General features: G+C 69.5%; 59 protein-coding genes and 1 tRNA gene (1 of these 60 running past the window's edge). 32 read left to right on the top strand and 28 right to left on the bottom strand.

Annotated features, from left to right (window positions below; all coding sequences use genetic code 11):
- Positions 1-639, top strand: partial view of a sialidase family protein gene (locus EV193_RS04270; protein WP_130342587.1) — the end only. Its footprint begins 648 nt before the window's first position; 639 of the gene's 1,287 nt are visible here — the last part of the coding sequence; its start codon lies off the left edge, out of view; it ends in the stop codon at positions 637-639.
- 7 nt (positions 640-646) lie between these two features.
- Here EV193_RS04270 and EV193_RS04265 read toward each other — a convergent pair whose 3' ends face one another.
- Together EV193_RS04265 and EV193_RS04260 are read right to left on the bottom strand one after the other, a co-directional pair.
- Entirely contained in the window at positions 647-1,984 is a 1,338-nt protein-coding gene (locus tag EV193_RS04265) for a serine hydrolase domain-containing protein (RefSeq protein ID WP_130342586.1), read from the bottom strand.
- 33 nt (positions 1,985-2,017) lie between these two features.
- Positions 2,018-2,740, bottom strand: coding sequence for a DUF4097 family beta strand repeat-containing protein (locus tag EV193_RS04260; protein WP_130342585.1), 723 nt, complete (start codon positions 2,738-2,740; stop codon positions 2,018-2,020).
- A 150-nt stretch (positions 2,741-2,890) separates the two neighbouring features.
- Between EV193_RS04260 and EV193_RS04255 the strand changes: the two genes are divergently transcribed.
- The 3 genes from EV193_RS04255 (at position 2,891) to EV193_RS04245 (ending at position 5,582) form a co-directional block, all read left to right on the top strand.
- Positions 2,891-2,978 (top strand) — tRNA-Ser (locus tag EV193_RS04255).
- A 75-nt stretch (positions 2,979-3,053) separates the two neighbouring features.
- Positions 3,054-3,578, top strand: coding sequence for a hypothetical protein (locus EV193_RS04250; protein WP_130342584.1), 525 nt, complete (start codon positions 3,054-3,056; stop codon positions 3,576-3,578).
- A gap of 9 nt (positions 3,579-3,587) precedes the next feature.
- Positions 3,588-5,582 (top strand): DNA polymerase III subunit gamma and tau, encoded by a 1,995-nt coding sequence (locus EV193_RS04245; protein ID WP_130342583.1) that lies wholly within the window; start codon positions 3,588-3,590, stop codon positions 5,580-5,582.
- A gap of 126 nt (positions 5,583-5,708) precedes the next feature.
- Here EV193_RS04245 and EV193_RS04240 read toward each other — a convergent pair whose 3' ends face one another.
- Positions 5,709-6,605, bottom strand: coding sequence for a hypothetical protein (locus EV193_RS04240; RefSeq protein WP_130342582.1), 897 nt, complete (start codon positions 6,603-6,605; stop codon positions 5,709-5,711).
- A gap of 42 nt (positions 6,606-6,647) precedes the next feature.
- Positions 6,648-7,520 carry an N-acetylmuramoyl-L-alanine amidase gene (locus EV193_RS04235; RefSeq protein WP_242613126.1) on the bottom strand — a complete coding sequence of 291 codons (873 nt, stop codon included), beginning with the start codon at positions 7,518-7,520 and terminating at the stop codon, positions 6,648-6,650.
- 97 nt (positions 7,521-7,617) lie between these two features.
- On the opposite strand from EV193_RS04235, the gene EV193_RS04230 reads away from it, so the two are divergent.
- From EV193_RS04230 to EV193_RS04185, 10 genes are all read left to right on the top strand, one after another.
- Complete coding sequence (locus tag EV193_RS04230; RefSeq protein WP_242613125.1) at positions 7,618-7,956, top strand: YbaB/EbfC family nucleoid-associated protein; 339 nt, start codon at positions 7,618-7,620, stop codon at positions 7,954-7,956.
- Positions 7,957-7,963: 7 nt separating this feature from the next.
- Positions 7,964-8,560, top strand: coding sequence for a recombination mediator RecR (gene recR / locus EV193_RS04225; RefSeq protein ID WP_130342580.1), 597 nt, complete (start codon positions 7,964-7,966; stop codon positions 8,558-8,560).
- Positions 8,557-9,117 carry a uridine kinase family protein gene (locus EV193_RS04220; RefSeq protein ID WP_130342579.1) on the top strand — a complete coding sequence of 187 codons (561 nt, stop codon included), beginning with the start codon at positions 8,557-8,559 and terminating at the stop codon, positions 9,115-9,117. Before recR ends, EV193_RS04220 begins: the two co-directional genes overlap by 4 nt.
- Positions 9,118-9,250: 133 nt before the next feature.
- The gene (locus tag EV193_RS04215) at positions 9,251-10,936 is read left to right on the top strand and encodes an ABC transporter substrate-binding protein (RefSeq protein ID WP_130342578.1); all 1,686 of its coding nucleotides are present in this window, start codon (positions 9,251-9,253) and stop codon (positions 10,934-10,936) included.
- Between the two features lie 82 nt (positions 10,937-11,018).
- Positions 11,019-12,026 (top strand): ABC transporter permease, encoded by a 1,008-nt coding sequence (locus EV193_RS04210; RefSeq protein ID WP_130342577.1) that lies wholly within the window; start codon positions 11,019-11,021, stop codon positions 12,024-12,026.
- Complete coding sequence (locus EV193_RS04205) at positions 12,023-12,952, top strand: ABC transporter permease (protein WP_130342576.1); 930 nt, start codon at positions 12,023-12,025, stop codon at positions 12,950-12,952. The genes EV193_RS04210 and EV193_RS04205 overlap by 4 nt, the downstream gene beginning before the upstream one ends.
- A gap of 7 nt (positions 12,953-12,959) precedes the next feature.
- Positions 12,960-13,955, top strand: coding sequence for an ABC transporter ATP-binding protein (locus tag EV193_RS04200; RefSeq protein WP_130342575.1), 996 nt, complete (start codon positions 12,960-12,962; stop codon positions 13,953-13,955).
- Positions 13,952-15,088: an ABC transporter ATP-binding protein gene (locus tag EV193_RS04195; RefSeq protein WP_130342574.1), complete on the top strand. Its 1,137-nt coding sequence runs from the start codon at positions 13,952-13,954 to the stop codon at positions 15,086-15,088. The genes EV193_RS04200 and EV193_RS04195 overlap by 4 nt, the downstream gene beginning before the upstream one ends.
- 176 nt (positions 15,089-15,264) lie before the next feature.
- Complete coding sequence (locus EV193_RS04190; RefSeq protein WP_130342573.1) at positions 15,265-18,192, top strand: AfsR/SARP family transcriptional regulator; 2,928 nt, start codon at positions 15,265-15,267, stop codon at positions 18,190-18,192.
- Positions 18,193-18,387: 195 nt separating this feature from the next.
- A complete protein-coding gene (locus tag EV193_RS04185) occupies positions 18,388-19,752 on the top strand; it encodes a WS/DGAT/MGAT family O-acyltransferase (protein WP_130342572.1) in 1,365 nt (454 codons plus the stop codon).
- A 156-nt stretch (positions 19,753-19,908) separates the two neighbouring features.
- Here the strand turns inward: EV193_RS04185 and leuA are convergent, their stop codons facing one another.
- On the bottom strand, positions 19,909-21,696 hold the full coding sequence (gene leuA / locus EV193_RS04180) for a 2-isopropylmalate synthase (RefSeq protein WP_130342571.1): 1,788 nt from the start codon (positions 21,694-21,696) through the stop codon (positions 19,909-19,911).
- A 363-nt stretch (positions 21,697-22,059) separates the two neighbouring features.
- On the opposite strand from leuA, the gene EV193_RS04175 reads away from it, so the two are divergent.
- From EV193_RS04175 to EV193_RS04155, 5 genes are all read left to right on the top strand, one after another.
- The gene (locus EV193_RS04175) at positions 22,060-22,317 is read left to right on the top strand and encodes a hypothetical protein (protein WP_130342570.1); all 258 of its coding nucleotides are present in this window, start codon (positions 22,060-22,062) and stop codon (positions 22,315-22,317) included.
- A gap of 15 nt (positions 22,318-22,332) precedes the next feature.
- On the top strand, positions 22,333-22,680 hold the full coding sequence (locus EV193_RS04170) for a hypothetical protein (RefSeq protein WP_130342569.1): 348 nt from the start codon (positions 22,333-22,335) through the stop codon (positions 22,678-22,680).
- 17 nt (positions 22,681-22,697) lie between these two features.
- The gene (locus EV193_RS04165) at positions 22,698-23,981 is read left to right on the top strand and encodes a YrhB domain-containing protein (protein WP_130342568.1); all 1,284 of its coding nucleotides are present in this window, start codon (positions 22,698-22,700) and stop codon (positions 23,979-23,981) included.
- Between the two features lie 105 nt (positions 23,982-24,086).
- A complete protein-coding gene (locus EV193_RS04160; protein WP_130342567.1) occupies positions 24,087-25,442 on the top strand; it encodes a carotenoid oxygenase family protein in 1,356 nt (451 codons plus the stop codon).
- Between the two features lie 77 nt (positions 25,443-25,519).
- On the top strand, positions 25,520-25,864 hold the full coding sequence (locus tag EV193_RS04155; RefSeq protein ID WP_130342566.1) for a hypothetical protein: 345 nt from the start codon (positions 25,520-25,522) through the stop codon (positions 25,862-25,864).
- Positions 25,865-25,868: 4 nt separating this feature from the next.
- Here the strand turns inward: EV193_RS04155 and EV193_RS04150 are convergent, their stop codons facing one another.
- Entirely contained in the window at positions 25,869-26,474 is a 606-nt protein-coding gene (locus EV193_RS04150; protein WP_130342565.1) for a nitroreductase family protein, read from the bottom strand.
- The gene (locus EV193_RS04145) at positions 26,471-27,703 is read right to left on the bottom strand and encodes a glycosyltransferase 87 family protein (protein WP_242613124.1); all 1,233 of its coding nucleotides are present in this window, start codon (positions 27,701-27,703) and stop codon (positions 26,471-26,473) included. Before EV193_RS04145 ends, EV193_RS04150 begins: the two co-directional genes overlap by 4 nt.
- A gap of 171 nt (positions 27,704-27,874) precedes the next feature.
- Here EV193_RS04145 and EV193_RS04140 point away from each other — a divergent pair, with 171 nt between their 5' ends.
- Together EV193_RS04140 and EV193_RS04135 are read left to right on the top strand one after the other, a co-directional pair.
- A complete protein-coding gene (locus tag EV193_RS04140) occupies positions 27,875-29,140 on the top strand; it encodes an aspartate kinase (RefSeq protein WP_130342564.1) in 1,266 nt (421 codons plus the stop codon).
- Positions 29,137-30,174: an aspartate-semialdehyde dehydrogenase gene (locus tag EV193_RS04135; RefSeq protein WP_130342563.1), complete on the top strand. Its 1,038-nt coding sequence runs from the start codon at positions 29,137-29,139 to the stop codon at positions 30,172-30,174. Before EV193_RS04140 ends, EV193_RS04135 begins: the two co-directional genes overlap by 4 nt.
- Positions 30,175-30,177: 3 nt before the next feature.
- On the opposite strand, the gene EV193_RS33105 is transcribed toward EV193_RS04135, so the two are convergent.
- The 6 genes from EV193_RS33105 to EV193_RS04110 all read right to left on the bottom strand — a co-directional run bounded on the left by EV193_RS33105 (position 30,178) and on the right by EV193_RS04110 (position 32,981).
- The gene (locus EV193_RS33105) at positions 30,178-30,330 is read right to left on the bottom strand and encodes a hypothetical protein (protein ID WP_165401214.1); all 153 of its coding nucleotides are present in this window, start codon (positions 30,328-30,330) and stop codon (positions 30,178-30,180) included.
- Positions 30,327-30,869, bottom strand: coding sequence for a hypothetical protein (locus tag EV193_RS04130; RefSeq protein ID WP_130342562.1), 543 nt, complete (start codon positions 30,867-30,869; stop codon positions 30,327-30,329). Before EV193_RS04130 ends, EV193_RS33105 begins: the two co-directional genes overlap by 4 nt.
- Before the next feature lie 149 nt (positions 30,870-31,018).
- Entirely contained in the window at positions 31,019-31,798 is a 780-nt protein-coding gene (locus tag EV193_RS04125; RefSeq protein ID WP_130342561.1) for a S1 family peptidase, read from the bottom strand.
- Between the two features lie 123 nt (positions 31,799-31,921).
- Positions 31,922-32,059: a methyltransferase gene (locus EV193_RS33645; RefSeq protein WP_130342560.1), complete on the bottom strand. Its 138-nt coding sequence runs from the start codon at positions 32,057-32,059 to the stop codon at positions 31,922-31,924.
- Positions 32,038-32,172, bottom strand: a complete 135-nt coding sequence (locus EV193_RS04115) for a methyltransferase (RefSeq protein WP_242613123.1) — start codon at positions 32,170-32,172, stop codon at positions 32,038-32,040. Before EV193_RS04115 ends, EV193_RS33645 begins: the two co-directional genes overlap by 22 nt.
- A 203-nt stretch (positions 32,173-32,375) precedes the next feature.
- Complete coding sequence (locus EV193_RS04110) at positions 32,376-32,981, bottom strand: TetR/AcrR family transcriptional regulator (RefSeq protein ID WP_130342558.1); 606 nt, start codon at positions 32,979-32,981, stop codon at positions 32,376-32,378.
- A gap of 65 nt (positions 32,982-33,046) precedes the next feature.
- Between EV193_RS04110 and EV193_RS04105 the strand changes: the two genes are divergently transcribed.
- Complete coding sequence (locus EV193_RS04105) at positions 33,047-33,481, top strand: SgcJ/EcaC family oxidoreductase (protein WP_130342557.1); 435 nt, start codon at positions 33,047-33,049, stop codon at positions 33,479-33,481.
- Here EV193_RS04105 and EV193_RS04100 read toward each other — a convergent pair.
- The 5 genes from EV193_RS04100 to EV193_RS04080 form a co-directional block, all read right to left on the bottom strand.
- Positions 33,417-34,634: an MFS transporter gene (locus EV193_RS04100; RefSeq protein WP_130342556.1), complete on the bottom strand. Its 1,218-nt coding sequence runs from the start codon at positions 34,632-34,634 to the stop codon at positions 33,417-33,419. The genes EV193_RS04105 and EV193_RS04100 overlap by 65 nt on opposite strands.
- 72 nt (positions 34,635-34,706) lie before the next feature.
- Entirely contained in the window at positions 34,707-35,801 is a 1,095-nt protein-coding gene (ygfZ, locus tag EV193_RS04095) for a CAF17-like 4Fe-4S cluster assembly/insertion protein YgfZ (RefSeq protein ID WP_130342555.1), read from the bottom strand.
- A gap of 40 nt (positions 35,802-35,841) precedes the next feature.
- Positions 35,842-36,264, bottom strand: coding sequence for a DUF5753 domain-containing protein (locus tag EV193_RS04090; protein ID WP_242613122.1), 423 nt, complete (start codon positions 36,262-36,264; stop codon positions 35,842-35,844).
- Positions 36,203-36,595, bottom strand: coding sequence for a helix-turn-helix domain-containing protein (locus EV193_RS04085; protein ID WP_130342553.1), 393 nt, complete (start codon positions 36,593-36,595; stop codon positions 36,203-36,205). Before EV193_RS04085 ends, EV193_RS04090 begins: the two co-directional genes overlap by 62 nt.
- 76 nt (positions 36,596-36,671) lie before the next feature.
- Complete coding sequence (locus EV193_RS04080) at positions 36,672-37,058, bottom strand: Fur family transcriptional regulator (RefSeq protein WP_242613160.1); 387 nt, start codon at positions 37,056-37,058, stop codon at positions 36,672-36,674.
- Positions 37,059-37,311: 253 nt separating this feature from the next.
- Here EV193_RS04080 and EV193_RS04075 point away from each other — a divergent pair, with 253 nt between their 5' ends.
- Entirely contained in the window at positions 37,312-38,166 is an 855-nt protein-coding gene (locus EV193_RS04075) for an aminodeoxychorismate lyase (protein ID WP_130342551.1), read from the top strand.
- 65 nt (positions 38,167-38,231) lie between these two features.
- On the opposite strand, the gene EV193_RS04070 is transcribed toward EV193_RS04075, so the two are convergent.
- The gene (locus EV193_RS04070; RefSeq protein WP_242613121.1) at positions 38,232-39,263 is read right to left on the bottom strand and encodes a sigma-70 family RNA polymerase sigma factor; all 1,032 of its coding nucleotides are present in this window, start codon (positions 39,261-39,263) and stop codon (positions 38,232-38,234) included.
- Positions 39,264-39,427: 164 nt separating this feature from the next.
- On the opposite strand from EV193_RS04070, the gene EV193_RS04065 reads away from it, so the two are divergent.
- Together EV193_RS04065 and EV193_RS04060 are read left to right on the top strand one after the other, a co-directional pair.
- Positions 39,428-40,219, top strand: a complete 792-nt coding sequence (locus EV193_RS04065) for an SDR family NAD(P)-dependent oxidoreductase (protein ID WP_130342550.1) — start codon at positions 39,428-39,430, stop codon at positions 40,217-40,219.
- 270 nt (positions 40,220-40,489) lie between these two features.
- The gene (locus EV193_RS04060; RefSeq protein ID WP_130342549.1) at positions 40,490-41,251 is read left to right on the top strand and encodes an isocitrate lyase/PEP mutase family protein; all 762 of its coding nucleotides are present in this window, start codon (positions 40,490-40,492) and stop codon (positions 41,249-41,251) included.
- 127 nt (positions 41,252-41,378) lie between these two features.
- Here EV193_RS04060 and EV193_RS04055 read toward each other — a convergent pair whose 3' ends face one another.
- Complete coding sequence (locus EV193_RS04055; protein ID WP_207222481.1) at positions 41,379-42,236, bottom strand: 5-oxoprolinase subunit C family protein; 858 nt, start codon at positions 42,234-42,236, stop codon at positions 41,379-41,381.
- Positions 42,233-42,871 carry a 5-oxoprolinase subunit B family protein gene (locus tag EV193_RS04050; protein ID WP_130342548.1) on the bottom strand — a complete coding sequence of 213 codons (639 nt, stop codon included), beginning with the start codon at positions 42,869-42,871 and terminating at the stop codon, positions 42,233-42,235. Before EV193_RS04050 ends, EV193_RS04055 begins: the two co-directional genes overlap by 4 nt.
- Positions 42,872-43,188: 317 nt before the next feature.
- On the opposite strand from EV193_RS04050, the gene EV193_RS04045 reads away from it, so the two are divergent.
- Positions 43,189-44,397, top strand: coding sequence for a DUF6801 domain-containing protein (locus tag EV193_RS04045; protein ID WP_130342547.1), 1,209 nt, complete (start codon positions 43,189-43,191; stop codon positions 44,395-44,397).
- A 1-nt stretch (position 44,398) separates the two neighbouring features.
- Here EV193_RS04045 and EV193_RS04040 read toward each other — a convergent pair whose 3' ends face one another.
- From EV193_RS04040 to EV193_RS04010, 7 genes are all read right to left on the bottom strand, one after another.
- Entirely contained in the window at positions 44,399-45,043 is a 645-nt protein-coding gene (locus tag EV193_RS04040) for a heme-binding beta-barrel domain-containing protein (protein ID WP_130342546.1), read from the bottom strand.
- Between the two features lie 159 nt (positions 45,044-45,202).
- Positions 45,203-45,850: a peptidoglycan-binding domain-containing protein gene (locus tag EV193_RS04035; RefSeq protein WP_130342545.1), complete on the bottom strand. Its 648-nt coding sequence runs from the start codon at positions 45,848-45,850 to the stop codon at positions 45,203-45,205.
- Between the two features lie 167 nt (positions 45,851-46,017).
- Complete coding sequence (locus tag EV193_RS04030; protein WP_130342544.1) at positions 46,018-46,323, bottom strand: DUF1416 domain-containing protein; 306 nt, start codon at positions 46,321-46,323, stop codon at positions 46,018-46,020.
- A gap of 38 nt (positions 46,324-46,361) precedes the next feature.
- Entirely contained in the window at positions 46,362-47,198 is an 837-nt protein-coding gene (locus EV193_RS04025; RefSeq protein WP_130342543.1) for a sulfurtransferase, read from the bottom strand.
- Positions 47,195-47,638, bottom strand: a complete 444-nt coding sequence (locus tag EV193_RS04020; RefSeq protein ID WP_130342542.1) for a DUF4395 domain-containing protein — start codon at positions 47,636-47,638, stop codon at positions 47,195-47,197. Before EV193_RS04020 ends, EV193_RS04025 begins: the two co-directional genes overlap by 4 nt.
- A 353-nt stretch (positions 47,639-47,991) precedes the next feature.
- A complete protein-coding gene (locus tag EV193_RS04015; protein ID WP_130342541.1) occupies positions 47,992-48,432 on the bottom strand; it encodes a TlpA family protein disulfide reductase in 441 nt (146 codons plus the stop codon).
- Positions 48,429-49,337, bottom strand: a complete 909-nt coding sequence (locus EV193_RS04010; protein ID WP_165401213.1) for an LmeA family phospholipid-binding protein — start codon at positions 49,335-49,337, stop codon at positions 48,429-48,431. Before EV193_RS04010 ends, EV193_RS04015 begins: the two co-directional genes overlap by 4 nt.
- Positions 49,338-49,579: 242 nt before the next feature.
- Here EV193_RS04010 and EV193_RS04005 point away from each other — a divergent pair, with 242 nt between their 5' ends.
- From EV193_RS04005 to pstB, 6 genes are all read left to right on the top strand, one after another.
- The gene (locus EV193_RS04005; RefSeq protein ID WP_130342539.1) at positions 49,580-50,299 is read left to right on the top strand and encodes a winged helix-turn-helix transcriptional regulator; all 720 of its coding nucleotides are present in this window, start codon (positions 49,580-49,582) and stop codon (positions 50,297-50,299) included.
- Between the two features lie 23 nt (positions 50,300-50,322).
- A complete protein-coding gene (gene mshD / locus EV193_RS04000) occupies positions 50,323-51,171 on the top strand; it encodes a mycothiol synthase (RefSeq protein WP_423202130.1) in 849 nt (282 codons plus the stop codon).
- A gap of 223 nt (positions 51,172-51,394) precedes the next feature.
- Positions 51,395-52,537, top strand: coding sequence for a phosphate ABC transporter substrate-binding protein PstS (gene pstS, locus EV193_RS03995; protein ID WP_130342538.1), 1,143 nt, complete (start codon positions 51,395-51,397; stop codon positions 52,535-52,537).
- A 109-nt stretch (positions 52,538-52,646) separates the two neighbouring features.
- On the top strand, positions 52,647-53,618 hold the full coding sequence (gene pstC / locus EV193_RS03990) for a phosphate ABC transporter permease subunit PstC (RefSeq protein ID WP_165401212.1): 972 nt from the start codon (positions 52,647-52,649) through the stop codon (positions 53,616-53,618).
- Positions 53,618-54,520 (top strand): phosphate ABC transporter permease PstA, encoded by a 903-nt coding sequence (gene pstA, locus EV193_RS03985; RefSeq protein WP_130342536.1) that lies wholly within the window; start codon positions 53,618-53,620, stop codon positions 54,518-54,520. The genes pstC and pstA overlap by 1 nt, the downstream gene beginning before the upstream one ends.
- 7 nt (positions 54,521-54,527) lie before the next feature.
- Complete coding sequence (gene pstB, locus EV193_RS03980; RefSeq protein WP_130342535.1) at positions 54,528-55,304, top strand: phosphate ABC transporter ATP-binding protein PstB; 777 nt, start codon at positions 54,528-54,530, stop codon at positions 55,302-55,304.
- Positions 55,305-55,347 lie beyond the last annotated feature (43 nt).

The raw sequence follows: 55,347 nt of genomic DNA, 5'->3' as shown, positions 1-55,347 counted from the left end.
AGCGGCGAGGTGTGGGACTGGGACGCCGTCGGGCCCGGCGCGGGTACCCAGACCTCCAGCGGCGCGTTGGTGATTCCCGCGCAGCACCGCAACATCTACAGCACCGATCACGGCAAGACGTGGAAGCCACAGCAGCTCGGCGAGCAGACCGGCGAGGCCACGATCACCCAACTGTCCAACGGCGAGCTGTACCGCAACGACCGCCCGACCGGGCGAAGCTGGGAGACCGCCAAGCGCCGGTGGGTCTCCCGAGGCACGCTGGACGGCCGGTTCTCCGCGTTCCAGCCCGACGACAAGCTGCTCGACCCGCGCAACGAGGCGTCGGTGCTGCAGTACAACACCGACGCCCCGGCGCGGACGATCTTCCTCAACTCGGCGAGCACCGACACGCGCACGAAGATGCGGGTGCGGATCAGCTACGACGACGCGCAGACCTGGCCGCGCAGCCGCCCGCTGTCGGAGAGCCCCATCCCGGACTCCGGCACCGAGGGCGGCTACTCCAGCATGGCCAAGACCGACGACTTCCACATCGGCGCGCTGGTCGAGACGAACCTGCGGATCGGGGACCCGAACTCCCCGAAGTCGATCATCTTCCGCCGGTTCAACCTGTCCTGGATCCTGCACGGCTGCGAGTGCTGACGGTCTGTCAACCGAGGCAGGACCGGACGGCCTTGGCCAGGTTCGCCGCCCTCGGGTCGTCGGGCCGGAAGTTCCACAGGTTCGTGACGTAGCCGAAGCCGACACCGGCATCGGGGTCCGCGAAACCGATCGATCCGCCGGAGCCCGGGTGGCCGAACGACCCAGGCCCGACCATCGGCATCGGTCGGCAGGCACGCATGAACCCGAGCGACATGGAGAACGAGCGGTCGGCCGGGATGTTCAGTCCCGGCGGCAGCCCGTGCATCCGCGTCTTGTCCGTGTGGACGACGGTCGCCCTCGCGACGGTCGACGGATTGAGCAGCCGCACGCCGTCGACGTCGCTCACCGTCGCGGCGTACATCCTGGCCAGCGAACGCGCGTTCGCGAGCCCGTTCGCGGCCGGGAACTCCGCCGCGCGCCAGGCACGCGTGGTGAAGTAGGACGACGCGGGGTCGGCCGTGTTGTTCAAGGCACCGCCGAGCTCGCCGGCCCGGGCCTGGACCGAGCCAGGGCTGTACATGGCCTTGATCCACGCGGTGACCGTGTCCGCGTCGAGCCCGGTGGTCTCGATCATCCCTGCGGTCAGCTCCTCCAGGGTGAACGGGGCGGTGTTCTCGATCCGGGCGATCCGCTGCTCTTCCTTCTCCGGCAACCCGATCCAGGCGCTCAGCCCGAGCGGAGCGGCCACCTCGTCGGCGAAGAACCTGCCGAGTGACTTGCCGGAGATCCGGCGCACGAGTTCTCCGACCAGATGCCCGTACGTGACGGCGTGGTAGGCGTGCTCGGTTCCCGGCTGCCACAACGGCTTCTGCGCCTCGAGTGCGCGGATGACCGGGTCCCAGGCGCACGCCTGCTCGAAGGTCAGCGGACCGTCGACGATCGGCAGACCGGCCTGGTGCGAGAGCAACCAGCGCACCGGGATCCGGTCCTTGCCGGCGGCGCCGAACTCCGGCCAGTACTTGACCACCGGAGCGTCCAGATCCAGCTTTCCGCGCTGTGCCAGCAAATGGGCGCAGATCGCGGTGGCACCCTTCGTCGTGGACGCGACCTGGACGATGGTGTCGGAGTCCCACGGTCGGTTCGCGCCGCGATCGGCGAGGCCGCCCCACAGGTCGACGACGCGCCGGCCGCCCACGTAGACGCAGCATGCCGCGCCGATCTCGCCGGGCGCGCCCTCGAAGTTCGCGCGGAACGCGTCGGCGACCCTTCCCCAGCCGTCCGCGACACCGTTCTCGACACCGCTGCCACCACCGCCGCTCGAATCGCCGCCGCAGCCGGCGAGACCGGCGAGCGCGCCGGCACCCAGCGCGCCCTTCAACAGGGTCCGGCGTGTCGTGCCCACCATGGTGTAACCCCTTTCTGGAGATCTGGTTGGGACTCAGGCAGCCGCGCGGTGGATGACGATGTCGTCGCGCCGCGTGCGGGCATAGACCTCGACCTTGTCGTCGGGGTTGTCCTGTGCCCGCAGGGAATCGCGCACCGATCCCTTGGTGCTCTTGGCATCCACCGAGGCGGCGGTGTTCTCGCCGATGCCGATCTCGATGCCGCCGGAGGCGTTGGTCAGCTCCGCGCGGCCGCGCGTCAGCCGGCCGATCCGGATGGGACAGTTGGCCGCTTTGACGGTGACGTCGCCCTCGGCACGGTCGATCCGGAGAGTTCCGGTCGAGCCCTCGTACCTGACGGCGCCCGTGACCTCGCCGATCCACATCGTGGCCGAGCTGCTGTCGATGTCGGCGGTGCCGGCGACGTGGTCGAGCTGGATCCGTCCCGACGCCGGGTGCAGCTCACAGTCGCCGAGCGGGCCGTCGGCCTGCACGTCCGACCATGCCGTGTGCAGGACCAGGTTGGATCCGACCGGCAATTCGATCGTGATGGCGACCGAACCGCTCTTGGTGCCCGACTTCTTCGTCTTGATCGACAGTGTGCCGGCGGAGAAGTCGACCTCGGTGTTCTCGGCCACCTTCACGTCGGATTTGTTCGCGCTGTCGACGGGCTCGACCAGCACTACGGTGTCCGACCGCTCGCTCGCGGCGATGCGCACCCGGGCGCCGGCGGTGATCAGCGTGGTCGTGATCGGCTCTGGCGTGGCGAATGTCGGCATGGCGACTCTCCTTGTGTTGTGCGCGTTGTTGTTGCGCCAACAGTCGCCGACGGGCTGGACACCGGACTGACACGGCGCTGACACCGGTTCGGTCTGCGGTGGTCAGGACCGGTTTCCCCTGGCCAGAGGCCACCCGGTATCCTCTTCGGCGGAGGATTCGCCTAGTGGCCTAGGGCGCACGATTGGAAATCGTGTTGGGGTTGATAGCCCCTCACGGGTTCAAATCCCGTATCCTCCGCACTCTGAACAGGCGAAACGCCGGTCACCGTGATCATGGTGGCCAGCGTTTCGCTGTTCGGCACATACTGCCGGTGTGACACGGGAGTTCGCGTCGCTGCGCGGCCGGCGGGTCGACGCGTGGGACGGCGTGGAGATGGCGCTGCGGGAGAACGGCCCTCAGTTCGAAGACCCGCGGGTGCCCTGTCTGCAATTGCTCAGCGTGCGGGCGTCGCTGGACGACGACAGCGCGGTGAGTGTCACCACCTATCAGAACGACGCGGTGTTCGGACTGGTCGTCCGATCAGAAGCCCAGCTCGATGAGGGGCACTGGGACGGGATCTACCGAGTCCGGCAGTTGACCGAGCTGCCGACCGGCCGGGTCGAGCAGGTGGCCGTCGTGGTCGATGAGGGCGTCCTGGCCGAGGTGCGACTGTTGATCGACGCGCGGCCGCTGCTGCTGATGGCGGGCGAACTGCACGAGACCGTCACCGGCGACCTGGTGTTTCACCGGCTCGACGAGTCGGTTCTGGCGTTCACCGACCCCGCCGCCGCCGATCGTGTCTCGTGGACCCCGCCCCGGCGAGGCCACGGGTGTGGGCACGTCGGAGGTGGGCGGTAGGGTCGCGCCGTGGCTTTGGCGCTCTACCGCAAGTACCGTCCGGCGACCTTCGCCGAGGTCGTCGGGCAGGAGCACGTCACCGTGCCGCTGCGCACGGCCCTGGCGGCGAAACGGGTCAATCACGCCTACCTGTTCTCCGGTCCGCGCGGCTGCGGAAAGACTTCCAGCGCAAGGATTCTGGCCCGCTCGCTGAACTGCGAGCAGGGGCCGACCGACGAGCCGTGCGGCACCTGCGACTCCTGTGTGGCGCTCGCCCCGAACGGTCCGGGCAGCGTCGACGTGGTGGAGCTGGACGCGGCCAGCCACGGCGGTGTGGACGACGCCCGCGAGCTGCGCGACCGCGCCTTCTACGCGCCGGCCCAGTCGACCTACCGCGTGTTCATCATCGACGAGGCGCACATGGTCACCACGCAGGGCTTCAACGCCCTGCTGAAGATCGTCGAGGAGCCGCCGGAGCACCTCGTGTTCATCTTCGCCACCACCGAGCCGGACAAGGTGCTGGCCACGATCCGCTCGCGCACGCACCACTACCCGTTCCGGCTGATCCCGCCCGGCGCGATGCGCGAGCTGCTGGAGCGCAACTGCGCCGCCGAGGGCGTCACGGTCGAGCCGGCCGTGTTCCCGCTGGTGATCAGGGCCGGCGGCGGGTCGGCCCGGGACACCCAGTCCGTGCTCGACCAGCTCCTCGCCGGCGCCGGTCCGGAGGGCGTCGTCTACGAACGCGCGGTCTCGCTGCTCGGGGTCACCGATGTCGCGCTGATCGACGACATGGTCGACGCGCTCGCGGCCGGCGACGCGGCCACCGTGTACGGCACGGTCGACACGCTGGTCGAGGCCGGCCACGACCCGCGCCGGTTCGCCTCCGACCTGCTGGATCGCTTGCGGGACTTGGTATTGCTGCGCGCCGTGCCGGAAGCCGGCGACCGCGGTCTGGTCACCGCGCCGGCCGACGAGCTGGAGCGGATGGTGGCCCAGGCCGAGCGGATCGGGCCCGGCACGCTGTCCCGCTTCGCCGAGATCGTCCACAATGGACTGACCGAGATGCGCGGCGCCACCGCGCCGAGACTGCTGCTGGAACTGCTCTGCGCGCGGATGCTGCTGCCCGGTGCGGTGCCGACCGACGCGGCGGCGGATTCCGCTGTGCTGCAACGACTCGAGCGCATCGAGCGTCGGGTCACCGTCTCCGGCGAGCAGCCCCCGGCGGCACCGGTGGCAGCGGCGGCCGCACCCGCCCAGCCGGAGCGGCCCAAGCAGCCGGCCACACCCGAGCCGCCCACGCTGCCCGAGGCGCCGCCGGCCGCCCGCCGCGCCCAGGAGCGGACCGTCGCGCCGGCGCCCCAGCCGAAAGCAGAGCCCGAGCCGGCGCCCGTCGCCGAGGAGCCACCAGCGGCCGCGAGTACCGCGCCGGGCGCGATCGACGCCGCGGCCGTGCGCCGGGTGTGGCCGGAGCTGCTTACCTTCGTACGCAAGAAGAGTCGCAGCACCGAGGCGATGCTGTCGCAGGCCGGCGTGCAGTCGGTCGAGGGTGACACCGTGGTGATCGCGCACAGCGCGGAGCCGCTGGCCCGCCGGTTGGCCGAGCAGCGCAACACCGACGTGGTCGCCGAGGCGCTGACCGCCGTGATCGGCGGCTCGTGGAGGGTTCGCTGCGTGCACGGCGGAGGTGGTGGCGGGTCCGCGCGGCCGGCTTCCCGGCCGTCGCCGCAGCCCAGTGGCCCGGCGCCGAGCCGGCCGCCGGCCCGGTCGTCGGAGTCGCCGCAGCGCAGCGCGCCGGCCCGCCGTCCGTCCGGGTCCTCGTCCGGCCCCGCCGCCGATGACGTTCCGCCGCCCCCGGAGCCGCCGCCGGACGAGCCGCCTCCTCCGGACGACGAGGACGAGGAGGCCATGCTCGCCGAGGCCGCGCGCGCCCCGAGCGACGGTGAGCGCGCCCAGCGGCGCGATCCCGAGGAGGCGGCGATCGACCTGCTGGCCGAACACCTCGGCGCCCGCAAGATCGAGCGCTAGCAAACGCGCGAGTCCCGCGCTGTGCACCCCTGAGTCCCGCGCTGTGCATCGCCCCGCATGTGCGTGAACGCGGGTTTCGCCGTGCCTGAGCGCGGGACTCACCGTGTCTGAGCGCGGGACTCGCGATCAGATCAGGCGGGTGGAGCCGGTGTTCGTGTCGATCAGGGTGATCTCGTCGGAGTCGTCCACCGACACGGCGAGCACGGCCGTCCCAGGCGCCCACGCCACACCGTTGGGCAGCACGGTTCCCGGCACCGTCAGCTCGCGCACCGTGTCACCGTTGTCGTTGCGGTGCAACGAGATCCGGCTCGGCGTGATCACCGCGGTGATGCGCGCGTCCGGCGCGGGCAGCGCGACCCCATGGGCGACCCCGTGCGGCGAGGGCACCGTGGTCACCGTCCGCCAGGAACGCTCGGTCGGCGTGCGCCGCACGACCTCCAGTTGATCGGCCCCGGCCAGCGTGCCGATCATGGTCTTCGAGCCGGGCAGCCAGCGCACCCCGGTGGGAACCGGCTCGCCGCGCCGGCCGAGTGACCGCACCCCGCCGCCCGCGGTCGCCGGCATCGTGTCGACCAGTACCAGCTCGTCGGTCAGCCGCACGACGACGAGCCGGCTGTCCGGGCTCACCGCCGCCTCGAGGACCTCGCCGCCGTGCTCGTACACGGCCTGCTCGGCTTCGGCGTGCGCGTTGCGGATCACCACGTCGAACGCGCCCTGATCACGGCGGTTGGTCCGGTACATCACCCGGCCGGGCAGCACGTCCAACAGCTCGCACACCCGCTCCGGCTCGCGCACCAGCGGCGACGCCCTGCGCTGGTCGGGGTGCAGCAGCGACAGCCGCGCGGGTGAGCCGTGCTGCAGGATCACCGAGCGCTCGCCGGGCAGGTATCGCGCCGCGCGCAGGTCGGGCAGGTAACTCAGCGTCTTGCGACTGCCGGTGCCCGAGTCGATCTCCACGAGTCGGTCATCGGCGAGCGCCAGCACTCGCACCTGCTCGTCGACGTCGACTACCCGCAGCGCCATGGTTCTAACTCTGTCATCAACGGGCGACAGCGCGCTGCCGGGTCACCCGCCGGCCTGGAGGTAGTCCAGAACGGCGGCGGCGATCGCGCCGGCGTACCGCTGCCGGCCCGCCGGGGTGGTCATCACGGCGGCCTCGGCCGGGTTGCGCATGTTGCCGCACTCGACCAGCGCGGTCGGGCGTTCGGAGAGGTTCAGCCCGCCGAGATCGTTGCGCGGGGACATGCCGTCCGAGCCGATGTAGCTGGACGTCGCCATGCCGGCCGAGCGCAGCCCGTCGCGCAGCAGGCGGGCCAGCCGCAGCGACGGCTCGCCCTGCGCGGCGTTCAGCGGCGGAGCCGAGTAGGCGATGTGAAACCCGTGCGCCCCAACGGATTCCGAGCCGTCCGCGTGCAGTGAGACCACGGCGGCGGCGCCCGCCCGGTTGCCGATCGCCGCGCGCTCGTTCACACACGGGCCCACACCGTTGTCGTCCGGCCTCGTCATGACCACCCGTACTCCGCGCGCGGCGAGCAGGTCGCGCACCCGCACCGAGAGGTCCCAGGTGAACTGGTGCTCGCGGTACCCGGTGGCGGTGGCCGTTCCGGTGGTGTTGCACGCCTTGGTCTGACCACGGCCGGCCGGCACCGTCCGGTTGATCGCGGCCGGATTGTCCGCGTTGCCGCCGTTGTGGCCGGGGTCGAGCACCACCACCGGCCCGCTGGCCGGAGGTCCACTCGGGACAGTCGTCGGTCTGTCCACTGTGGACGATGGGGTGCTGGTCGGCGGAGCTGGCGCCGGCGGTGGGGCCGGCTGGGCCGAACTCGGCGACGGCTGCGGGGATGGCTGCTGTGCCGCGGGACTGGTGCCGCACGCGGTGAACACGGCGGCGGCCAGCACGCCGAGCACTGTTGACGCGGAGCGTGGATGTCGTGCCACGGTGGTACACCATGCCACGGCGGCCCACGGCTACGCTGGCCGTGACACGGTCCCCACGACGAGAGGAACCGCCGTGCAGCCCGGTGGCACACCAGACATGCAGCAGATCTTGCAGCAGGCGCAGCAGATGCAGGAACAGCTGATGAACGCCCAGCAGGAGCTGGCGGAGGCCGAGGTGAGCGGGAGCGCCGGCGGCGGTCTGGTCAGCGCCACGGTCAACGGCGCCGGCGAGCTGAAGAGCCTCACGATCGACCCGAAGGTGGTCGACCCGGACGACGTGGAGACGCTGTCCGACCTGGTCGTCGCGGCCGTTCGGGACGCGAACGCCAACGCCACGAAGCTGGCCGAGGAGAAGATGGGCCCGCTGGCCGGCGGGTTCGGCGGTGGCCCGGCCGGGCTCGGCGACGCCGGCGGGTTCGGCGGTCTCGGCATCTGAGTCACGCATGTACGAAGGCCCAGTCCAGGACCTGATCGAGGAGTTGGGGCGGCTCCCCGGTGTCGGCCCCAAGAGCGCTCAGCGCATCGCGTTCCACCTGCTCGGTTCCGACCCTGCGGACGTGGCGCGGCTGCAGGACGCGCTGCAGCGGGTCAAGGACGGCGTGGTCTTCTGCGACGTCTGCGGCAACGTCTCCGAGCAGGAGCGCTGCCGCATCTGCCGGGACGCGCGGCGCGATCCGGCGTCGGTGTGCGTGGTCGAGGAGCCGAAGGACGTGCTGGCGATCGAGCGCACCCGCGAGTTCAAGGGCCGCTACCACGTGCTCGGCGGCGCGCTCGATCCGTTGTCCGGCATCGGGCCGGACCAGCTGCGCATCCGCGAGCTGCTCACCAGGATCGGCGAGCAGGAGGTCACCGAGGTGATCATCGCGACCGACCCGAACACCGAGGGCGAGGCGACCGCCACCTACCTTGTGCGGATGCTGCGCGACTTCCCCGGACTGACCGTGACCCGGCTCGCCTCCGGGCTGCCGATGGGCGGCGACCTCGAGTTCGCCGACGAACTGACACTCGGCCGTGCCTTCTCCGGCCGGCGCACTGTATGAACATCTCCCCGGACGAGATCGCCGCCGCCGTACTGGAAACACCGCCGCGGCTGGGCCGGGTGCGCCTGTTGGCGATCGACGGCCCGTCCGGCGCCGGCAAGTCGATGCTGGCCGACTTCGTGGTGGAGCGGCTGCGCGTTCGGCACGTGTCCACCACGCTCGTGCGCACCGACGACTTCGCCACCTGGGACGAGCCGGTCGAGTGGTGGCCCCGGCTCATGCTCGGCGTGCTGGAGCCGCTGCGGGTCGGCGAGTCCGGTTCCTACCGACGAACGGAGTGGGCCGAAGGGGCGCCTCGACTGGGCGAAACGGTGTCGGTCGACGTGCCGGAAGTCCTTGTGCTGGAAGGGGTTTCGGCCGGCAGGCGCAGTGTCTCCGACGCGCTGTCGCTGCTGGTTCACCTCCGCGGCGGCGACGAGCGCGAGCGGCTCGAGCGCTCGGTCGCCCGTGACGGAGAGGAGTCGCGAGCGCGTCTGGAGGAGTGGCAGGAGTTCGAACGTGGCTGGTTCGCCGTGGACGACCCGTATTCACGTGCCGATCTACGCGACAGTACGTGATCAAGCGGCCGCTCATTGCGCCGAAACGGTGTTTCCTTGGCCGGATCGTGACCTCCAGTGGTTAATGGCAGTGACCCGAACGACTAGGGTCAGCGGTCACATGAGACTCCGGACACCCTTCAAGGAGTGCGTGATGGTCCACACGCAAGGGGCGCGTAGGCGCCGGCTGGCCGCGATCGGCCTGGCTGGCGCGGTCGCGCTGTCGTTGTCCGCCTGCGGCTCGGAACGAGGCGATGGCGGAAACCAGGGCGGCGGCTCTGGAAAGGTCGGCGGCACGATGATCTTCGGTGCGGCAGGCAACCCGAAGAACTTCGACCCCATCTTCAACGACGACGGCGAGAGCTTCCGTCCGATCCGCCAGATGTACGACACTCTGGTGCAGAACAAGCCCGGTACCGCGGAGGTCGCCGGCGCGCTCGCGGAGAAGTGGGAATCCTCCAACGAGGGCAAGACCTGGAAGTTCACCCTGCGCAAGAACGTCAAGTTCCACGACGGCACGCCGTTCAACGCCGCCGCCGTGTGCTTCAACTTCAATCGCTGGTTCAACATGAAGGGCGCCGCCGCCCAGAGCCAGATGATCTACTACGGCGACGTGTTCGAGGGCTTCGCGAAGAACGAGGGCGACGCCACTGGGGAACCGGTCTACAAGAACTGCGAGGCGCCGGACGAGGGCACCGCGGTGCTGAATCTGAACAAGGCCAAGGGTGCGTTCCCCGCCGCGTTCACGCTGCCGTCGCTGTCCATGTCCAGCCCGGACGCGTTGAAGAAGTACGACGCGGACAAGGTCGTGCAGAGCGGTGACTCGTTCACCTACGGCGCCTACGCCACCGACCACCCGACCGGCACCGGTCCGTTCAAGTTCCAGAGCTACGACCGTGCCAAGGGCGAGATCACCATGGTCCGCAACGAGGACCACTGGGCCAAGGCGAAGCTCGACAAGATCATCTTCAAGATCATTCCGGACGAGAACACCCGGAAGCAGGAGCTGCGCTCCGGAACGATCGACGCCTACGACTACCCGGCCTCGGCGGACTACAAGACGCTCAAGGACTCGGGCCTGCAGGTGCTGATCCGGCCCTCCTTCAACATCCTGTACCTGGGCATCAACGGCAAGAACACCCCGGCGCTGCGTGATCTTCGGGTCCGCCAGGCACTCGCCTACGGCGTGAACCGCGAGCAGCTGGTCAAGAGTCAGCTGCCCGAGGGCGCCGAGGTGGCCAAGCAGTTCGTGCCCAAGGCGATCGCCGGGTACTCCTCGCAGGTGCAGGAGTACAAGTACGACCCGGAGAAGGCCAAGCAGCTGCTGAAGGAGGCCGGGGCGGAGAACCTCAAGCTGAAGTTCTACTACCCGACCGAGGTCACCCGGCCGTACATGCCCAACCCGCAGGAGCTGTTCACGGTCATCGCCGATGACCTGAAGAAGATCGGCATCACGATCGAGCCGATCGCGCGCCCGTGGAACGGTGGCTACAAGGACGACGTTCAGAAGGCCGGCAAGCACGACCTGCACCTGCTCGGCTGGACCGGCGACTACAACGACGCCGGCAACTTCGTCGGCACGTTCTTCGGTCGGGCCAAGGCCGAGTTCGGCTACGACAACCAAGAGCTGTTCAACGCCATTGGCAAGGCAGACGCGACCGTCGGCGACGAGGCGCACAAGAAGGCCTACGAGGCGGTCAACGCCGACCTGATGAGCAAGTACCTGCCGGCGATTCCGGTGTCGAACACCACGCCGGGTATCGCGGTCAGCTCGAAGATCAGCGGTGTGGTGCCCAGCCCGCTGACCGACGAGCGGTTCAACACGGCCAGCAAGGAGTGACCTAGCCTGTGCCGTTTCCAAGGGGCGAGCGGACGATCTCCGCTCGCCCCTTCGGTGCAAGCAAGGCAGGTGAAGGGAACCCATGCTTCGCTTTGTCGTGCGTCGGTTGCTGCAGGCGATACCGACGCTGTTCATCTTGTCCATACTCGTGTTCGCGTGGTTGCGCGCGCTCCCCGGCGGTCCGGCCGGTGCGATGCTCGGCGACAAGGCCACGCCGGAGAAGATCGCCGACCTCAACCGGACCCTTGGCCTGGATCAGCCGATCTTCGTCCAGTACTTCAAGTTCCTCGGTCGTGTGCTCACCGGTGACTTCGGCTCCTCGCTGGTGTCCAACCAGGCGGTGCTCGACGAGATCGGCTTCGCACTGCCGGCCACCATCGAGCTGTCTCTGACCGCGTTGCTGCTCGCCGTCGGGTTCGGTATCCCGCTGGGCTACCTGGCCGCCAGGTACCACGGTCGTCTCGTCGACAACAGCGTGGTGATCGGCACCCTGGTCGGCGTCGCCGTTCCGGTGTTCTTCCTCGGTTACCTGCTCAAGCTGTGGTTCGCCGGTGAGGGCCTCGGCTGGTTCCCACCGTCGGGCAGGCAGACCACTGGCATCGACGCCACGGAAGTGACCGGCTTCGCCACTCTCGACGGCCTGCTCACCGGGGAGTTCGACGCCTTCGGCGACGCGCTGTGGCACCTGGTGCTGCCGGGTGTCGCGCTGGCCACCATCCCGGCCGCGGTGATCGTCCGGATCACCCGCGCGTCGGTGCTGGACGTGGTGAACGAGGACTTCGTCCGTACCGCCGAGTCCAAGGGCCTCGGCCGGCAGACAGTCCGCCGCCGCCACGTGCTGCGCAACGCGCTGCTGCCGGTGACCACCACGATCGGCCTGCAGACCGGCCTGCTGCTCGGCGGCGCGGTGCTGACCGAGCGAGTGTTCAACTGGCGGGGTATCGGCTACCTGCTCGCCGAGGGCATCGAGCGGCGGGACTACCCGCGACTGCAAGCACTGATCCTGTTGGGCGCGGTGGTGTACGTCCTGGTGAACCTGCTGGTCGACATCGCCTACGGGATCATCGACCCGAGGGTGCGTGCCCGATGACGACAATCATGCCCAAGCGGCGCAAGGACAAGGTCGACGAACTGGCCAAGGCGGCTGGCACCAGCCTTACCGCGCAGGCGTTCAAGCGGATGCGGCGCAGCCCGGTGGCGATCACCGGTGCGGTGATCGTGGCGCTGTTCCTGCTGATGGCGATCTTCGCCCCGTTGCTGACGCCCAAGGATCCGTACTTCCGCTACCCCGAGCTGTTCACCATCAAGACCCCGAACTTCATCCCCGGCTCGATGCCGGGGTTCCTGTTCGGCAGTGACGAGTTCGGTCGGGACTTCTTCTCCCGGGTACTGGTCGCCTCCCAGCAGACGCTGCTGGTCGGCGTACTGGCCACGCTGATCGGCCTGAGCATTGGCATGGTCATCGGTGGGCTGGCCGGCGCGTTCGGCGGCTGGGTGGATACGGTCCTGATGCGGCTGGTCGACGTGATGCTGTCGGTGCCGTCGCTGCTGCTGGCGATCTCCATCGCGGCGCTGGCGGCCCAGCCAAGCCAGTGGACGGTCATCATCGCGGTGTCCATCGTGACGGTGCCGATCTTCGCCAGGCTGCTGCGCGGCGCGATGCTGGCGCAGCGCTCAAGCGACCACGTGCTGGCCGCGACCGCGGTCGGCATCAGGCGGCGGACAATCGTGCTGCGGCACATGCTGCCGAACTCGATGGGGCCCGTTCTGGTGCAGGCCACGCTGACCCTGGCCACCGCCATCCTGGAGGCGGCGGCGCTGTCGTTCCTCGGTCTGGGTGATCCGGACACCGACCGCGCTGAATGGGGCCTGATGCTGGCCAACGCACAGCGCTATCTGGAGGTCCGTCCCGAACTGGCGTTCTATCCGGCTATCGCGATCATCATCGTGGCGCTCGGGTTCACCCTGCTCGGTGAGTCGATGCGGGAAGCCCTCGATCCGAAGAACAGGCGGTGAGCTAACCGTGGCATTGCTCGAAGTACGGGATCTTTCCGTTGTGTTCCAACGGAAAGGGGAGAAACCGTTCACGGCGGTCGACGGTGTGAGCTTCGACGTCGACCCGGGCCAGACCGTCGGCCTGGTCGGCGAGTCGGGCTGCGGCAAGTCGGTCACCTCGCTGGCGATCATGGGCCTGCTGCCCAGGCGTGGCAATCGTGTCGGAGGCACCGCCACCTTCGAGGGGACGAACCTGCTTTCCTTGTCCGACAACCAGATGCGGGAACGGCGCGGCCGTGATCTCGGCATGGTGTTCCAGGATCCGCTGTCCTCGCTGAACCCGGTGATCTCGATCGGGCTGCAGGTGACCGAGGTGTTGCAGCGGCACCGCGGCATGAAGGGCGACGCGGCGAAGCGCAAGGCCGCCGAGCTGCTGGACAAGGTCGGCATTCCGGACCCGACCCGCCGGCTGTCGGAGTACCCGCACCAGCTCTCCGGCGGCATGCGCCAGCGCGCGCTGATCGCGATCGCGCTGGCCTGCGCGCCGCGGCTGCTCATCGCCGACGAGCCGACGACCGCGCTGGACGTGACGATCCAGGCGCAGATCCTGTCGCTGCTCAAGGAACTGGTCACCGACACCGGCACCGCGCTGGTCATGATCACGCACGACCTCGGTGTGGTGGCCGGCCTGTGCGACGAGGTGAACGTGCTCTACGGCGGCAAGATCGTGGAGCGGGCCGAGCGGCACGCGCTGTTCAACCACGCGCGCCACCCGTACACCCACGGGCTGCTCGGCTCGATCCCTCGGCTGGACGCGCCGAAGGGCGAGAAACTGGTGCCCATCAAGGGATCCGTGTCCGACAACATCCCGTGGGACAACGGGTGCGCGTTCGCGCCGCGCTGTCCGAACGCGATCGACGACTGCCGGCAAACCATGCCGGTGCTGGAGACCGACGGCCCGGGACAGCTGCGCTGCCACAACCCGGTGGAGCTGGCCGATGCCGTGCGGGAGGGGGCCCGATGACGACGGCCGAGTCGGCCGGCACCCAGGAGTCCACTGTGGACACACTGGTGTCGATCCAGGATCTGAAGGTGCACTTCCCGATCAAGCGGGGCGTGGTGCTGGACCGCACGGTCGGCTACGTCTACGCGGTGGACGGGGTGACCCTGGAGGTCAAGCGCGGCGAGACCTACGGGCTGGTCGGCGAGTCCGGCTGCGGCAAGACGACGCTGGGCCGCGGGCTGCTGCGGCTGGTCGAGCCGACCAGCGGGCACGCCTGGTTCGAGGACGTCGACCTCGCCACGCTCAAGGGCGAGCGGCTGCGCAAGATGCGCAGGCGCATGCAGATGGTGTTCCAGGATCCACTGTCCTCTTTGGACCCCCGCCAGTCGGTGGAGTCGATCCTGGTCGAGGGCATGCGCGCGCACGACCTGGACAAGAGCAAGGAGTCCACCCGGCGCCGGCTGCTGGAGCTGCTGGACGCGGTCGGCCTGCCGTCGACCTCGCTGCGCAAGTACCCGCACGAGTTCTCCGGCGGGCAGCGCCAGCGCATCGGCATCGCCCGCGCGCTGACCGTGGAGCCGGACCTGATCGTGGCCGACGAGCCGGTGTCCGCGCTGGACGTGTCGGTGCAGGCGCAGGTGATCAACCTGCTGGAGGACCTGCAGAACGAGTTCGGCCTCACCTACCTGGTGATCGCGCACGACCTGGCGGTGGTGCGGCACATCTCCGACCGGGTCGGCGTGATGTACCTCGGCGGGCTGGTCGAGGAGGCCACCTCGGACGCGCTGTACGCCGAGCCGCTGCACCCGTACACCCGGGCGCTGCTGTCCGCGGTGCCGGTGCCGGACCCCGAGGTCGAGGACGCGCGCGAGCGGATCCTGCTGGCCGGTGACCTGCCGTCGCCGGCGAACCCGCCGACCGGCTGCCGGTTCCACACCCGGTGCCCGTGGAAGCAGGAAGAGCTGTGCGACACCGACCGGCCGGAGCTGCGCGAGTTCCGTCCGGGGCACCGGGTGGCGTGCCACTATGCGGAGGACATCCTGGCCGGCAGGATCCAGCCGCACGAGGTGCGCGCCGAACTCGTCGAGGAGCACGGCATCTCGCCCGACATGCCGCTCGTCGGGCCGGCGTCGGTCACCGAGGTGCTCGAGTAGCCGCGCTGGTCACGATCATCACCGAGTCGCCGGGCAAGGGGCGCAACACGATGATCTGGGAGGCCGACAAGGTCGGCCCCCGGTGGTGTGTGAACAGTCTCGAGCGGGTCGAGTAAGTGTGGTTTTCGTCCGGTTCGCCGCACACGGGTGCGTCGATCGGTCTACCGTCCCCGGTCGTGGGGTTGAAGGTGCGGGTCCTCGGGGCACTCGAGGTACTGCGGTCTGGTGAACCCGTCCGGGTGACCAGTCCGCGTCAGCGGGCGCTCCTGGTCACCTTGGCGATGGCGCCCGGTCGTTCGGTGTCGGTGGAGGCGCTCGCGGAGAACGTGTGGGGCGAGGACCCGCCGAACAGTGTCCGGGCCAGTCTGCACACGCTGGTCGCCCGGCTGCGTTCGGCACTCGGCGAGGACTCGATCGGCACCGCCGCGAATGGCTACCGGCTCGACGTGCACCCGGAATCCGTTGACGTGGCACGGTTTCTGCGCCTGATCGAGGTGGCCGAGCGAGCCGGTGACGGTGAGCGGGACGTGCTCGCCGACGCGGTGGCGCTGTGGCGCGGCGAGCCGGTCGGAGTCGACGCGCCCGGACTCGTCGAGCGGTACCTGCTGGCCGTGCAGCGCCGGGCGGATCTGGACCTGGCGGCCGGCCGGCACGACGGGCTGGCCGCCGAGCTGGCCGATCTCGTGGCGCGCTATCCGCTGCGGGAACCGTTGTGGGAGCGGCTGATCCGCGCGCTCGCGGCGACCGGCCGGGGCGCGGAGGCGCTGGCCGCGTACGCCGAGTGCCGCGAACGGCTCGCCGACGAACTCGGGGTGGAGCCGGGGGAGGCGCTGCGGCTGCTGCACGCCGAACTGCTCGCCGCCGACGAGCCGGTCAGCGTGCCGCGCCGCCGTGAGCTGCCGAGGGACATCGGCCACTTCACCGGCCGCGCCGACGAGGTGCGCCGGCTGTTGGACGCCGGCCGGGCGGCCGTCGGACGGGCCGTGGTGATCAGTGCCATCGACGGCATGGCCGGTATCGGGAAGACCACCCTCGCGGTGCGGGTGGCCAGGCAGCTCGCACCGGAGTTCCCGGACAGTCAGCTGTGGATCGACCTGTACGCGCACACGCCGGGGCAGCGACCGCTCGGCCCGAACGTCGCGCTCGACCGTCTGCTGCGCGCGGTCGGCATTCCCGGCGCCCAGGTGCCGGAGGGGCTCGACGAGCGCGCGGCGCTGTGGCGCACCACGATGGCCGGCCGCAGGTCGCTGATCGTGCTGGACAACGCCAGGGACAGCGAGCAGGTGCGGCCGCTGCTGCCGGGGGCGGACGGGTGCCTGGTGCTGGTGACGAGCAGGCGCAGGCTGGTCGACCTGGAAGGCGCGCACGCCGTGTCGCTGGACGTGATGCCGAGCTCGGAGGCCCTGGACCTGTTCACCAGGGTCGTCGGTGACGATCGGCCGGCAGCCGAGCCGGAGGCGTCCGCCGAGGTGGTCGAGTCGTGTGGGCGGCTCCCGCTGGCGGTGCGGATCGCCGCGTCCCGGCTGCGCCACCGTCCACAGTGGACGGTCAGGTACTTCGCCGCACGGCTGCGTGACGAGCATCGGCGGCTCGGCGAGCTGCGCACCGAAGGCGGCGACGTGATCGGTGTGCTGGAGCCGTCCTACCAGGCCCTCGACGAGGACCTGCGGCGGCAGTTCCGGCTGCTCGGGCTGCACCCGGGGGCGGACTTCGACGCGCGTGCCGCCGCGGCGCTCGCCGACCTGCCGGTCGAACAGGCCGAGGACCGGTTGCAGCGGCTGGTCGACGCCAACCTGCTTCGCGAGCCGATGCCCGGCCGCTATCAGCTGCACGACCTGGTGCGCGCCTACGCGATCCGGCTCGCGTCCGGGGAGCCGGACCGGGACGCCGTGCTGACCCGCCTGACCGGCTACTACCTGCACGGCGCCGGCGCGGCGATGAACGTCGCCTACCCCGCCGAGCGGTACCGCCGCCCGGTGGTGCCGCGCCCGCACGGCGCGCCGCCGGTCGAGCCGGCGGACTTCGGCGACGCGATCGCCTGGCTCGAGGCGGAGCGGGCGAACCTGCTCGCGATCGCCACCGACGAGCAGGTGGTCCTGGTGTCGCGCATCGTGTGGCGGCACCTGAGCCGGACCAACCGGCTCGACGACGCCTGGGCGCTGTATCCGCGCGCTCTCGAGCACGCACGGTCGGCCGGCGACGTGAGCGGCGAGCTGCAAGTGTTGATCAGCCATTCCGAGCTGTACTGGCTCGTCGGCCGGCTGCGCGAGTCCATGCGCCACAGCGAACAGGCCGCGGCGGTGGCTCGCGCCACCGGGGACCGGGCAGGCGAGGCGCAAGCGTTGGCGATGCTCGGTCTGGTACACCAGCAGATGGGCGATCCACAGTCGGCGGCTGATCTCTACCGGCAGGCGATCGCCCTCGGCGAGGACATCGATGGGGATGCCGGTGGGGCGCATGTGATGGGCGTGAGCTGGTCCAATCTGGTGTGGGCCAACTGGTTGCTCGGCCGGCAGGCCGACGCCTACGAAGCCGGTCTCAGGGGGCTCGACCTCGCCCGCGCCTGCGGTGACACGCACGGGGAGGCCACCGCGCTGGGCAACCTCGGCTATTGGTGCGTCGATCAGGGGCGCTACGACGAGGCGATCGGATATCTGGAGCGGGCGCTGGAGATCGCCAGAGCGCTCGGATTCCGTAGGGCGGAGGCGAATACGCTGCATTCGCTCGGCCTGGCCTGCCTCGGCAAGCAGCGGTACGACGAGGCGGGCAAGCACCTGCACCGTGCGCTCGCCATCGCGCGCGACATCGGTGGCCGCGAGGCTGAGCGGGAGGCACTGCTCGGTCTCAGCGCGCTCGCCGTGAAGTCCGGCAGGCCGTGGCTGGCCGTCGACTGGGGGCAGAAGGCGTTGGAGGTGGCCTACCGGTTCGATGATCCGTCCCAACGCGCCGAAACCCACCACGAACTCGGCGACACCTACGAGAGTTGCGGCGATATCGAATCGGCGGTCGAACACTGGACGGCCGCACTGCTGCTGTACGACGAGATCGGTTCTCCTCGGGCCGGCGAGCTGCGAGCGACGCTCGAGCGGCACGTCATCGGCTGAGTTGGGACCGGGCGCGCCCGACATAGCGGCGTGGGGTGGGGGCGGGCGCGCCCGGTGGTCTGTGACACAACGACCGTAGGACGGCGCCCTTTCAGTTGCCTTTCACCCGAATTCGGCTGTTCCGATGTGACAAGAAATCCGGCTGTGGCGAAATCGCCGGTAGGCAGAATCGCTCGCGGTCGTTAGAAACGGTTGATGGCGAGACGACTCAAGATCAACGACGCGGCGTGGTTGCTGGCCGAGGGCAAGGACACGCCGACGCACGTGGCCGTGCTGGCGATCTTCTCCCAGCCGCCGGACGCGCCGCCGACGTTCCTGCGCGATCTCGTGGCCGAATGGAAGGAGCGCAGGACGTTCGCTCCGCCGTTCAAGTACAAGCAGCTCGGCCGGGTGGTGAAGGCCTGGACGGAGCTGGCCGACGAGGACGTCGACGTCGACTACCACCTGCGGCACTCCGCGCTGCCGGCGCCGGGCGGTGAGCGCGAGTTGGGTGTGCTGATCTCGCGGCTGCACGCGCGCGGGCTGGACCGGAACTACCCGCTGTGGGAGGCGCACCTGATCGAGGGGCTCGCGGACAACCGGTTCGCGCTCTACTTCAAGGTGCACCACTCGCAGATCGACGGCGTCGGCGGAATCCGTCTGCTGCAACGGGTTCTGTCCACGGACCCGGACGCGCGGCACATGGCGCCGCCGTGGGAGGTGGGCGTGCGCGGGCCCCGGCCGAGCACGTTGCCGGTCGCCGTGAAGGACCTTCGACCGTCCACAAAGGACAGCCTGCGACTGGCGAGCCGGGCGCTCGGGCAGTCCGCGCGGGACACCGTGCGCGGTCCGGACGGTCCAGCCGCGGCACTGTTCCGCGCGCCGAAGGCGATCTTCAACGGGCGGATCAGGCGGCCGCGCCGGTTCGCCACCCAGTCGTTGCACCTCGAGCGGATGCGCGCGGTCGCGGCGGCCTCCGGGACGACGGTGAACGACGTGTTCCTCGCGGTGTGCTCCGGCGCGCTGCGGCGATACCTCAACGAGGTGGGCCAACTGCCCCGCCCGTCGCTGACCGGGCTGGTGCCGGTGTCGGTGCGGCCGGCCGGCGACGGCGCGGTGGGCACGGCGATCAGCTTCATCTTCACCCGGCTGGGCACCGACCTCACCGACCCGGCCGACCGGCTGCGGATGGTGCACGACTCCACGGTGCTGGCCAAGCAGCGGCTGGCGCGGCTGCCCAAGTCGGCCATGGACGGCTACACCGCCGCGCTCATGGGGCCGTCGCTGGCGCAGCACGTCGCGGGCCTCGGCGGATACGGCCGGCCGACCGCGAACCTGGTGATCTCCAACGTTCCCGGGCCGCAGCAGCCGGTGTACCTCAACGGCGCGCGGCTGGAGCACGTGTACCCGGTGTCGCTGCTGTTCCACGGGCAGGCGCTGAACATCACCGCGGTGAGCTACGTGGATCAGTTCGACGTCGGGTTCACCGGCTGCCGCGACAGCCTGCCGCACATGCAGCGGCTCGCGGTCTACTCCGGGGACGCGCTGGCCGATCTGGAGAAGGCCACCGGAACGATCTGACTTCGTCCGACTTCCGCCGAACAAAATCCGAGCGGCTCGCATCGAATCTCTATGACACCGCGAAACGCGGGGCTCACCACCACGGCTGAGCGGGACGAGGTGCCCTCGCTACGGAAGGGGGAGCGAGGGCACCTCGTTCTGTCCACTGTGGACGTCTCAGCGCATGGCCCGGTTCACCGCGGACACAACGGCACGCAGCGACGCGGTGACGATCGAGGAGTCCACCCCGACGCCCCAGAGCACCCGCTCGCCCACGGCGCACTCCACGTAGGCCGCCGCCCGCGCGTCGTCGCCGGCGGTGAGCGCGTGCTCGGCGTAGTCCATCACCCGGACGTCGTAACCCACACTGGCGAGCGCGTCCACGAAGGCGGCGATCGGTCCGTTGCCGGTACCGCTGATCTCGTGCTCGTCACCCTCCACGTGCACGATCGCGTCGAGCTGGTCGTGCCCCTCGCCGTCGTCGCTGATCCTGTTGCGGTGCAAGGAAAGCGGCGCCGCGCGCTCCAGGTACTCGGTGGCGAAGACCTCCCACATCTTCTCCGGGGACACCTCGCCGCCCTGCGCGTCGGTGTGTTCCTGGATCGCCTGGGAGAACTCGATCTGCAGCCGCCGAGGCAGGTCGAGCTGGTGCTCGGTCTTCATCACGTAGGCCACGCCGCCCTTGCCGGACTGTGAGTTCACCCTGATCACGGCCTCGTAGCTGCGACCGACGTCCTTCGGGTCGATCGGCAGGTACGGCACCTCCCACGGGTGATCGTCCACAGTGGACCCAACACGCTCGGCGTCGGCGCGCAGCGCGTCGAAGCCCTTGTTGATCGCGTCCTGGTGGCTGCCGGAGAACGCGGTGAACACCAGGTCGCCGCCCCACGGGTGGCGCTCGTGCACGGGCAGCTGGTTGCAGTACTCGACCGTGCGGCGGATGTCGTCGATGTCGGAGAAGTCGATCTGCGGGTCCACGCCCTGGCTGAACAGGTTCATGCCCAGCGTCACGAGATCCACGTTGCCGGTGCGCTCGCCGTTGCCGAACAGGCAGCCCTCGATGCGGTCCGCGCCGGCCTGGTAGCCGAGTTCCGCGGCGGCCACGGCGGTGCCGCGATCGTTGTGCGGGTGCAGCGAGAGGACCACGGCGTCGCGGCGCTCCAGGTTCCGGTTCATCCATTCGATGGAGTCGGCGTACACGTTGGGGGTGGCCATCTCCACGGTCGCCGGCAGGTTGATGATCACCGGGTTGGCCGGGTCCGGCTGCCAGATCTCGGTGACCGCGTTGCACACCTCGGCGGCGTAGGACAGCTCGGTACCGGTGTAGGACTCCGGCGAGTACTGGAACCGGAACGACGTGTCGGAGTACTTGCCGGCGTATTCGACCACCATCTCCGCCGCGGACGTGGCGATCTTCTTGATGCCCTCGCGCTCCTCGCGGAACACCACCCGCCGCTGCAGGATCGAGGTGGAGTTGTAGATGTGCACGATCACCTTGTTGGCGCCCTGCACCGCCTCGAAGGTGCGCTCGATCAGCTCGGGCCGGCACTGGGAGAGCACCTGGATGTGCACGTCGTCCGGGATGACGCCCTCGGTGATGATCTCGCGCACGAAGTCGAAGTCGGTCTGGCTTGCCGCCGGGAAGCCGACCTCGATCTCCTTGTAGCCCATGCGAACCAGCAGTTCGAACATGCGCCGCTTGCGCGCGGGGGACATCGGGTCGATCAGCGCCTGGTTGCCGTCGCGGAGGTCGACGGCGCACCACTGCGGCGCGCGGGTGATCACGCGGTCCGGCCAGGTGCGGTCCGGCACGGCGATCGACTCGACCAGGTCGGCGAACGGGCGGTACCGGTGTACCGGCATCGAGGTGCCGCGCTGGGTGTTCCACGCCGGCTGATCGGCGGGCGCGGGGCGAGCCGGCGTGCGGACACGGCTCGTGGACTGGGGATCGTGGACGGGGCTCATGGAAGGGAACTCCTGCTGATGGTCTCGCCTGGTGGTCGACCGGCGGGCAACAGCTAGCTCCGCGGCGGGGAGCCGGTCAGATTAGGCCCCGTCGCGGCAGCGAAGCAGGAGGACACGTGCCACGGGCCGAGCGTAACCAGCCCGTCCCCGCTAGCGGAAATCAGCGTCCACATCGCGGGACGAAGCCGTCGCGAGTCCCGCGCTGTGCACCGGTGAGTCCCGCGCTCACGCTGCGCGAACGCGGGACTCACCGTGTCCGAGCGCGGGACTCGCGCGTTTCCGGCCGTCGACCTGGGGAACCCATGCGGCATGAATACTCGGAGATGGCACTTATCCCGTGACAGAACGGCGGGCGGCCGCGCCATGGCCGGCCGCGTGGTGTTGGCGATCGGCGGTCTGTTCGCGCTGATCGAGGCGCTCTACATCCTGTTGATCCTGTTCGGCGCGAACCCGGTGAACTCGTTCTTCTCGTTCGTCAAGTCGCTGGCCGAACCGCTCGCCCTGTTCTTCCCCGGCCTGATCCCCATCGACAACTACGACGTCGCCGTCCTGGTCAACTACGGCCTTGCCGGGCTGTTCTGGCTTCTGGTGGCCGGCGTGGTCGCCAGGATCGTGTTTTAGTGCAAAACTCCTCGCATGGCTGAGGGCGCGGAGGAAGTGACACACGACGAGAGACCGCGTCGCAACAACGCGGCAATCCGGTCACAGGTCGTCGGCATCCTCGCGGGCATCGTCCGGTGGGTCGGCCTGTTCTTCGCGGTGATCCTGGTGCTGCATGTGATCCTCACGGTCGGCGGAGCGAACCCGAACAACGGCATCACGACCTTCGTGCGCGACTGGGCCGACACCGTCGCGATGGGTTTCAAGGACCTGTTCCTGGAGAGCGATCTCAAGCTGCGCACGTTGATCAACTACGGCATCGCGGCGATCTTCTGGTTGATCGTCTCCTCGGTCGCCGCACGCCTGATCCGCCGTCTCGGGTGAGCCGATAGCGTGACCGCATGACTCACCCGGATTCACGGGAAGCCGTGCGGCGCGCGCGGAGTTGGCTGTCGGCCACCTACGGCGCGCGCGTCGAACTGGCGCGCGACGAGCCGGTCGCCGAGGCCGAGCACGCGTGGTTGTTCGCGTGCCGCCTGCACGGTTCGGACGCCCCGATGCTGAACGCGTCGGTGGTGGTGCCGAAGAACCACCGCATGCCGTTCCAGCCGGCGAATTCCGATCCGTGGGGCGACTTCTCCTACGCCGATCCCCGGCAGGGCAGCGAGTTGGTCACCCGCTCGATGTGGCGGACCAACGCCCGCGCGTGCATGGTCGCCACCGACGCGGCGATGAACGGCAGCCCGATGCAGGCCTGGCGGTGGACGCCGGGGGAGGAGACGGCGGACTGGTGGGACCAGTTCGTCGCGCGGCACTTTCCCACCGCCGAGACGCAGGCATGCCAGACCTGGGACGACGTGACGCGGTTCGTGCGCCAGCCGGGCGGGCGCGGGATCGTCTGGGTGCGCCGCGAGGTCGGCGGCGTGGAGGCCACCGGTCACCTGATCTACGCCTACTACGACGAGCAGGCCGGCGCGGTCGCCTATCTGGACGCGCAGATCGGCGGCATGGCGAAGCTGGAGCAGGAGCACGTGCGCGGGCTGACCGCGGCGCGGTTCACCTCGACTCCGCCGCAGTCCAGGCCCGCGTGGACGTCGGCGGCGCCTGACCTCACCTCGGCCGTGGCCAAGGCCGAGGGCTGGCTCGCGCTGCACTACGGCGACGAGGTCGTGCTGGACCGGCCGTCGCCGCAGGACGAGACCCGGCGCGGGTGGCTGTTCGCGGCGACCACCCGCATGTTCCAGCGCTGCGGTGACTGGCGCGCGCAGATGCTGGACGCCGCGGTGGTCGTGCCCAAGGACACCGACGAGCCGTTCTCGCTGGACAACTCCGACCCGTGGAACTGGCTCGGCCGCTGGGATTCCGGCGGTGACACCGGCAAGCCGCCCGTGCCCGGACCGGCCGCCTGGTTCCGGGACGCGATGCCGAACCTGGGCGAGGTGATCTCGGCCAACCAGCACCCGCACTGGCAGAGCGTGTTCGGCGAGCTGAACTCCTTCCCGGAGGGTGCGCGGGCGGTCGTGTGGGTGCGCCGCGCCGATCGGGCCGGCCGGGAGACCGTCGGCATGCTGTTCAACGCGACCAGGACCAACCAGGGCGCGGCGGTCGTGGACAGCACGCGCAACGCGCAGGCGAACCTGGAGACGCAGGGCATCATCGCCGTGCACGTGATCCGCTACCGCTGACCGGTAGGCGCGACACCACCCCGAGACGGGTGCCAGCGCCACCGACACGGCTGCCCCCACCAGGCACGCTCGTAACCGTAACAACGTTACGAGTCTGGAGGGGCAATGGTATTGACGGACAACGGGAGCACATCTGTCCACAGTGGACGGTTGCCGTTCATGGTCGGCGGGTTCGAGCCGGTTCGCGAGGAGATCACGGCGTTCGACCTGCCGGTCACCGGGCGCGTGCCGGAGGCGCTCAATGGGCGCTATCTGCGCAACGGTCCCAACGCGCTGGGACTGGAGGACCCGATCGCGTACCACTGGATGCTCGGCGACGGAATGGTGCACGGCGTGCGGCTGCGCGACGGCCGCGCCGAGTGGTACCGCAACCGCTGGGTGCGGCCGGCCGCCGGGCACTTCGCGTGCAACATCCACGTGATCGGGCACGGCGGCCGGATCCTCGCGTTGCAGGAGGCGGGGCCGCCGCCGTACGAACTGGACGGTGAGCTGAACACGGTCGGCGCGTACGACTTCGGCGGCACCCTGGACGGCGCGTTCACCGCGCACACCAAGTACGACCCGTTCGCCGACGAGCTGCACGCGATCACCTACCTGCCGATGGCCTACGTCCGGCACGTGGTGATCGACGGCTCCGGCCGGGTCGCCCGCTCGACCGAGCTGCCCATCACCGGCAGCCCGTTCCTGCACGACTTCGCGCTCACCGAGAAGCACGTGGTCGTCTTCGACTCGCCGGTGACGTTCGACCCGACCGCACCGCCGCCGGTGCCGTTCGTGTGGAACGAAGAGCGCCCGGCGCGGATCGGCGTGCTGCCGCGACAGGGCGGCGAGATCCGCTGGTTCGAGCTGGACCCGATCTTCTACTCGCACACGCTCAACGCCTACGACGACGGCTCGTCGGTGGTCGTGGACGTGACCACGTTCCCCGCGCCGTTCCACGCCGCCGGGTTCGGCGACGGTGGCCCGGCCGCGTCCGGCCCGCCGTCGCTGCGGCGCTGGCGGATCGACCTGGAGCACGGCCAGGTGCGCACCGAGTACGTGGACGACCGGCCGCAGGAGTTCCCGCGCCTCAACGAGTCGCTGGTGACGAGGCGGCACCGGTACGGGTACTCGGCGCAGTCCGCGGAGATGTTCCACACCTATCGCGCGGTCGCCGATGACGCGCCGCCGGACCACGTGTTCACCAACGCGCTGATCAAGCAGGACCTCGATCGCCGGGACACCGAGGTGCACCGGTTCGCGCGGGACGCGGCGACCAGCGAGCCGGTGTTCGTGCCGGCCGGACCGGGCGCGGCCGAGGACGACGGGTACGTGCTGTCCTACGTGCACGACCCGGAGCGCGGCGCGTCGGATCTGGTGATCCTGTCCGCACAGGACTTCACCGCGGAGCCGCTGGCGACCGTGCACCTGCCGGCGCGGGTGCCGCTCGGGTTCCACGGGAGCTGGATCCCGGACGCGTAGGGGGCGGCAGGGGTATGGCCGGGCCGGGTCAAGGCGTGATCGTGATGACGAATCAGTTCTCAACTGGGGAGGAACCAATGGGTATTCGTCGTCTGATCGCGGGCTCGGCCGTCGCCGTGGGGCTCGCCGCCGCGCTCACCGGGCTGAGCGGCCCGGTCGCGCAGGCCGAGACCGGCACCACCGCCGGGCCGAGCGGCATCTGCAGCTACCAGAACGGCGGCAGCTCGGACCCGGTGTACCGGGACAAGTCGGTGAGCAGCCCGGTGGTCGGGCACCTCGCGCCGTACGAGTACGTCTTCGTCAGCTGCGGTGGCTCGGTGACCGGCAACTGGTACACCTGCTCGAGCGGCAAGCGGAGCAACGTTTGGACCAACGTGCGGGGTGTGACCAGCGGGGCCTACGGCTGGCGCACCAGCTGCTGACGCGTCAGCCGAACGCCGGCCGGCCCCACTCGGCCTGCGCGACCTCGTCCAGCGGGATCCGCTTGCGCGGAGCCAGCTCGCGGTCGCGCAGGTCGTCGGGCAACTCGTCGACGGCGGCGAGTCGGCCGACCGCGATGCACGCCAGCGGCCGCACGTTGTCCGGCAGCGCGAACACGCGTGCGGCGGCGTCCGGGTCGAAGCCGCCCATCTGGTGTGCCACAAGGCCTTCGGCGACCGCCTGCAGCACGAGGTTCTCGCTGGCCAGCCCCACGCCGTACTCGGCCAGCGGGATATCGCCCTTGGCGTTGCTGGTCATCGCGCAGCCGAGCAGCAGCACCGGCGCCGCGTGCGCCCACGCCTTGTTGCCCCGGGTGAGCGCGCCGAAGATCCGGTCGTAGGTGCTGTCGCCGCGCCGGCCGAGCAGGTAGCGCGCCGGCTGGGTGTTGCCGCTGGACGGCGCCCACCGCGCGGCCTCGAGCATCGCGCGCAGCGACTCCTCGGGCACCTCGGCGTCCGGGTCGATCGCCCGCGGGCTCCACCGGGTGGCGATGATCTCGTGCGGCGGCGCGCTCGTGGCGGCGCGCTTGATCTCGGGAAACTGGCCCGTCATATGGCATACCCCCACGAGGTGATCGCGTACGCGCCGATCCACGCGCTGGTCACGGCCGCGGCGGCGAGCACGCCCAGCACGGTCGTCGGCCGCCGCTTGGCCAGCGCCACGGCGATCGGGATCAGCAGGGTGAACGCGGGCAGCAGCAACCGCGCCTTGGAGTTCATCAGGCCGTTCGCGCCGAGGTCCATCACCAGCACGCCGATCGCGTAGGCCAGCAGCGGCCACTCCAGCCGCATGCGGAACCCGATCAGCAGCAGCACCAGTGCGCTGACGATCACCCCGACCGTGGCGACCTCCAGCACCGACCGGCCGGTGGTCAGCGCCTCGATGCTGAACTTCCAGGTCGCCGCGCCGCCGTCGAACCCGGAGTCCCAGCCGCGCTGCTGCAGCGCGAACCAGCCGTCCCACCTGCCGGTGCGGGACGCCACCCAGCCGAGGTAGGCCACCAGTCCGACCGGCGCGATCAGACCGGCCAGCAGCGGCCGCCAGCTCTCCCGCCGCTTGATCAGCGCGACCGCCACGGCCAACCCGACCGCGAACAGCAGCGCGATGCCGGTCGGGCGCACGAAGCCGGCCAGTCCGCAGCACAGCCCGGCCAGCCACCACTTGCGCTCGACCACGCCGACCAGCGCCCACACGGCGAACGCGCAGAACATCGCCTCGGAGTAGGTCATCGACAGCACGATCGCCATCGGTGACGCGGCGAACAGCGCCACCAGGATCCAGCCGGTGTACTGCGAGCCGCCCCTGATCGAGGCGCCCAGCCGGGCCAGCCCGTACGCGGCGACGATGCCGAACGCGATGGTGATCACGAACGCGGAGGTGACCAGCGAGAACAGGCCGTTCGGACCGTCGATGGAGGCCAGCCCGCGCACCAGCATCGGGTATCCGGGGAAGAACGCCAGCGGTGTCTCGGGCAGGCGGTTGCCGTAGGCGTCGGCGAGGCTGGCCGGCGCGTGGTCGTACCCGCCGGCCGCGATGCCCAGGAACCACTGGCCGTCCCACGAGGTCAGCGCGTCGCCGAGCGGGGTCTTGTTCTCCCTGGCGAGCCAGCTGGCGAACAGCAGCCCGAGCTGGCGGATGCTCAGGTAGATCAGGGCCGGCGCGAGCACCACGACGATCCGCCGCATCATCGGTTTGCGACGGTCGGGCTCGACGGGTTCCGCCGCGCCGGAATCCGGCTCGGCGGTCTCCGGCACCTCGGCGGGCGCCTCCGTCGTCGACACGGCTGTAGAGATTAGACCGACACGTCGCGAAGTGCCGGGAGTGGCCGGGGCCACATGAGGCGGGGCTCGCGGAGCGACACCCCGGTAGGCTTCTGCGACAAGTGGGACGGCCGCGTCCCCGACAAACCGGGTTCGGGCCGTCTCGTCGGGGATAGAGGAGGTTGTGACCCAGTGGCGCTCGTCGTCCAGAAATACGGCGGTTCCTCGTTGGAGAGTGCCGACCGCATCAAGCGGGTCGCCGAGCGCATCGTCGCAACGCGCAAGGCCGGCAACGATGTCGTCGTGGTGTGCTCAGCGATGGGAGACACCACCGACGAACTGCTCGACCTGGCTCAGCAGGTGAATCCCGTTCCTCCGGAGCGGGAGATGGACATGCTGCTGACCGCCGGTGAGCGGATCTCCAACGCGCTCGTCGCGATGGCCATCAGCGCGCTCGGCGCGGAGGCGTGGTCGTTCACCGGCTCCCAGGCCGGCGTGATCACCGACTCCGCGCACGGCAAGGCGCGGATCATCGACGTGACCCCTGGCCGGGTGCGCGAGGCGTTGGACAAGGGCTACATCGTTCTGGTGGCCGGTTTCCAGGGCGTCAGCCAGGACACCAAGGACATCACCACGCTCGGCCGGGGTGGCTCGGACACCACGGCCGTGGCGCTCGCGGCCGCGCTGAACGCCGACGTGTGCGAGATCTACACCGATGTGGACGGCGTCTACACCGCGGACCCGCGCATCGTCAGCAACGCCAGGAAGCTGGACACCGTCCCGTTCGAGGAGATGCTCGAGATGGCGGCGGGCGGCGCCAAGGTGCTGATGCTGCGGTGCGTGGAGTACGCGCGGCGGTACAACGTGCCGATCCATGTGCGCTCTTCGTTCAGCGACAAGCCAGGCACCATCATCTCGGGCTCAGTGGAGGAGCTTTCCGTGGAACAGGCCATGATCACCGGAGTCGCACACGACGGGTCCGAGGCCAAGATCACCGTGACCGCGGTGCCGGACCACCCCGGTGTCGCGGCGAAGATCTTCCGCGTGGTCGCGGACGCGGAGATCGACATCGACATGGTGCTGCAGAACGTGTCCGGCACCGCGTCCGGGCGCACCGACATCACCTTCACGCTGTCCAAGACCAACGGCCCGACCGCGGTCGAGGAGTTGGAGAAGATCAAGGACGAGCTGGGCTTCGAGTCGGTGGTCTACGACGACCACGTCGGCAAGGTCTCGCTGGTCGGCGCGGGCATGCGCTCGCACCCGGGCGTCACCGCGACGTTCTGTGAGGCGCTGGCCAAGGCCGGCGTGAACATCGAGATCATCAACACCTCGGAGATCCGGATCTCGGTGTTGATCAGGGACACGCAGTTGGACGAGGCGGTCGCGGCGATCCACGAGGCGTTCAACCTCGGTGGCGACGAGGAGGCCGTCGTGTACGCGGGGACGGGCCGATGAGCGGCCTTCGGATCGGCATCGCCGGCGCGACCGGTCAGGTCGGTGAGGTGGTGCGGCGGATCCTCGTCGAGCGGGACTTCCCGGTCGAGGAGATCCGGTTCTTCGCGTCGGCGCGCTCGGCCGGAAAGTCGTTGCCCTGGAAGGATTCCGAGGTCGTCGTCGAGGACCTGGAGACGGCCAGCCCGTTCGGCCTGGACATCGTGATCTTCTCCGCCGGTGGCACGACGTCGAAGGCGCAGGCGCCCCGGTTCGCCTCGGCCGGCGCGATCGTGATCGACAACTCGTCGGCGTGGCGGATGGACCCGGACGTGCCGCTGGTGGTGTCCGAGGTGAATCCGGAGGCGGTGAAGGAGGCCCGCAAGGGGATCATCGCCAACCCGAACTGCACCACGATGGCCGCGATGCCGGTGCTCAAGCCGTTGCACGACGAGGCGGGGCTGGTGCGCCTGATCGCGTCCAGCTACCAGGCCGTGTCCGGCAGCGGTGTGGCCGGCGTGGAGGAGCTGGCCTCGCAGGTGCGCTCGGTCGGCGAGCGCTCCTCGGAGTTGACCCACGACGGTTCGGCGGTGGAGTTCCCCGAGCCGGCCAAGTATGTGCGGCCGATCGCGTTCAACGTGCTCCCGATGGCCGGGTCCATTGTGGACGACGGCACGCTGGAGACCGACGAGGAACAGAAGCTGCGCAACGAAAGCCGCAAGATCCTCGGCATCCCGGACCTCCGGGTGTCCGGCACCTGCGTGCGCGTTCCTGTCTACAGTGGACACTCGCTGTCGATCAACGCGGAGTTCGCCGAGTCGATCACGGTGGCCCGGGCCAACGAGCTGCTCGCCGCTGCCCCCGGTGTGGAGTTGACCGACGTGCCGACCCCGCTGCAGGCGGCCGGCAAGGACCCGAGCTACGTCGGCCGGATCCGGCAGGACTCCGGCGTGGACGACGACCGCGGCCTGGTGCTGTTCCTGTCCAACGACAACCTGCGCAAGGGTGCCGCGCTCAACACCGTGCAGATCGCCGAGGTCGTCGCCACCACGCTGTAGCTCCTAGCCGCGCATCGTCTGCTTGATCCAGACCACGTGACTGGTCACGTCGGTCCAGATCTCCTTGCCCGGCGCGGCGGTTCCCGCGGCGAGCGTCGCGATCGACGACCCTCCCACGAGTCCCGCCACGGCGGCCCGTACCCGTTCGGACGTCACGAGCCGCAGTGCGTGCCCGAGATGCGCAGGTGGATGTCGGTCACCTCGCCGTTGTCCACCACGAAGTCGAACACCGCGACGTGGCTCCCCGGCACGTTCGCGTGGTGGATGAAGTCCATCTCCGGGTCCTGCTGCAGGTCCGGGTACGCGGCGCGCAACTGGTCGACCGTGGAGCCGCGGGTGATCCCCTGCGCGGTGGTCATCAGGCTGGTGGCCCCGATGTCGAACACGCCGTTCTCCGGGGAGATCAGGACTCCGCTGGCCCGCGACATCGTGCCCTCGCTCGGCGCGAAGTAGTACGCGACGCAGCCGCCGAGGTCCTGACGGTCGACCAGCAACCCGGTGGCGACCGCCTGCTGTTCGCTCATGCCGAGCAACAGGCTCTTGTACCCGTCAGGGCCGAGCGTGTTCGGCGCCGGCGCGACGACGGGTGCCGGCTCGCCGGTCGTGGATTCCGCCGAGGCGGGGACGCCGATCGCCAGCGCACCGTCCAGTCCGATCACCGTCGCGACGATGGCCGTTCCAATCCTCTTTCGCATCTTCGTTCCCTCCCTTGTCCGGGCCCGCCGTTGGGCGGGTCTACACAGGGTTCGATGCGCCCTGTGTCGGATCGGTTGGGAATTCTCGACAAAACGCACGACGACCGCGGCAAATCCTGCCGCGGTCGTCGTTGGTGACGCTGGAGGGCCTACTTGATGCCGGTCTGCTCCTTCACCCAGGCCACGTAGCTGGGCACGTCGGTCCAGATCCCGGTGCCGGTGGAGCACTTCGGGTCGCTGTCGCCGTCGCGGCTGGTGGCGCCGACGAGTTCCCAGGCGCCGGCCTTGCCCTTGAGCTGCGGCCCGTCCGAGTCACCGAAGCAGCCCATGGCGTTCTCGGTGTCGCTGTCGGTGCAGATCTCGTTGCCCGGGGCGAAGTTGACGCAGTTGTCGTCCTCGACCTTCTTGGTGTCCAACTCCTGCAGGGTCTTCGGCGGGACCTGGTCGCCGTCCTTGGTGGTGCCCCAGCCGAGGATCCTGGTGGGCGTACCCGCGGGCCCGGTCTCCGACGCGATCGCGATCGGCTTGGCCTGGACGGCCTTGGCCAGCTTGACCACGGCGAGGTCGCCGCCGGGCTTGCCCGAGCCGTAGTCCGGGTGGATGCTCACTTTCGCCGCGTCGACGAGTTCGCCGCCGCCGTCGACGGTCTTGCTGCCGATCCGCAGCTTCAAGCCGGTCACGCTGCCGTCACTGGGAACGCAGTGCGCCGCGGTCACCACCCACTCCGGCGCGATCAGCGACGCGCCGCAATTGTGCCGGCCGTTGCGCTGCAGTGACGCCATGAACGAGTAGTCCTCGGTGGCGTCGTGCCCGCCGATGATCATCGGCTGGACGTCGGCGGACGCGCTTGGTTGCAGCAGTGTCACCGTCGACAGCGCGATCGCCCCGGCGAACCCGGCGGCGATGGCGCGCACCCGTGTCTTAGGCATGTGTGCCTCCCCTTCACTCGATACTTTGCTGAGGAAGCTATTGGCGCGGCGGGTCCGCGCGGCACCGACGAAAGGCGGGAGTGCGGCTCGGTGCGCAGCCCCCGCCGAGGCAGACGATCGAGTTCACGTCGTCCAGGTTCTCGTCGTGGGCCAGTTGAAGATCACGCTCTTGCACTGGTACAGGTCCGCCGGCGGGATCGACTCGAAGAAGTCGCCGGTCCGGATCTCGCACCGGTCGGTCACCCGGGCGTCGGCCAGCACTTCGGCGTGTACCGGACGCCGTCGGCCTGATCGAGGACGGTGCCGCGCAGGTGCGGGTTGGCGGCGAGCACGGCGGCGATCAGCGGGCCGCTGCCACCGCCGATGTCCACCACGGTGGAGAAGCGAGGCCAGTGCGCGGAGTACACGGGTGAGCGAGGGCTCGTGGGTGGACGTGGTGCGGGCCAACTCCTCGGTGGTGACGGCGGACTCGCCGATGGCCAACTTTTGAAGTCGACGTGAGGTCAACCGTGACGGAACGCGGGACTCGCCGGTGCAGGGCGCGGGACTCGCCGGTGCGCAGCGCGGGACTCGCGAGTTATGTCAGGACGGTGCCGGCCAGGGTCTCGGCGAGCCAGGACTCGTACTCGTCGTGCGACCAGCCGGCCTCGATCACCAGGCTGTTGTGCACGCCGGGACGCATCAGCGCGGCCACGACGTCGCCGGCCCTGGGATCCACGGGCGTGCCGGTGTCGCGGATGCGCCGGATGACCATCTCCACGGCGAGCCGGTTGCGCCGCCAGCCCTCCGCCTGGGTCGCCGCGATGTCCGGCTCGACGGCCGCACCCGAGCGCAGGATCGCCACGATGTCGCCGCACCGCTCGCCGATCTGCCGGGCGGCCCTCGCGAGCAGGCCGAGCAGCTCGCGCGGGTCGTCCAGGTCGTCAACGGTCCGGATCAGGTCGGGCAGGCCGGCCTCGTCGTCGAGCAGGTCGACCAGCCCGGTGAGCACCCCGGCCTTGGACCCGAAGTGCGCGTAGATCGTCTGCGGTGACACCCCGGCCTGCTGCGCGATCAGCCGGATCGGCGTGCGCGCGTATCCGCGCTCGGTGAACAGGCCGCGCGCCGCGGTGAGGATCGTGCGCAGCGTCATCGCCTCGCGCCGGTCGCGCAGCCGGACGATGCCGGGCAGGTCCTCGGGCATGTACTCTCCGATTGGAACGTTGTTCCAACTAGTGGATCGTCATTCTAAGACTAAGGGGGTTGACCATGAGCGTGGAGGACATCATCGCCGACATGGCGCGTGCCTGGAACGCGGGCGACGGGGCCGGCTGGGCGAAGCACTTCGCCGAGGACGCCGACTTCGCCGACGTGGTGGGGCGCATCCAGCGCGGCCGGGAGACGATCGCCACCGAGCACCAGAAGATCTTCGACACGATCTACCAAGGCAGCCACCTCGAGTACTGGGTCACCGACAGCCGCCCGATCGGCGAGGACATCCTGCTGGTGCACACCGAGTCGACGCTGGACGTGCCGAGCGGACCGCGCGAGGGCCGGTTCGAGGCGATTCAGACCAAGGTGATCAAGGGCGACAAGATCGTCGCGTTCCAGAACACCGGCAAGATCGGGATCGCCAACTTCACCAAGCACGACTCGGAACTGGAGAAGCTGTCTCCGCAGGAGTGGCGGCAGAAGAACGGTTGAGCAGGGCGATCGCCGTCCCGGCGATCAGCAGACCACCCGCGCCGGCCGCGGCGAACCCCCACGCCGGCGCGGTGTGGTCGACGACCAGCCCGATCAGCGGCGAGCCGATCGCGGTGCCCACGGTGAACGCGGAACTCTGCAGGCCGGTCGCCACGCCGCGCACGGCGACCGGCGCGAGTGCGGCCACCCGCTCGCCGGTGGCCGCCAGCGTTGGCGCGCACATGGTGGCCATCGGCACCAGGGCGAGCGCCAGCCACCACCAGGACGCGCCGAGGTCGACGCCCGTCCCGGCGATCCCGACGCACCCGCACAACACGGCCAGCAGCACCAGCAGCCGCACCTGCGACAGCGATCGCCGCACGCCGCCGTGCGCCAGTCCACCGGCCATCGACGCCGCACTGGCCACGGCGAGCACCAGGCCGGCCGCGTCCTCGGCGCCGTGCGTGGACAACGACGCGACGATGCTCACCTCCATGCCGGCCAGCACGAACATCGCCGCCGTCCCGATCGCGAGCACGGTCAGCAGCCGAGGGGTGAGCCAGGAGCGGACCGGCAGGCGCTCGGCGGCCACCTCGTGGTCGGCGCGCACCGCCGGGTTCACCAGGAACACCAGCGTGCCGGCCGCCGCCACCGCGATGCCGAGGCAGGTCAGCGCGTTCTCGGTGCCCAGCCGGGTGCACGCCAGCACGCCGAGGATCGGGCCGACGACGGTCGTCACGTCCAGCAGGATCGAGTCCAGCGCGTAGCCGGTGCGCCGTTGCTCGACCGGCACCAGCGCGGCCATCGCCTGTCGCCCGATGCACAGCACCGGTAGCAGCACGAACCCGCCGATCAGCCCGAAGACGGCCAGCACCGGCAGCGACATCGCCGGCGCGGTCAGCCAGAACAGTGACTCGCCGGTCGTGGTCACCGCCACCATCGTGCGCAGCCCGAACCGGTCGACCACCCAGCCCATCACCGGCGCGCCCAGCGACCGCCCGACCGTGATCGCCGAGCCCACCAGGCCGGCCGCCGCGAAGCCGTGCTCAAGGCCGGTGGTGACGTGCAGGATCACCGTCACGCCGGCCGCCGTCATCGGCAGCCTGGCGAGGAACACCACCAGGAGCAGCGAGCGAACTCCGGGCAGGCGCAGTGTCGCTCGATAGCGGGTCATGCTTTCGATGGCACCGCGCGGCGGGGTGCCACCACAACCCGTGGAACCCCTTATCCAGCAGGGGTTTCGCCCTCAGCCGTGCAGGCGCTTCGCCGCCTCGCGCCCGAGTTTGGGCGTGTCCGGCCGCACCGAGTCGGGGTCGATCGAGGCCGGCACCGCACGCTCGTCGGCGCCCGCGAGCAGCTCGGTTCCGGGGTCCACCGAGCGCTTGACCAACGCCAGCGCGATCGGCCCCAGCTCATGGTGCTGGGCCACCGTGCCGACCCGGCCGACCACCCGTTCGCCGGCGCGCACCGGGTCGCCGGTCTCCGGCGTTCCGTCGGCCGATCCGTCCAGGTGCAGCAGCAGCATGCGGCGCGGCGGGCGGCCGATGTTGTGCACCTTCGCGACGGTTTCCTGGCCGCGATAGCAGCCCTTCGCGACGTGCGCCGCGACGCCGATCCAGTTCACCTCATGGGGAATCGTGCGCTCGTCGGTGTCCACGCCGAACCGTGGCCGTAGTGCCGCCACTCGCAGCGCCTCGAACGCCAGACTGCCCGCCGGGCGCGCGCCCGCGTCGGCCAGCCGCCGCCACCATTGCGACGCCTCGTCGCGCGGCACCAGCAGGTCGATCGAGCCGGGCATCCGGCGCACGATCACGTCACCCGCGGTGTGCACGCCGTACTCGTCGTCCGGCGCCGCCTCGATGTCCACAGTGGACAGTGCCGCCGGCGCCTCGGGCCCGATCAACGTCAGCACCGCGCGCTCGGCCGTGGCGTCGCGCGGCTCCACCTTGGACCAGAAGCGCATCGCGTCCAGGTACTCCAGCAGCGACTGCCGATCGCCACGCGCACCCGTCACCGTCATGCCGGGTTCGCCGTCCATCCACACCGTGCTGTCCGTGTGCGCGAGCACCATGTGCGCCTCGACCCGGCCCTGGCCGTCCAGCACCAGCGCCTCGGTCCCCGCGCCGTCGGCCAGCTCGGTGACGTGCTGCGAGATCACCAAGTGCAGCCAGGAAAGGCGTTCTTCGCCGGGCACCGCGATCAGCTCGCGGTGCGACCGGTCCACCACCACGACCGCGCGCTCGGCGGCCCGTTGCTCGCCGAACGGGTCACCGAAGTGCCACGGCACCCCGGCATCGGTGGACTCCTCGGGCGGCGGTACCGCACCTGGCAGATCGAGCATCCTCAGGGTGTCCCTTCGATCGAGCAGACCTCAGTGTTGGTCAACGCGGCGGACCGGCCGAGTCTTCCCTTTTCGCGGCGAGATCACGTGCCACATCCGAGAGCACTGCTCTCGTTTGCCCCTCGGACAATGCCACACGATCGAGAGCGGCCGTCGTACGCCGATACGAGTCCATGGTGGAGCCGCGCTCCAGGAACGCCTGCCAGTGCAGGTCCTCCACGTGCACGACCGGATGGAAGTCGATCACGTCCATGAAGTGGTACGGCTGCTCGCCTCGGTGGAACCCGACGGCGTCCGGGATCACACGGATCGAGACGTTCGGGCGCACCGACATGCGCAACAGGTGATGCAGTTGATCGCGCATCACCTCGGCACCCGGCCCGGTCCGCCACAGCATGTGTTCATCGAGGAGGAAGTTCAACTTCGGTGCGCGATACCGGTCGATGATCCGCTGGCGTCGCATTCTGATGGCGACGCGGGTCGTCGATCTCGTCCGCTGGGACGACCTGCTGAGGCAGGTGCTCGTACTCCAGCCACCAGCCGGGCTCGTGCGACTCACGGGCGAGCTGGAGGAGACTGTCCCGTGCGGGACCACGGATTCCGCACAAGGCGAGGATCCCCGCGATGTCGTTCTCGTCCACGCCGCGCGTGGCCCGGAAGATGTTGGACACCTTCGACGGCGAGAAGCCCATCTTGCGCGCGAGTTGCCGGCTGTCGAACCCCGCCGCCTCGACCGCGCGCCGCAACGCCAACCCCAGTTCGCGAGACCGGATGGTCGGTTCCTTGTCGCCCATGGGACAACGGTAGAACCGGCGACCGCTTTCACGCGCCCGACACGATCGCGATTCGCCCGTATGGCACGGAGTTTCCCTACGGACGTGCACCCTTCGTGGCGCAGTCACGGCAGGTGCCGGACAGCGCGAGGTGGCTCGCGTCGAGCGTGAACCCGTTGCGGCGCAACAGGGTCTCCGTGAGGTCGTCCATCACGTCGCGCGGCACCTCGTCCACTTTGCCGCACGAGTGACACGCCAGGTGCACGTGCTCGTGCTCGTGCGCCGAGTAGGTCGGCGCGCCGTGGCCGAGATGGGTGTGCCGGACCACGCCGAGCCGCTCCAGCAGCTCCAGCGTGCGGTAGATCGTGGTGATGTTGACCGTCGGGGTGACGCGCTGAACGTGCTGGCAGATCTGCTCCGGCGTGGCGTGCTCCAGCTCCACGACGGCGTCCAGCACGAGCTGCCGCTGGGGCGTCATCCGCATCCCGCGCCCGTGCAGCTCCTCGCGCAGCGCCGCGCGCCCGTTCGGCTCGCGTGCGGTTCTCACACCGCACAGGGTATGCCCAGGCGCGTGTGGCGGATCCATGGTCGCGGTCTTCGCGCCGAGGCGGCCCCTGACTGCGTTGTCGAACGACCCGAGTATGTCCAATACGAGGGCCGTCCTCCGCCTTGTCAGGAACCGCCTCGATCACGAAGCCCATCGACCGAGATCCACCACACACGCCTAGGGTGGAACCATGCGCGTGCTGGCGATGTTGGACGGGACACTGGCCGATCCGGAGGCGCCCCACATCAGGGTGGACGACCTCGGGCTGATGCGGGGCGACGGGATCTTCGAGACGATCCTGGTGCGCGGCCGGCACGCCCGCGAGCTCGGCCCGCACCTCGATCGTCTTGCCAGGTCAGCGGCCATGATGGAGTTGCCGGTGCCGGATCGCGCCGGGTTCGAGCGGGCCTGCAAGGTTGTGATCGACAACTGGCCGGACGACTCCGACATCGCGCTGAAAGTGATCCACACGCGCGGTGTCGACGGTTCGACAGGAGGCGCGCCGACCGGTTTCGCGCTCGGCATGTCGATCGCGGAGAAGACGCTGCGCGCCCGTGAGCTGGGCGTGGCCGCGGTGACCCTGGACCGCGGCATCGACACCGGTCTGGCCAAGCGCGCGCCGTGGCTGCTGCTCGGCGCGAAGTCGCTGTCCTACGCGGTGAACATGGCCGCACTGCGCGAGGCGGAGCGCCGGGGCGCCGACGAGGCGGTGTTCGTCACCGGTGACGGCGAGGTGCTCGAAGGCCCGACGGCCACGGTGATCCTGGTGAACGGCCGCACGATGCGCACCACGCCGCCGGACATCGGGATCCTGCCCGGCACCACCCAGGCGGCGATCTTCCGCGCCGCCGAGCGCGCCGGCTGGCAGACCCTGATCGAGCCGCTGCGGGTGGAGGACCTGCGCGACGCGGACGGCATGTTCCTGGTGTCCAGCGTCCGCACGGTCACCAGGGTGCACACGCTCGACGGTCAGAAGCTCACCGACGCCTCCGAGCTGCACACCGAGCTGACCGCCCTCTACGAGTCCGAGTACACCCCCGCCTGACGACGACACCCGTGGGGATCGGCCCGGTCGTCCCGAAGATCAGCGCGCGTGCCACGACTCGCTGGTCATGTTGATGTCTGGCTGTCGGTTCGTTCGGGCAGTGATCGTGGGAATCCGAACCAGGCGAAGGCACTGGTGTCGAAGCGGGTGATGCCGCTGATCCGGTCGCCGGTGAGGGTGAGGACGAACAGACTGGTCCCGTGCGGCGGGCCTCCGGAGGGCCGGCATCGGTAGATCCCGACCGCTGGCTGTCCGTTGGCTCGGGTCGCGACGAAGTCGCCGGGGCGGTTGTCGACAACCGCGCGAAAGAAGCGGCCGACGGCATCGGTGCCCTCGTACTCGAGCGGGAGTGGCGGCATCGACAGCCGTACGTCCTCGGTGAGGAGGGCGACCAGGGCGTCGACGTCGCCGGAGGTGTACGCGCGGACGAACTGGTCGACCCGTGCCCGCTCGGTCGCCGAGTCGAGAGTTGGTGCCCCGTCGTCGACCCGCGGCCGGTGGCGCTTCAGTGTGGCCCGCGCCCTCTTGAGTGCGCTGGTCACCGAATCGACGGTCACCTCGAGCATGTCGGCCACCTCGGTGGCGTGGAACCCCAGTACCTCACGCAGGACCAGGACTGCGCGCTGCCGCGCGGGCAGGAGTTGCAATGCGGTGATGAACGCCAGAGAGACGGCCTCGGTCTGCTCGTATCGCGCTTCCGGGGTTGCGGCCAGCCCTTCGAGGAGGGCGTCGGGGTACGGTTCGAGCCACGTAACCTCACCGAGCCGGGTCGGCTCGGGCAGGTCAGCTCCGGACATGTCCCACTCCTTGGCCGGGCGTCGGCTCGTCGAGCGCAGCATGTTCAAACACCTGTTGGTGGCCACCCGATACAGCCAGGTGCGTATCGAGGATCGCCCCTCGAACCCGCCGAGGCCTTGCCAGGCGGACAGCAGTGTGTCCTGGAGGGCGTCCTCGGCGTCATGGATGGAGCCGAGCATCCGGTAGCAGTGCAGTCGCAGTTCCCCGCGGTACGGCTCGGTCAGCTCGGCGAACGCGTCACCGTCGCCCGCCCGCGCACGGGTCAGCGGCTGCCGCATCGCTTGATCGGTCTCGGTCACGTGCCCGCCCTTGTTGGTCCCATGGCTCGTCCTCTCACGTGTCAGACACCGGCCATGCCCGGAACTGGGCGGTCGACAAGCGCCCAATATCCCAGCGCCGCGGTGCCTACCCGAATGTCCGAGTCCAACAGGGACGACGGACGCAGGTATAGAGAGGACCAGGGATGTTGCTGCAGGACAAGACGGCCGTGATCTATGGAGCCGGCGGCGCGGTGGGCGGCGCGGTCGCTCGGACGTTCGCACGCGAGGGGGCGAAGCTCTACCTGACAGGGCGGCACATCGACAACGTCGAGGCCGTGGTCAAGGAGGTCGAGGCCGCGGGCGGTACCGCGGAGGCCGCACAGGTCGACGCTCTCGACGAGAAGGGCGTGGCGGAACACCTTGACACGGTGATCGACAAGGCCGGTCACGTGGACATCTCCTTCAACGCCATCGGCCTACGGAACACGACGTTGCAGGGCACCGCGCTGGTGGATCTGGACGTCGAAAGGTTCATGGCGCCGATCTCGACGCACGTTCAAGGCAACTTCATCACCGCACGTCTGGCTGGCCGCCGCATGACCAAACAGGGTTCGGGCGTGATCATGACCGTGACCTCGATCCCGTCGCGCGTCGCCATTCCGCTGATGGGAGGCGTCGCGGTGGCGATGGCGGCCGAGGAGGCTCTGATCAGGGACTTGTCCGCTGAACTCGCGCCACACGGCGTGCGCGCGCTGGGCATCCGACCGCAAGGCATGCCCGACTCCGCGACGATGGACGATGTCTTCGGCGTACACGGCAAGGCCTACGGCCTCAGCATCGAGCAGTTCGCCAACCTGATGGCCGAACGCACCCATCCACACCGCCTGACCACACTCCAGGAGATGGCCAACGTCGCTGCCTTCGCCGCCTCCGATCACGCCAGCGCGATGACCGGCACGATCGTCAACCTCAGCCTCGGCACGATCACGGACTGACGAAGTCGTACCCCGCGTTCGGGCCGGTAGAGCCGACCGCCTCTCGCAATGCGGCATCCGACCATCGGGCAAGTCGTAGGCGTGGCGGCTCTGCCGGCGCTGATCGTTCCGAACTGACGGGACGAACCTCAACCGCTATCCGATGTCCTGACCACCGGATCAACCCGTGCTGAATCGTCCCGGTTCTCGTCGTCGCTGAGTCCGGTGTCGGTGCGGCGTGGCCGAACCGCTGACATCCGATGCACGCAACCAAAAGAGAAGGGGACACCAATGACGTCCGCGGTGACAGATCTCAAGGCGCGCGCCAACCGGCTTCGCGAACTGCACAACATGGACATGCTCGTCCTGCCCAATGTCTGGGATGCCGCCAGCGCGACCGTCGTGGCCGAAGCCGGATTTCCGGCCGCCGCCACCGCCAGCAACGCCATCGCGGCGATGCTCGGATATCGCGACGGCGAGGGCGCACCATGGCAGGAGATGTTCGCCGCAGCAGGCCGAGTGGCCCGGGCGGTATCCGTTCCGACCACGGTCGATGCCGAGGCTGGATACGGCATGCAGCCAAGCGAAATGGTCCAGCGACTGCTCGACATCGGCGCGGTCGGCTGCAACCTCGAAGACACCGACCACAAGTCCTCCCGGCTCGCCGACTCGGGAGCACATGCCGAGTGGTTGGCCGGTGTCCGGTCCGCCGCCGACGCCGCCGGAGTCCCGATCGTGATCAACGCCCGGGTCGATACTTTCCTCCCCGGCAACGGGGTTCCGGAGGCTGATCGGGTGCCGGAAGCGGTACGCCGCGGTCGGCTCTATTTCGAAGCCGGCGCCGACTGCGTCTACCCCATCGGCGTCAGCCAGAAAGACGACATCGCAGCACTCGTCGACGAACTGCCCGGCCCGATCAATGCCAATCCCAACGACCAACTCGATCTGGCCGCGCTCCGCCGGCTGGGCGTAGTGCGCGTCTCGTACGGACCCCGCTTCTACCGCACCGCCATCGCCAACTTCACCACGGCGATCAGGGAGCTCCTGCCATGACAGCCCGCGCGCACCGACCACCGACCACCGATCCCCGCGCAGCGCGGTGTCTACCGTGCCCGTGTCGAAGGCGTGGGTGAAAGTGACGGGAGATCAGCGTTCGCGGGCGTGACGGCTCGGATGGGTGTCACCTGGTCGGGCGCAGTCGCACGGTGACGCCTGGGCGCGCCTGGGCGAGGGCCGGAAGTGCTGTCGCCACACCGATCACGGGGTAGCCGCCGGTGGTCGGGTGATCGGCCAGGAAGATCACCGGCCGACCGTTCGCCGGCACCTGTACCGCGCCGGTGATCACCGCCTCGCTGGGCAGCTCGATGTCGCGGTGCCGCTCCGCGCGCCGCAGGGCCGGCCCGTCGAGCCGGATGCCGACGCGGTTGCTCTCCGCCGACACGGTCCACGATCCGGCGGCGAGCTGGCCGGCCGGATCGTCGAACCAGTCCTCGCGCGGGCCGAGCACCACCGGAACGACCAGCTCGTCCGGCGCGGACACCGGGGGCACACCGTCGAAGCCCTCGGGCGTGCCGGGTGATCCGAGTGGCAGCCGATCACCGGCGCGCAGCGGAGCGGGGCCGATCCCGGAGAGCATGTCCGTGGCCCGCGAACCGAGCTGCGCCGGCACCGCGATACCGCCGGAAACCCCGATGTAGCAACGCAATCCGGTGTTCGGCCGGCCGACGGTCAACTCGTCGCCGGCGCGCAGGTGCACCGGCGCGTGGGAGTCCACAGTGGACCGTCTGATGTGGACGGACGTCGACGGCCCGGTGATCGCGACCGTGCACGAGCACTCGGCGCGCAGCCGCAGCCCGCCGAGCACCGTCTCGATGCCCGCCGCCGGCTCCGGGTTGCCGACCAGCCGGTTGGCCAGCCGCAGCGACGGCGTGTCCAGCGCACCGGAAGGCGGCACGCCGATGTGCCCGTTGCCCGCGCGGCCGAGGTCCTGCACGAGCGCCAGCGGGCCGGGGTCGAGCACGGTGATCGCCCTGCTCACCCGGCCGCCTCGAATCGCACGGCGTCACCGGGTGCGAGCAGCGCGGCCGGTTCGCGGCTCGGGTCGAACAGCGGCTCGGCGTCGTCGGCCAGCCGCCCGATCAGCCGCCAGCCGCCGGGGGAGGGGCGCGGGTAGACGCCGGTGAACTCGCCGGCCACGCCCACCGCGCCGGCCGGCACCGAGGTGCGCGGCGAGTCCAGCCTCGGCTGCCGCAGCGGCTCGGGCAGCCCGGTCAGATAGCCGAATCCGGGCGCGAATCCGGAGAACGCCACCGTGTAAACCGCGCCGGTGTGCGCGGCCACGGTGTCCTTTGTGGACAGTCCGGCGGTGTCGGCGACCAACGCCAGATCCGGCCCGTCGTACACCACGGGAAGGGTGATCTCCCTCGGGCTGGTGCGAACCGGGTGCGCGAGATCGGCCGCGTCCAAGATCTCGCGCACCGCCTGCCGTCCGTGCTCACCGGTGCCGGGCCGGAACGCCGCGAGCACTGTCCGCGCGGCGGGCACCAACTCGACCAGATCACCGAGTTCGTCCCGCCCGGACGCGGCGAGTAGTGAGGCGCGGACGGCGTCGACCTCGACCAGCGAGTCGACCTCGACCAGCACCGCGTCGTGCCCGCACCGCAGCAACCGCACCCGACGAGCCTAATCCGCACCGGAACGGGCGGCGGCGAAGGGGTGAGCATCCGGTTCACTCGAATTCGTCACGAAATGACAATTTCGATCGTCTGCTCACTGCAACACAGCGCGTTTCGGCGAACAAGCACGACCGATATTTGGTGTACGGCGTGACAAGTTCTCGGTGCTGACCAGGAGAAATCTTGTGGTGACCCAGGGTTGTCGTTAACTTCACACACGTAACAAGCGTTACGTATCACCCGTTTTCCCCTGAAAGGTAGCGGCGAGTTCGTATCGGCATTTCCGAAGTCAATTGAAGTACGCCAGGAGGAGCTGTGGAGCACAGACGAGGATCGCGGCGCGCGGCCGCATTGTTGGCCGCGGGAACGACCGCGATCTTGGTGACTACCGGATTGCTGGCCGGGTCGGGTGTCGGCTCGGCCGAGCCGGCCGGCGAGGTGACCCTGAACTACACCTGCTCGTTCCCGATGATCGGTGACCTGCCGGTCTCGGTCACCATCAAGACGGACCAGCCGGCGGAAATCCCCGCCGGGACGTTCACCCCGGAGATCAAGATCGAAGCCGTCTCCAACGCGGGTAAGAAGGCGACCGAGGGCCTGCGGATCGTCGGCGGCGAGACGCTCAAGGGCACCGCCAGGGCCACCTCGACCGCCACCTTGCCCGGCGCGCAGGGCAAGCAGACGGTCAGGGTCGACACCACCATCCCCGACCAGCCGATCCCCCCGGAGGGCAACGACCTGATCGTCAACGCGACCGGCTCGGCGCCCGCGTTGCGATTCGACGAGCCGGGCACCGCCACACTGGCGTTGACCGGCCTCGAGCTCGAGATGACCCCGCTGAGGGCGGACGGTACGCCGACCGAGCTCGGCACCTTCATCTCGGCCTGCACGCCCGCGCCCGACCAGAACCCGACCCTGCACAGCTACACCGTGACCGGTGCCCCGGTCACCCCGGAAAAGCCCGAGGGCGTCGGCAACCACCCGCCGCTGAAGCAGACCTACACCTGCCCGTTCCCGCTGATCGGCGTCCAGCCGTTGAGCGTGGACATCAGCGCCACCCTGCCGAATGACATCAAGGTCGGTGAGTTCACACCGCGAATCGACATCACCGCCGTGGCCGATTCGGGCACCAAGGCCACTCAGGGCCTGAACCTCGTCGGAGCCACCCAACTGGAGGGCACGGCTCAGGCGCTGGCACTGGTCTCCTCGCCGCAGGGCCACCTCGCGGTGAAGACGCCGACCGCCATTCCGCTTCAACCGGTGCCGCCGGTGGGCCAGCCGCTGATCGTCAACGCTCAGGGCAGCGCACCGTCAGTGGTGTTCGACAAGGAGGGCACCGCCACGGTGTCGGTGCACGACCTGGTGATGACCCTGACTCCGCTCAAGGCGGACGGCACGCCGACCGGGCTCGGCACGTTCACCGCGGACTGCACGCTGGACGCAGGACAGCCCAACGTCCTGCAGACGTTCAACGTCACGCCGGCGGCTCCTCCGGTCATCCCGGCCGGTCGCGCCGTGCGGTAGGTCAGCCGACCACGCGAGTGAGGTAGGCGGACAGGTGCGGCTGCATCTGTTCGCCTACCATCGCGAGTTCCTCGACGTAGGCCAGATCGCCGTTGTTCACCAGGCCGTAGAGCCGCTTGGAGGCGTTGACCTCCTTGGCGGTGGACGTGCGGACCACCGCGTCGCTGGACAGCTCCCAGGAGGTCTGCCCACGCGGCTTGCCGTAGAGGATCTCCACGATGCCGGTGTTGTGCGCGATCAGCAGCTCGATCGTGTCGTCGGGCTTCGGGCGCCACCAGCCGGTCTCGCGTGCGGCCGGGCGGATCACCTTGCCGTCGGAGTCGAGCAGCCAGGACCGCGACTCGTAGTACAGGAACGGGCGGCCGTCGTGGGCGAAGGTGATCTGCTGCCCGAACCGGTACGGCCCGTCGATCGTGGGGTACGCGGCCTCACCCTCACCGCGCCAGACACCCACGAGGGGGAGCAGCGCCAGGCACGCGTCGTTCAGGTCGGCACCCTCGCGCAGATTCGCCGTGTCCACCGGGATCGGCAGGTCGTCGAACTGCGGCAGGTTGCGCTCGCGGGTCCGCTCGGCACGCTCGGCCGCCGCGGCGATCGCCTCGTCGCCGCTGGTGCGCTGGACCTCCTGCTGGGGTTCGTTCGACATCAGCGGTCGGCGTAGAGGCGGTACACGACGTAGCCGGCGAACCACACGGTCAGCAGGCCGACCAAGATCATCAGCAGCGTGAAGAAGAGTTCCACCCGACGAGGATAACGCCCAGGTGGGGCGGCCGCCGTAACGCCCGCCCCACCCGTGAGACGCGTCTCAGCAGCCCCAGCCGCCGGACATCGAGATCACGGTGATCAGTGCCCGCCAGGTGTTCTCACCGACCACGGCGTCGGCCGGAATCCCGTTGTGTCGCTGGAAGTTCCGCACCATCGCCTGCCACCGAGGGCCGTAGCCCTGCTCCTCGGTCGGCAGGTTGTACATGTAGGGCGGGATGCGCTGCAGCATGTTGAACAGCTCGCCCACCTCGGGCGCCCCCGGCAGCAGGGGCGCCGGGATCGGGAACTGGACGCCCTGGCCGGTCAGCGACGGCGGCTTGCTGCCGACCAGCTCGCGCCAGGTCGCCGGATCGGCGACGCCGGTGTCCGGCACACGGTGTTTGCGCTGGTAGTCGCGCACAGCGTGCAGTGTCGCCGGCCCGAAGTTCCCGGTGCCGGCCAGCTTGTAGCCCTCCCACTCGAGCGCCTTCTGCAGCCCGAGCACGAACGTCCCCGACTGTCCGAAGTGGACGATCGGCAGGGTGGCGGCGTACGCGTCCGAGCGCTCCGGCTCGGCACCGCAGGACGCGGTGCTCGCGGTCGTCGCGGCGGACGGTGTGGCGGCCGCCGTCCCCGCACCGGCTCCGGTCAGTGTCACGGCGAGTGCGACCACCGCGGCGGCGGTCAGCCCTGTTTTCGTTGTCCCCATTGGTATTCCCCGACTTTCACACGCGGGTCCTGTTGACCCGTTCACTCGGTTGACGTAACGGGCACGCGATGGGTTGGCCGACGATCGTCGGGAGAACACGAACGAATGAAAGAAACCCGGGGCGACGCGGTTCGCGTCACCCCGGGCCCTTCACCCGATGCTTGTTGTCAGCCGACGGTCACCGCGACCTGGTGCAGCCCAGGGCCGTCCGCGCTCACCGTGGTCTCGCCGTTGCCGGAACGGTGCAGCGCGCGCACCGTCCAGTCGCCCGGCGCGGCGAAGAACCGGAAGTCACCGTCGGCCGAGGTCACGACCTCGGCGGTGAACTCCCCGCTGGAGTCCAGCAGCCGCACGTACGCGCCGCCGACCGGGGTCTCGCCGGCCAGCACCTTGCCGTGCAGCACGGTCTCCTTGCCGGCGTCGATGTTCGCCGGCAGCGTCGCCGTCTGCTCCGGTGCACCGCATCCGCTCATGGTTTCTCCTTATGTGTCAACGAATTCGGGGGACAAGCTCAGTGCGCGCCGACCTCGACCGGGACGCCGACCAGCGAGCCGTACTCGGTCCAGGAGCCGTCGTAGTTCTTCACGTCGGAGTGGCCGAGCAGCTCGTGCAGCGCGAACCAGGTGTGCGAGGAGCGCTCGCCGATGCGGCAGTACGCGATGGTGGCCTTCGACTCGTCGATACCGGCCTCCTTGTACAGCTCGCGCAGCTCCTCGTCGGAGCGGAACGTGCCGTCCTCGTTGGCCGCCTTGCTCCACGGCACGTTGATCGCGGTCGGGATGTGGCCGGCACGCTGCGCCTGCTCCTGCGGCAGGTGCGCGGGGGCGAGCAGCTTGCCGGAGAACTCGTCCGGCGAGCGCACGTCGACCAGGTTCTTGGCGTCGATCGCCTGCACGACCTCGTCGCGGAACGCGCGGATCGCCGTGTCCTGCTCCCGCGCGGTGTAGGTGGTCTCCTCGCGGCTGACCGCGTCGGCGGACAGCGGGCGGCCGTCCAGCTCCCACTTCTTGCGGCCGCCGTCGAGCAGCTGGACCTTGTCGTGGCCGTACAGCTTGAAGTACCAGTAGGCGTACGCGGCGAACCAGTTGTTGTTGCCGCCGTACAGGACCACCGTGTCGTCGTTGCCGATTCCCTTGGCGGACAACAGCTTCTCGAAGCCGGCACGGTCCACGAAGTCGCGGCGGACCGGGTCCTGCAGTTCGGTCTTCCAGTCGATCTTCACCGCGCCGGGGATGTGGCCGTTGTCGTAGGCGCTGGTGTCCTCGTCGACCTCGACGAGCACCACCCCAGGCGTCTCAAGGTTCTCTTCGGCCCACTGGGCCGACACCAGCACGTTCTCGCGGCTCATCGAGCTGCTCCTATTTCTCTCGTTGGCGTGAATCGGCGAATCAACAGATAGGTCTCGCAGCCCAGGCAGAAGCCGAACGCCGCGTTCAGGAACGCGGCGGCGAGCGCGAACGCGGTGGCCACGGTGCCGAGCGTGGTGGCGCCGAACGCGTAGCCGAGCGTGCCGACCAACGCGAACACGAACCCGACGGCCTGGGCGAACCGCAGCGGGGCGGCGTCCTCACGCTCGTCGGTCGGCCCAAGCCTCGGGGCGACGAGCGCGCGGTACAGAACGGAATACGGCGATACCCGCAGGCTGACGAACGCGCCGAGTGCGAACACCACCGCCTGCGCGGCCAGCACCGGCCACCACGAGGTGACCAGCACGACCGCGAGCACGACGGTGGTCACCCAAGCGGCGAACCTCGGCCCGCGCGGGTCGACCGGTTGATCGGTGGACATGGCGACTCCTCACCCTGGACATGACTGTGTTGTCCGATTGGGGCTTGTCCGATCGGGCGAGTGGAGCCCGATCAGCGGGTGAGGCGACAGAGGCTGCTGCGCACGCGGCACAGATCCACCGCGCGGCGTTTCGTCAGCAGTTCGTCCACATTCGCGAGAGTACTGCGATCCCTCGGGTTGGGAACACTCCGTCCAGTCCGTGAGATATCGAGGGTCGGGATCGCTGTGGACCTCGCCGCACGACCGCTGCGGGTGTCCGAAACCTAGCGATCGCTCCGTTCATGTTTTGCGTACTTTAGCCCGCTAAAGTACGCAAAACATGAAGAAGGTGCACGTAAGTGGGTGGTGCGCGCTCATGGGTGAGACAGGTGGGGGCGTAGGGCGTCGAGCAGGGTGTCCCGCTTCGGCACGCCGCCGATCCGCAGCAGTTCGCGACCGTCCGAGGCGACCGCCAGCGTGGTCGGCGTGCGGCTGACCCGCAGCGCACCGGCCAACTCCGGCTTGTGCGTCAGGTCGATCTCGTGGTGGGCGAGCCCGTCCGTGCGTCCCGCGAGGTCGGACAGCAGCACGCGGGTGTGCCGGCACGGCGCGCAGAACGTCGTGGACAACTGCACGAGCGTGACGTGCGCGTCCGGGTCGAGTGCCGCCCGCACGTCGGCGGGCAGGCCGCCGTCGGTCTTGCCGGGTGTCCCGGACGGCTCCACTGTGCGGACGCGCCCCTGGTTCGCGCGCCACACCAGACCGGCCACGGTGGCGATCACCACCGTGCCGACGAGCACCCAGACACCGGTCATCTGCCCGACCCGGCCAGGGTGACGTCGTGCGCGATGCCGATCACCGACAGCGCGCCCGGTTCGACGGAGACCGCGGTCGGCGTGACCCTGAACGGCAGGTTGCCCGGGTCGAGGCTGATCGCGAACTTGGGCAGGATCTGCTGCTTGAGCAGGTCCTTCGGCACGATCCTGCCGAAGTCGTTCTTCAGCTCGGCGTGCTGTGGGTTCAGCGTCATCCGGCCGCCCTCCAGGGAGATGATCACGTAGACGGTGATCTCGGTCTCCTGGTCGGCCAGCTTCATGGTGCCGCGCAGTTCCGCGCCGGCCCTGGTGTCCTCCGGCTCCAGCGCGGCGCGGGCGTGCTCCTCGGCGTCCACACCGGTGGTCTCACCGGCCGCGATGCCGTGGATGGTGCGCTCGCTGACCGGCTCGATCCGCAGGTTGGTGATGTCGGCCGGCAGGGTGCTCTTGTTCGCCTCGACCGCGAGGTTCACGTCCGCCGCCTTGATCTTGACCTTGCCCTCGACCTCGCGTGCCTTCACGTTGGCGCGACCGTTCATCAGGTCGGACAGCGGCGCGTCGACATCGCGCAGTTCCGCCTCGACCTCCAGGTCACGCAGGTTCTTCACGGGCACACCCTTGGCAACAACTTCGACCCGCTCGTACTTCCCGGAGGCGGCCTGGGTGAGGAACGGGAAGCCGTGCACGGTCACCGACGGGTCGTCGACCAGGCCGAAGTGGTCCTTGGCGCGCTTGGACACCTGGTACTCGAAGATCGCCGCGCCCGCGAAGTCCGCGATGACGCCGAGGGTGAGCAGGACGACGAGAGCGATGACGATCTTGCGCCACGGGCTGGATCGCCGTCGGCGCCGCTGCGGCACGTCGGGCTTGCCGGTGGTTGTCCCGTCAGTCGTCCGGGTGGTCATTCCGCCGCCGTTCCTGGGTCGTGCTCGTGTCTCGGTCCTACGCCATGGTCCATGCCCCCAGGATTCATGCCTCCAGGATTCATGCCTCCAGTGCACCAGCCGATACGACATTGGTGTGACGCTGGCGTCACGAGAGGGGACATAACCGGGGTGCCCCGGCTATTCTTCCCGACAACCGTGCCGGCTGGCACGCGGCAGGCAACGGCGCCTGGAGACCGTATCGAACCGAGGACGGTGTTCCGATGAGCCTTGACCTGCTGCTGCTCACCGCTGATCCCGAGCCGGGGTCAGTTCTGCCGTCCCTGATGCTCCTGCCGCACAACGTGCGCACCCAACCGCCCGAGGTCACCGCCCTGCTCGACGCGGGCGCGCGTGACGTGGTGTTGGTTGACGCCCGTCTCGATCTCGCCGCCGCGAAGAGCCTGTGCCGGCTGCTGTCCAGCGGCGGCGACAGCGGGCCGGTCGCCGCGGTGGTGAACGAGGGCGGACTGGTCGCCGTCACCGCGGACTGGCGGGTGGACGAGATCCTGCTGCCGACCGCCGGCCCGGCCGAGGTGGACGCCCGGCTGCGGCTGCTGACCTCGCGCACCGGCGCCGTGCCCGGTGGTGACGGCGCGCTGCGGCTCGGTGAGCTGGTGATCGACGAGGCGACTTACATGGCCAGGCTCAAGGGCCGGCCGCTCGATCTGACCTACAAGGAGTTCGAGCTGCTCAAGTACCTCGCGCAGCACGCGGGCCGGGTGTTCACCCGGGCGCAGCTGCTGCAGGAGGTGTGGGGCTACGACTTCTTCGGCGGCACCCGGACGGTGGACGTGCACGTGCGGCGGCTGCGCGCCAAGCTCGGCCCCGAGCACGAGCAGCTCATCGGCACCGTGCGCAACGTCGGCTACAAGTTCGTCGCGCCGCCCAAGTCCTCGCGCAAGGGCACGCCGGTCGAGGCTCCGGACCACGTCGAGGCCTGATCGGTTCCCGTAGCGTCTCCCCTGTGCGACTGCGGTGGGAGACGGCCCTCGACTGGGCTCAGGTGGACGGTGTGCGACAGGTGCTCGGTGCGGACGCCGAGCTGTCCGAGTTCACCGGTGGCGAGCATCTGATCGTCACCGATGACGGTGCGGTGCTCGGGTACGCGCACCTGAACACGAAAGGTGACGCGTTCGGGCGACAGATCGCGCACGTGTTCGTTCACCCCGATCACCGCCGTCGGGGGGTCGGCACCCGGATGGTGGAGTCGGTGCTCGAGCACACCGACGCGCCGCTGCGGTTCTGGGCCAAGGGCGACCATCCCGGCGCGGCACAGCTGGCCTCGCGGTTCGGGCTCCAGCGGGTGCGCGAGCTGCTCAAGATGGCGGTGGACTTCGCCGCACCCGAGACACCTGCGCTGGTCACCCCGTCGTGGCCGGACGGCGTGCGAGTGCGCACCTTCACGCCGGGGGCCGACGAGGACGCGGTGATCGAGGTGAACCGGCGCGCCTTCGACTGGCACCCCGAGCAGGGCGCGCTCACCGCGGACGACCTGCGCGCGGCCCAGCGCGAGCCGTGGTTCGACGCGGACGGGTTCTTCCTCGCGGTGGACGCGCACGATCGGGTGATCGGCTTCCACTGGACCAAGGTTCACCCCGACGGCACCGGCGAGGTGTACGTCGTCGGCGTGCACCCTGACGCGCAGGGCGGCGGGCTCGGCAAGGCGCTTACCGTCGTCGGGCTGCGCCACCTCGTGGACGCCGGCCACCCGCGGGTGATCCTGTACGTCGAGTCGGACAACGGGCCGGCCGTCGCGGTCTACACCCGGCTCGGATTCCGGACCGTCAAGACCGATGTCCAGTACGCACGGTGAGGACCGTCCGAACCGATTCGGTCACGCCGTGCGATGCCTTAAGACACGGCAGGGTCACGGCCTCATCCCAACGACGTAGCGCTGGCCACAAAGGGTGGCTTGTTTACCTCGCGTTCACCTCGACACGGGAATCCGTCCACCAGCGTTGCCTACCGTCCGCAGCGAGCGGCGCGCCCCCGACTGTGCCGCCAAAAACCGGACAATCCTCAGCTGGAGGAAACACGTGAAGATCAAGCGGCACGCGTCCGTGCTCGCCCTGATCGCGGCCGGCGCCCTCGCGCTCTCCGCGTGCGGTAGCGACCAGAACACCAACTCTGGCGGCAGCAGCCCCAGCGGCACCGGCAACAGCAACGCGGCAGGCGTCAAGCCGGACTGTGAGGGTGTGAAGGAGGCGATCAAGGCCAGCGGTTCGTCGGCGCAGGCCAACGCCATCGCCCGATTCCAGGTCGCGTACCAGAACGCCTGCTCCGGCAAGAAGATGGACTACAACTCCAACGGCTCCGGCAATGGCGTCAAGGAGTTCCTCGGCAAGCAGACCGACTTCGGCGGATCCGACTCGCCGCTGAGCAAGGACAAGGGCGAGGTCCAGCAGGCCACGGCGCGCTGCGACGGCGCCCCGGCGTGGAACCTGCCCGCGGTGTTCGGCCCGATCGCGATCACCTACAACGTCAAGGGCGCCGACGGTCTCGTGCTGGACGGTTCGGTGCTCGGCAAGATCTTCAGCGGTCAGATCACCACCTGGAACGACCCGGCCATCGCCGCACTGAACCAGGGCAAGACGCTGCCCGGCGACAAGATCACCGTGATCTTCCGCAGTGACGAGTCCGGCACCACGGACAACTTCCAGCAGTACCTGGAGGCCTCGTCCAAGGGGACCTGGACCAAGGGCAAGGGCAAGGTCTTCAACGGCGGCATCGGCGAGGGCGCCAAGGGCAACGAGAACACCTCGGCCGCGATCGCCAGGACGCCGGGCTCGATCACCTACAACGAGTGGTCCTTCGCCAAGCAGAACAAGCTGCAGATCGCCAAGATCGTGAACAGCGGTGGCGGCGAGGCCGTCGAGCTGAATTCCGCCAGCGCCGGCAAGGCGATCGAGGGCGCCAAGGTCAAGGGCCAGGGCAACGACCTCGAGCTCGACCTGAAGTCGATCTACGCGACGCCCACCCCCGGCGCGTACCCGCTGGTGCTCGCCGCCTACGAGATCGTCTGCTCGAAGTACACCGACCAGGCTCAGGGCAAGGCCGTGAAGGCGTTCCTGACCGCCGCGGTCACCACCGGTCAGCGCGGTCTCGAGGACAACGGGTACATCCCGGTTCCCGAGGCGTTCCAGACCAAGCTGTTGACCGCCATCGGCGCGATCGCCTGACCCGGCACCGCGACCGCGACCACGCCCGATGACGACGTCGAGCACCGGCCGCCCGGGGAACAGCCCACCCACTGGGGGTTCCCCGGGCGGCCCTACCAAGATGGACGACATGCCGGATTCAGATAGCGACGGCGGCGGGATGCCACCCACCGGACGCACGAGTACCAAGCGCGGTGACGCGATCTTCCGCAACTTGGCCGTTGGCTCCGGCCTGTTCGTCGTCGCGCTGATCTTCCTGATCGGGCTGTTCCTGCTGATCAGCGCCCTGCCCTCGTTGCAGGAGAACCAGGCCGACTTCCTCACCAGCAGTGAGTTCGTGGCCAGCACCGACGCCGGCCTGCGGTTCGGCATCATGGACCTGCTCAAGGTCACGGTGCTCTCGTCGGTGCTCGCACTGCTCATCGCGATGCCGATCGCACTGGGCATCGCGCTGTTCCTCACTCACTACGCGCCGCGCTCCGTGGCACGGGCGTTCGCCTACGTGATCGACCTGCTCGCCGCGGTGCCCTCGATCATCTACGGCATCTGGGGGATCCTGGTTCTGGCCCCCGCGCTGGTTCCGATCGCCGAGTGGCTGAACACCACGCTGGACTTCCTGCCGTTCTTCAAGACCGGCTCGGTGCAGATCTCGGGCGGCGGCACGATCTTCACCGCCGGCGTGGTGCTGGCGATCATGATCCTGCCGATCATCACCGCGGTCAGCCGGGAGTCGTTCTCGCGCACCCCGCCGGCGCATATCGAGGGCGCGCTGGCGCTGGGTGCGACCAAGTGGGAGATGGTCCGCACGACCGTGTTGCCCTACGGTCGCAGCGGCTACATCGCGGGCTCCATGCTCGGCCTCGGCCGTGCGCTCGGTGAGACGGTCGCCGTGCTCATCATTCTGCGTTCCGCGGCCCCGACCGGGTGGACCATCTTCGACGGCGGCTTCACGTTCGCGTCCAAGATCGCCTCCGCGGCGGGCGAGTTCAGCCACCCACTGCCCACCGGCGCCTACATCGCCGCCGGCCTGGTGCTGTTCGTGCTCACGTTCGTGGTGAACGCGATCGCACGGACCATCGCCGGTACGAAGGAGACCGCCTGATGACCACCTCGCTCGACGAGCCCGCCATGCGGCCGGCGTTCCAGGCGGTCAGCGGCGGCCGCAGGTTCAAGAGCGGATTGGCGCGCGTGCTGGTCACGCTCGCGTTCCTGGTCGCGATCGTTCCGCTGGCCTGGGTGATCATCACCTTGGTGTCCAAGGGAATCGAGCCGATCCTCAACCCGGACTGGTGGCAGAACTCGCTCAACGGCATGTACCCGGAGGAGTTCGGCGGCGGCGTCTACCACGCGATCTACGGCACTCTGGTGCAGGCCCTGGTGGCCGCGGTCATCGCCGTCCCGATCGGTGTGCTGGCGGCGATCTACCTGGTCGAGTACGGCCGAGGCAAGCTCGCGAAGATCACGACGTTCATGGTGGACATCCTGTCCGGCATCCCGTCGATCGTGGCCGCGCTGTTCATCTTCGCGGTGTGGATCACCACGGCGGGTCTCACACAGAGCGCCTTCGCGGTGTCGCTGTCGCTGGTGCTGCTGATGCTGCCGGTGGTGATCCGGTCGTCGGAGGAGATGCTGCGACTGGTGCCCGACGAGTTGCGCGAGGCGTCCTACGCGCTGGGTGTTCCCAAGTGGAAGACGGTCACGCGGGTCGTGGTGCCCACGGCGCTGTCCGGCATCGTCACCGGCGTCATGCTGGCCATCGCCCGGATCATGGGCGAGACCGCGCCGGTGCTGGTGCTGGTCGGTTACAGCGCCTCGATCAACTACAACCTCTTCGACGGCAACATGGCCTCCTTGCCGCTGCTGATCTACAACCAGTTGGGCAACCCGGAGGAGGCTGGGCAACAGCGCGTGTGGGGCGCGGCGCTGACCCTGGTCATCGTCATCATGATCTTCAACCTCATCGCCGCCGTGGTGTCCAAGTTGTCGGCGATCAAGACCAAGTGAGGCGGCCGTGGCAAAGCGGATCGACATCAAGGACCTGAACCTCTTCTACGGCAAGTTCCACGCCGTGGACGGCGTGACGCTGGCGGTGCCGCCGAGGAACGTCACCGCGTTCATCGGCCCGTCGGGTTGCGGCAAGTCGACCGTGCTGCGGTCGCTGAACCGGATGCACGAGGTCATCCCGGGTGCGCGGGCCGACGGCGAGGTGCTGCTGGACGGCGAGGACATCTACGCGTCGTCGGTGGACCCGGTGTCGGTCCGGCGCACGATCGGCATGGTGTTCCAGCGGCCGAACCCGTTCCCCACCATGTCGATCAGGGACAACGTGGTGGCCGGGCTCAAGCTGGCCGGTGTGAAGGGCAAGAGCCAGCTCGACGAGATCGCCGAGCGCGCGCTGCGCGGAGCGAACCTGTGGACCGAGGTCAAGGACCGGCTGACCAAGCCGGGTGGCGGGCTTTCGGGTGGTCAGCAGCAGCGTCTGTGCATCGCGCGGGCCATTGCCGTGCAGCCGGACGTGCTGCTGATGGACGAGCCGTGCTCGGCGCTCGACCCGATCTCCACGCTGGCGATCGAGGACCTGATCGGTGAGCTGAAGAAGGATTACACGATCGTCATCGTCACCCACAACATGCAGCAGGCGGCACGGGTGAGCGACCAGACGGCGTTCTTCAACCTCGCGGGTGTGGGCCAGCCCGGCCGGCTGATCGAGGTCGACGACACCGAGAGGATCTTCTCCAACCCCGGCCAGAAGGCCACCGAGGACTACATCTCCGGCCGCTTCGGCTGATCGGGTGCTGAGCCGCCCGCCCCGCCGTTCGCTTATGGGAACC

The organism is Herbihabitans rhizosphaerae (assembly GCF_004216555.1).
GTDB lineage: Bacteria > Actinomycetota > Actinomycetes > Mycobacteriales > Pseudonocardiaceae > Herbihabitans > Herbihabitans rhizosphaerae.
Note: the sequence above shows the minus strand (reverse complement) of the source record. Positions and strands in the feature narration are given on the sequence as shown.

Bases quoted from the DNA above. Each gene is read 5' to 3' on its own strand.
- EV193_RS04240 (WP_130342582.1), bottom strand. From the start codon at position 6,605: ATGGCGCTGCGGGTAGTCGACGTCGACGAGCAGGTGCGAGTGCTGGCG.
- EV193_RS04155 (WP_130342566.1), top strand. From the start codon at position 25,520: ATGGGTATTCGTCGTCTGATCGCGGGCTCGGCCGTCGCCGTGGGGCTC.
- EV193_RS04060 (WP_130342549.1), top strand. From the start codon at position 40,490: ATGACGTCCGCGGTGACAGATCTCAAGGCGCGCGCCAACCGGCTTCGC.
- EV193_RS04125 (WP_130342561.1), bottom strand. From the start codon at position 31,798: ATGCCTAAGACACGGGTGCGCGCCATCGCCGCCGGGTTCGCCGGGGCG.
- EV193_RS04135 (WP_130342563.1), top strand. From the start codon at position 29,137: ATGAGCGGCCTTCGGATCGGCATCGCCGGCGCGACCGGTCAGGTCGGT.
- EV193_RS04090 (WP_242613122.1), bottom strand. From the start codon at position 36,264: ATGCGACGCCAGCGGATCATCGACCGGTATCGCGCACCGAAGTTGAAC.
- leuA (WP_130342571.1), bottom strand. From the start codon at position 21,696: ATGAGCCCCGTCCACGATCCCCAGTCCACGAGCCGTGTCCGCACGCCG.
- EV193_RS04100 (WP_130342556.1), bottom strand. From the start codon at position 34,634: ATGACCCGCTATCGAGCGACACTGCGCCTGCCCGGAGTTCGCTCGCTG.
- EV193_RS04035 (WP_130342545.1), bottom strand. From the start codon at position 45,850: ATGGGGACAACGAAAACAGGGCTGACCGCCGCCGCGGTGGTCGCACTC.
- EV193_RS04065 (WP_130342550.1), top strand. From the start codon at position 39,428: ATGTTGCTGCAGGACAAGACGGCCGTGATCTATGGAGCCGGCGGCGCG.
- ygfZ (WP_130342555.1), bottom strand. From the start codon at position 35,801: ATGCTCGATCTGCCAGGTGCGGTACCGCCGCCCGAGGAGTCCACCGAT.
- EV193_RS04205 (WP_130342576.1), top strand. From the start codon at position 12,023: ATGACGACAATCATGCCCAAGCGGCGCAAGGACAAGGTCGACGAACTG.
- EV193_RS04075 (WP_130342551.1), top strand. From the start codon at position 37,312: ATGCGCGTGCTGGCGATGTTGGACGGGACACTGGCCGATCCGGAGGCG.
- EV193_RS04130 (WP_130342562.1), bottom strand. From the start codon at position 30,869: ATGCGAAAGAGGATTGGAACGGCCATCGTCGCGACGGTGATCGGACTG.
- EV193_RS04265 (WP_130342586.1), bottom strand. From the start codon at position 1,984: ATGGTGGGCACGACACGCCGGACCCTGTTGAAGGGCGCGCTGGGTGCC.
- EV193_RS04110 (WP_130342558.1), bottom strand. From the start codon at position 32,981: ATGCCCGAGGACCTGCCCGGCATCGTCCGGCTGCGCGACCGGCGCGAG.
- EV193_RS04105 (WP_130342557.1), top strand. From the start codon at position 33,047: ATGAGCGTGGAGGACATCATCGCCGACATGGCGCGTGCCTGGAACGCG.
- EV193_RS04025 (WP_130342543.1), bottom strand. From the start codon at position 47,198: ATGAGCCGCGAGAACGTGCTGGTGTCGGCCCAGTGGGCCGAAGAGAAC.
- recR (WP_130342580.1), top strand. From the start codon at position 7,964: ATGTACGAAGGCCCAGTCCAGGACCTGATCGAGGAGTTGGGGCGGCTC.
- EV193_RS04040 (WP_130342546.1), bottom strand. From the start codon at position 45,043: ATGTCGAACGAACCCCAGCAGGAGGTCCAGCGCACCAGCGGCGACGAG.
- EV193_RS04085 (WP_130342553.1), bottom strand. From the start codon at position 36,595: ATGGGCGACAAGGAACCGACCATCCGGTCTCGCGAACTGGGGTTGGCG.
- EV193_RS04230 (WP_242613125.1), top strand. From the start codon at position 7,618: ATGCAGCAGATCTTGCAGCAGGCGCAGCAGATGCAGGAACAGCTGATG.
- EV193_RS04160 (WP_130342567.1), top strand. From the start codon at position 24,087: ATGGTATTGACGGACAACGGGAGCACATCTGTCCACAGTGGACGGTTG.
- EV193_RS04220 (WP_130342579.1), top strand. From the start codon at position 8,557: ATGAACATCTCCCCGGACGAGATCGCCGCCGCCGTACTGGAAACACCG.
- EV193_RS04215 (WP_130342578.1), top strand. From the start codon at position 9,251: ATGGTCCACACGCAAGGGGCGCGTAGGCGCCGGCTGGCCGCGATCGGC.
- EV193_RS04010 (WP_165401213.1), bottom strand. From the start codon at position 49,337: ATGACCACCCGGACGACTGACGGGACAACCACCGGCAAGCCCGACGTG.
- EV193_RS04080 (WP_242613160.1), bottom strand. From the start codon at position 37,058: ATGCGGATGACGCCCCAGCGGCAGCTCGTGCTGGACGCCGTCGTGGAG.
- pstA (WP_130342536.1), top strand. From the start codon at position 53,618: ATGACCACCTCGCTCGACGAGCCCGCCATGCGGCCGGCGTTCCAGGCG.
- EV193_RS04185 (WP_130342572.1), top strand. From the start codon at position 18,388: ATGGCGAGACGACTCAAGATCAACGACGCGGCGTGGTTGCTGGCCGAG.
- EV193_RS04175 (WP_130342570.1), top strand. From the start codon at position 22,060: ATGGCCGGCCGCGTGGTGTTGGCGATCGGCGGTCTGTTCGCGCTGATC.
- EV193_RS04210 (WP_130342577.1), top strand. From the start codon at position 11,019: ATGCTTCGCTTTGTCGTGCGTCGGTTGCTGCAGGCGATACCGACGCTG.
- EV193_RS04170 (WP_130342569.1), top strand. From the start codon at position 22,333: ATGGCTGAGGGCGCGGAGGAAGTGACACACGACGAGAGACCGCGTCGC.
- EV193_RS04015 (WP_130342541.1), bottom strand. From the start codon at position 48,432: ATGACCGGTGTCTGGGTGCTCGTCGGCACGGTGGTGATCGCCACCGTG.
- pstC (WP_165401212.1), top strand. From the start codon at position 52,647: ATGCCGGATTCAGATAGCGACGGCGGCGGGATGCCACCCACCGGACGC.
- EV193_RS04195 (WP_130342574.1), top strand. From the start codon at position 13,952: ATGACGACGGCCGAGTCGGCCGGCACCCAGGAGTCCACTGTGGACACA.
- EV193_RS04005 (WP_130342539.1), top strand. From the start codon at position 49,580: ATGAGCCTTGACCTGCTGCTGCTCACCGCTGATCCCGAGCCGGGGTCA.
- EV193_RS04030 (WP_130342544.1), bottom strand. From the start codon at position 46,323: ATGAGCGGATGCGGTGCACCGGAGCAGACGGCGACGCTGCCGGCGAAC.
- EV193_RS04260 (WP_130342585.1), bottom strand. From the start codon at position 2,740: ATGCCGACATTCGCCACGCCAGAGCCGATCACGACCACGCTGATCACC.
- EV193_RS04020 (WP_130342542.1), bottom strand. From the start codon at position 47,638: ATGTCCACCGATCAACCGGTCGACCCGCGCGGGCCGAGGTTCGCCGCT.
- EV193_RS04165 (WP_130342568.1), top strand. From the start codon at position 22,698: ATGACTCACCCGGATTCACGGGAAGCCGTGCGGCGCGCGCGGAGTTGG.
- EV193_RS04150 (WP_130342565.1), bottom strand. From the start codon at position 26,474: ATGACGGGCCAGTTTCCCGAGATCAAGCGCGCCGCCACGAGCGCGCCG.